The sequence below is a fragment of the Mesorhizobium sp. M6A.T.Ce.TU.002.03.1.1 genome, from assembly GCF_003997275.1.
GTDB lineage: Bacteria > Pseudomonadota > Alphaproteobacteria > Rhizobiales > Rhizobiaceae > Mesorhizobium > Mesorhizobium mediterraneum.
Genome location: NZ_RZTI01000003.1, coordinates 56941 through 112512 on the forward strand (window position 1 = coordinate 56941; position 55572 = coordinate 112512).

Annotated in this window: 56 protein-coding genes (2 of these 56 cut by a window edge); 24 read left to right on the plus strand and 32 right to left on the minus strand. The window is 61.8% G+C overall.

What is annotated here, in order from left to right:
• The 3 genes from tssM (EOC93_RS01875) to tagH (EOC93_RS01885) form a co-directional block, all read right to left on the minus strand.
• On the minus strand, positions 1 to 234 hold the 5' end (the start) of the coding sequence (tssM, locus tag EOC93_RS01875) for a type VI secretion system membrane subunit TssM (protein ID WP_127203699.1). The gene continues 3330 nt to the left of window position 1, outside the view; 234 of the gene's 3564 nt are visible here — the first part of the coding sequence; its start codon is at positions 232 to 234; its stop codon lies beyond the left edge, outside the window.
• Positions 235 to 256: 22 nt separating this feature from the next.
• Positions 257 to 1771 (minus strand): type VI secretion system protein TssL, long form, encoded by a 1515-nt coding sequence (gene tssL / locus EOC93_RS01880; RefSeq protein WP_127203700.1) that lies wholly within the window; start codon positions 1769 to 1771, stop codon positions 257 to 259.
• 410 nt (positions 1772 to 2181) lie between these two features.
• Positions 2182 to 3228 carry a type VI secretion system-associated FHA domain protein TagH gene (gene tagH, locus EOC93_RS01885; RefSeq protein WP_126103015.1) on the minus strand — a complete coding sequence of 349 codons (1047 nt, stop codon included), beginning with the start codon at positions 3226 to 3228 and terminating at the stop codon, positions 2182 to 2184.
• 202 nt (positions 3229 to 3430) lie between these two features.
• On the opposite strand from tagH (EOC93_RS01885), the gene tssI reads away from it, so the two are divergent.
• From tssI to EOC93_RS01900, 3 genes are read left to right on the plus strand one after another with little or no spacing between them, the layout of a single operon-like run.
• Positions 3431 to 5758 carry a type VI secretion system tip protein TssI/VgrG gene (tssI, locus tag EOC93_RS01890; protein ID WP_127203701.1) on the plus strand — a complete coding sequence of 776 codons (2328 nt, stop codon included), beginning with the start codon at positions 3431 to 3433 and terminating at the stop codon, positions 5756 to 5758.
• Between the two features lie 7 nt (positions 5759 to 5765).
• On the plus strand, positions 5766 to 6191 hold the full coding sequence (locus EOC93_RS01895) for a DUF6484 domain-containing protein (protein WP_095486612.1): 426 nt from the start codon (positions 5766 to 5768) through the stop codon (positions 6189 to 6191).
• 10 nt (positions 6192 to 6201) lie between these two features.
• Positions 6202 to 7365 (plus strand): hypothetical protein, encoded by a 1164-nt coding sequence (locus EOC93_RS01900; RefSeq protein ID WP_127203702.1) that lies wholly within the window; start codon positions 6202 to 6204, stop codon positions 7363 to 7365.
• A gap of 18 nt (positions 7366 to 7383) precedes the next feature.
• Here the strand turns inward: EOC93_RS01900 and EOC93_RS01905 are convergent, their stop codons facing one another.
• The 18 genes from EOC93_RS01905 to tssA form a co-directional block, all read right to left on the minus strand.
• A complete protein-coding gene (locus EOC93_RS01905; RefSeq protein ID WP_127203703.1) occupies positions 7384 to 8427 on the minus strand; it encodes a hypothetical protein in 1044 nt (347 codons plus the stop codon).
• Positions 8424 to 9431, minus strand: a complete 1008-nt coding sequence (locus EOC93_RS01910) for a DUF2169 domain-containing protein (protein ID WP_164759017.1) — start codon at positions 9429 to 9431, stop codon at positions 8424 to 8426. Before EOC93_RS01910 ends, EOC93_RS01905 begins: the two co-directional genes overlap by 4 nt.
• Positions 9432 to 9515: 84 nt before the next feature.
• Positions 9516 to 10004, minus strand: coding sequence for a hypothetical protein (locus tag EOC93_RS01915; protein WP_127203705.1), 489 nt, complete (start codon positions 10002 to 10004; stop codon positions 9516 to 9518).
• The gene (locus EOC93_RS01920; RefSeq protein WP_127203706.1) at positions 10004 to 10417 is read right to left on the minus strand and encodes a hypothetical protein; all 414 of its coding nucleotides are present in this window, start codon (positions 10415 to 10417) and stop codon (positions 10004 to 10006) included. The genes EOC93_RS01915 and EOC93_RS01920 overlap by 1 nt, the downstream gene beginning before the upstream one ends.
• Positions 10418 to 10424: 7 nt before the next feature.
• Positions 10425 to 11327 (minus strand): DUF4150 domain-containing protein, encoded by a 903-nt coding sequence (locus tag EOC93_RS01925; RefSeq protein WP_095486422.1) that lies wholly within the window; start codon positions 11325 to 11327, stop codon positions 10425 to 10427.
• Positions 11328 to 11330: 3 nt separating this feature from the next.
• Positions 11331 to 11855 carry a type VI secretion system-associated protein TagF gene (tagF, locus tag EOC93_RS01930; RefSeq protein WP_164759018.1) on the minus strand — a complete coding sequence of 175 codons (525 nt, stop codon included), beginning with the start codon at positions 11853 to 11855 and terminating at the stop codon, positions 11331 to 11333.
• Complete coding sequence (tssM, locus tag EOC93_RS01935) at positions 11852 to 15388, minus strand: type VI secretion system membrane subunit TssM (RefSeq protein ID WP_127203708.1); 3537 nt, start codon at positions 15386 to 15388, stop codon at positions 11852 to 11854. The genes tagF and tssM (EOC93_RS01935) overlap by 4 nt, the downstream gene beginning before the upstream one ends.
• Position 15389: 1 nt before the next feature.
• Positions 15390 to 16712 carry a type IVB secretion system protein IcmH/DotU gene (icmH, locus tag EOC93_RS01940; RefSeq protein WP_095486425.1) on the minus strand — a complete coding sequence of 441 codons (1323 nt, stop codon included), beginning with the start codon at positions 16710 to 16712 and terminating at the stop codon, positions 15390 to 15392.
• A gap of 4 nt (positions 16713 to 16716) precedes the next feature.
• Positions 16717 to 18051 carry a type VI secretion system baseplate subunit TssK gene (tssK, locus tag EOC93_RS01945; protein WP_127203709.1) on the minus strand — a complete coding sequence of 445 codons (1335 nt, stop codon included), beginning with the start codon at positions 18049 to 18051 and terminating at the stop codon, positions 16717 to 16719.
• 39 nt (positions 18052 to 18090) lie between these two features.
• Positions 18091 to 18543 carry a type VI secretion system lipoprotein TssJ gene (gene tssJ / locus EOC93_RS01950; protein ID WP_095486427.1) on the minus strand — a complete coding sequence of 151 codons (453 nt, stop codon included), beginning with the start codon at positions 18541 to 18543 and terminating at the stop codon, positions 18091 to 18093.
• A 3-nt stretch (positions 18544 to 18546) separates the two neighbouring features.
• On the minus strand, positions 18547 to 20004 hold the full coding sequence (tagH, locus tag EOC93_RS01955; protein ID WP_127203710.1) for a type VI secretion system-associated FHA domain protein TagH: 1458 nt from the start codon (positions 20002 to 20004) through the stop codon (positions 18547 to 18549).
• Positions 20001 to 21068, minus strand: a complete 1068-nt coding sequence (tssG, locus tag EOC93_RS01960) for a type VI secretion system baseplate subunit TssG (protein WP_127203711.1) — start codon at positions 21066 to 21068, stop codon at positions 20001 to 20003. The genes tagH (EOC93_RS01955) and tssG overlap by 4 nt, the downstream gene beginning before the upstream one ends.
• Positions 21032 to 22906 (minus strand): type VI secretion system baseplate subunit TssF, encoded by a 1875-nt coding sequence (gene tssF, locus EOC93_RS01965; protein ID WP_127203712.1) that lies wholly within the window; start codon positions 22904 to 22906, stop codon positions 21032 to 21034. Before tssF ends, tssG begins: the two co-directional genes overlap by 37 nt.
• 1 nt (position 22907) lies before the next feature.
• The gene (tssE, locus tag EOC93_RS01970) at positions 22908 to 23663 is read right to left on the minus strand and encodes a type VI secretion system baseplate subunit TssE (protein WP_095486430.1); all 756 of its coding nucleotides are present in this window, start codon (positions 23661 to 23663) and stop codon (positions 22908 to 22910) included.
• Entirely contained in the window at positions 23650 to 24111 is a 462-nt protein-coding gene (locus tag EOC93_RS01975; protein ID WP_127203713.1) for an Hcp family type VI secretion system effector, read from the minus strand. Before EOC93_RS01975 ends, tssE begins: the two co-directional genes overlap by 14 nt.
• A gap of 47 nt (positions 24112 to 24158) precedes the next feature.
• Complete coding sequence (tssC, locus tag EOC93_RS01980) at positions 24159 to 25664, minus strand: type VI secretion system contractile sheath large subunit (protein WP_095486432.1); 1506 nt, start codon at positions 25662 to 25664, stop codon at positions 24159 to 24161.
• A gap of 3 nt (positions 25665 to 25667) precedes the next feature.
• Positions 25668 to 26207, minus strand: coding sequence for a type VI secretion system contractile sheath small subunit (gene tssB, locus EOC93_RS01985; RefSeq protein WP_127203714.1), 540 nt, complete (start codon positions 26205 to 26207; stop codon positions 25668 to 25670).
• A gap of 6 nt (positions 26208 to 26213) precedes the next feature.
• On the minus strand, positions 26214 to 27389 hold the full coding sequence (gene tssA, locus EOC93_RS01990) for a type VI secretion system protein TssA (protein WP_127203715.1): 1176 nt from the start codon (positions 27387 to 27389) through the stop codon (positions 26214 to 26216).
• A gap of 334 nt (positions 27390 to 27723) precedes the next feature.
• Between tssA and tssH the strand changes: the two genes are divergently transcribed.
• The gene (gene tssH / locus EOC93_RS01995) at positions 27724 to 30474 is read left to right on the plus strand and encodes a type VI secretion system ATPase TssH (protein ID WP_127203716.1); all 2751 of its coding nucleotides are present in this window, start codon (positions 27724 to 27726) and stop codon (positions 30472 to 30474) included.
• Positions 30475 to 30599: 125 nt separating this feature from the next.
• The gene (locus EOC93_RS02000; protein ID WP_095486434.1) at positions 30600 to 30818 is read left to right on the plus strand and encodes a hypothetical protein; all 219 of its coding nucleotides are present in this window, start codon (positions 30600 to 30602) and stop codon (positions 30816 to 30818) included.
• A 220-nt stretch (positions 30819 to 31038) separates the two neighbouring features.
• Here the strand turns inward: EOC93_RS02000 and EOC93_RS02005 are convergent, their stop codons facing one another.
• Entirely contained in the window at positions 31039 to 31266 is a 228-nt protein-coding gene (locus EOC93_RS02005) for a DUF2934 domain-containing protein (RefSeq protein ID WP_245329926.1), read from the minus strand.
• Between the two features lie 104 nt (positions 31267 to 31370).
• Between EOC93_RS02005 and EOC93_RS02010 the strand changes: the two genes are divergently transcribed.
• From EOC93_RS02010 to EOC93_RS02020, 3 genes are all read left to right on the plus strand, one after another.
• Positions 31371 to 32657 (plus strand): SDR family oxidoreductase, encoded by a 1287-nt coding sequence (locus tag EOC93_RS02010; protein ID WP_095486436.1) that lies wholly within the window; start codon positions 31371 to 31373, stop codon positions 32655 to 32657.
• Positions 32657 to 33130, plus strand: coding sequence for a DUF2269 family protein (locus tag EOC93_RS02015; RefSeq protein WP_095486437.1), 474 nt, complete (start codon positions 32657 to 32659; stop codon positions 33128 to 33130). The genes EOC93_RS02010 and EOC93_RS02015 overlap by 1 nt, the downstream gene beginning before the upstream one ends.
• 120 nt (positions 33131 to 33250) lie before the next feature.
• A complete protein-coding gene (locus tag EOC93_RS02020) occupies positions 33251 to 34144 on the plus strand; it encodes an NAD(P)/FAD-dependent oxidoreductase (protein ID WP_245329927.1) in 894 nt (297 codons plus the stop codon).
• A gap of 58 nt (positions 34145 to 34202) precedes the next feature.
• Here EOC93_RS02020 and EOC93_RS02025 read toward each other — a convergent pair whose 3' ends face one another.
• On the minus strand, positions 34203 to 34814 hold the full coding sequence (locus EOC93_RS02025; RefSeq protein WP_095486439.1) for a TetR/AcrR family transcriptional regulator: 612 nt from the start codon (positions 34812 to 34814) through the stop codon (positions 34203 to 34205).
• A 97-nt stretch (positions 34815 to 34911) separates the two neighbouring features.
• Here EOC93_RS02025 and EOC93_RS02030 point away from each other — a divergent pair, with 97 nt between their 5' ends.
• Positions 34912 to 36339 (plus strand): coniferyl aldehyde dehydrogenase, encoded by a 1428-nt coding sequence (locus tag EOC93_RS02030; RefSeq protein WP_127203717.1) that lies wholly within the window; start codon positions 34912 to 34914, stop codon positions 36337 to 36339.
• A 5-nt stretch (positions 36340 to 36344) separates the two neighbouring features.
• Positions 36345 to 36842 (plus strand): GFA family protein, encoded by a 498-nt coding sequence (locus EOC93_RS02035; RefSeq protein WP_245458251.1) that lies wholly within the window; start codon positions 36345 to 36347, stop codon positions 36840 to 36842.
• An 85-nt stretch (positions 36843 to 36927) separates the two neighbouring features.
• On the opposite strand, the gene EOC93_RS02040 is transcribed toward EOC93_RS02035, so the two are convergent.
• Positions 36928 to 37251, minus strand: coding sequence for a hypothetical protein (locus EOC93_RS02040; protein WP_127203718.1), 324 nt, complete (start codon positions 37249 to 37251; stop codon positions 36928 to 36930).
• Positions 37252 to 37499: 248 nt separating this feature from the next.
• Between EOC93_RS02040 and EOC93_RS02045 the strand changes: the two genes are divergently transcribed.
• The 3 genes from EOC93_RS02045 (at position 37500) to EOC93_RS02055 (ending at position 39135) form a co-directional block, all read left to right on the plus strand.
• Positions 37500 to 38243: an SIR2 family protein gene (locus EOC93_RS02045; protein WP_342587106.1), complete on the plus strand. Its 744-nt coding sequence runs from the start codon at positions 37500 to 37502 to the stop codon at positions 38241 to 38243.
• 162 nt (positions 38244 to 38405) lie between these two features.
• A complete protein-coding gene (locus tag EOC93_RS02050) occupies positions 38406 to 38654 on the plus strand; it encodes a hypothetical protein (protein WP_095486616.1) in 249 nt (82 codons plus the stop codon).
• Between the two features lie 166 nt (positions 38655 to 38820).
• A complete protein-coding gene (locus EOC93_RS02055; RefSeq protein WP_095486444.1) occupies positions 38821 to 39135 on the plus strand; it encodes a hypothetical protein in 315 nt (104 codons plus the stop codon).
• 19 nt (positions 39136 to 39154) lie between these two features.
• On the opposite strand, the gene EOC93_RS02060 is transcribed toward EOC93_RS02055, so the two are convergent.
• A complete protein-coding gene (locus EOC93_RS02060; RefSeq protein WP_095486445.1) occupies positions 39155 to 40900 on the minus strand; it encodes a thiamine pyrophosphate-dependent enzyme in 1746 nt (581 codons plus the stop codon).
• A gap of 523 nt (positions 40901 to 41423) precedes the next feature.
• Here EOC93_RS02060 and EOC93_RS33955 point away from each other — a divergent pair.
• From EOC93_RS33955 to EOC93_RS02070, 3 genes are all read left to right on the plus strand, one after another.
• Positions 41424 to 41585: a hypothetical protein gene (locus EOC93_RS33955; protein ID WP_095486446.1), complete on the plus strand. Its 162-nt coding sequence runs from the start codon at positions 41424 to 41426 to the stop codon at positions 41583 to 41585.
• A gap of 242 nt (positions 41586 to 41827) precedes the next feature.
• Entirely contained in the window at positions 41828 to 42073 is a 246-nt protein-coding gene (locus tag EOC93_RS02065; RefSeq protein ID WP_095486447.1) for a hypothetical protein, read from the plus strand.
• 63 nt (positions 42074 to 42136) lie between these two features.
• Positions 42137 to 42352 (plus strand): hypothetical protein, encoded by a 216-nt coding sequence (locus EOC93_RS02070; protein WP_095486448.1) that lies wholly within the window; start codon positions 42137 to 42139, stop codon positions 42350 to 42352.
• A gap of 63 nt (positions 42353 to 42415) precedes the next feature.
• Here EOC93_RS02070 and EOC93_RS02075 read toward each other — a convergent pair whose 3' ends face one another.
• The 3 genes from EOC93_RS02075 to EOC93_RS02085 all read right to left on the minus strand — a co-directional run bounded on the left by EOC93_RS02075 (position 42416) and on the right by EOC93_RS02085 (position 45283).
• Positions 42416 to 43180: a hypothetical protein gene (locus EOC93_RS02075; RefSeq protein ID WP_127203719.1), complete on the minus strand. Its 765-nt coding sequence runs from the start codon at positions 43178 to 43180 to the stop codon at positions 42416 to 42418.
• 105 nt (positions 43181 to 43285) lie between these two features.
• On the minus strand, positions 43286 to 43975 hold the full coding sequence (locus EOC93_RS02080; protein WP_095486450.1) for a phosphoribosyltransferase: 690 nt from the start codon (positions 43973 to 43975) through the stop codon (positions 43286 to 43288).
• A 207-nt stretch (positions 43976 to 44182) separates the two neighbouring features.
• The gene (locus EOC93_RS02085; protein ID WP_126102993.1) at positions 44183 to 45283 is read right to left on the minus strand and encodes a branched-chain amino acid ABC transporter substrate-binding protein; all 1101 of its coding nucleotides are present in this window, start codon (positions 45281 to 45283) and stop codon (positions 44183 to 44185) included.
• 189 nt (positions 45284 to 45472) lie between these two features.
• On the opposite strand from EOC93_RS02085, the gene EOC93_RS02090 reads away from it, so the two are divergent.
• Both EOC93_RS02090 and EOC93_RS02095 read left to right on the plus strand, forming a co-directional pair.
• Positions 45473 to 46273 (plus strand): Ku protein, encoded by an 801-nt coding sequence (locus EOC93_RS02090; protein ID WP_126102992.1) that lies wholly within the window; start codon positions 45473 to 45475, stop codon positions 46271 to 46273.
• 84 nt (positions 46274 to 46357) lie between these two features.
• A complete protein-coding gene (locus EOC93_RS02095; RefSeq protein ID WP_126102991.1) occupies positions 46358 to 47356 on the plus strand; it encodes an ATP-dependent DNA ligase in 999 nt (332 codons plus the stop codon).
• 33 nt (positions 47357 to 47389) lie between these two features.
• Here the strand turns inward: EOC93_RS02095 and ligD are convergent, their stop codons facing one another.
• Positions 47390 to 49939: a DNA ligase D gene (gene ligD, locus EOC93_RS02100; protein WP_127203720.1), complete on the minus strand. Its 2550-nt coding sequence runs from the start codon at positions 49937 to 49939 to the stop codon at positions 47390 to 47392.
• Positions 49940 to 49942: 3 nt separating this feature from the next.
• Positions 49943 to 50812 (minus strand): Ku protein, encoded by an 870-nt coding sequence (locus tag EOC93_RS02105; protein ID WP_127203721.1) that lies wholly within the window; start codon positions 50810 to 50812, stop codon positions 49943 to 49945.
• Positions 50813 to 50985: 173 nt separating this feature from the next.
• On the opposite strand from EOC93_RS02105, the gene EOC93_RS02110 reads away from it, so the two are divergent.
• Positions 50986 to 51213: a hypothetical protein gene (locus EOC93_RS02110; RefSeq protein WP_095486617.1), complete on the plus strand. Its 228-nt coding sequence runs from the start codon at positions 50986 to 50988 to the stop codon at positions 51211 to 51213.
• A gap of 78 nt (positions 51214 to 51291) precedes the next feature.
• Here the strand turns inward: EOC93_RS02110 and EOC93_RS02115 are convergent, their stop codons facing one another.
• A complete protein-coding gene (locus EOC93_RS02115; RefSeq protein WP_127203745.1) occupies positions 51292 to 51507 on the minus strand; it encodes a KTSC domain-containing protein in 216 nt (71 codons plus the stop codon).
• Positions 51508 to 51647: 140 nt separating this feature from the next.
• On the opposite strand from EOC93_RS02115, the gene EOC93_RS02120 reads away from it, so the two are divergent.
• The 4 genes from EOC93_RS02120 (at position 51648) to EOC93_RS02135 (ending at position 54436) form a co-directional block, all read left to right on the plus strand.
• Positions 51648 to 52295 (plus strand): alpha-ketoglutarate-dependent dioxygenase AlkB, encoded by a 648-nt coding sequence (locus EOC93_RS02120; protein ID WP_127203722.1) that lies wholly within the window; start codon positions 51648 to 51650, stop codon positions 52293 to 52295.
• A complete protein-coding gene (locus tag EOC93_RS02125) occupies positions 52292 to 52729 on the plus strand; it encodes a GFA family protein (protein WP_127203723.1) in 438 nt (145 codons plus the stop codon). The genes EOC93_RS02120 and EOC93_RS02125 overlap by 4 nt, the downstream gene beginning before the upstream one ends.
• Before the next feature lie 29 nt (positions 52730 to 52758).
• Positions 52759 to 53022, plus strand: coding sequence for a hypothetical protein (locus tag EOC93_RS02130; protein ID WP_127203724.1), 264 nt, complete (start codon positions 52759 to 52761; stop codon positions 53020 to 53022).
• Positions 53023 to 53161: 139 nt separating this feature from the next.
• Positions 53162 to 54436 (plus strand): DUF763 domain-containing protein, encoded by a 1275-nt coding sequence (locus EOC93_RS02135; RefSeq protein WP_127203725.1) that lies wholly within the window; start codon positions 53162 to 53164, stop codon positions 54434 to 54436.
• A gap of 49 nt (positions 54437 to 54485) precedes the next feature.
• Here the strand turns inward: EOC93_RS02135 and EOC93_RS02140 are convergent, their stop codons facing one another.
• Complete coding sequence (locus tag EOC93_RS02140) at positions 54486 to 54929, minus strand: PPC domain-containing DNA-binding protein (RefSeq protein ID WP_127203726.1); 444 nt, start codon at positions 54927 to 54929, stop codon at positions 54486 to 54488.
• 216 nt (positions 54930 to 55145) lie between these two features.
• On the opposite strand from EOC93_RS02140, the gene EOC93_RS02145 reads away from it, so the two are divergent.
• Positions 55146 to 55572 carry the 5' portion of a (2Fe-2S)-binding protein gene (locus EOC93_RS02145; RefSeq protein ID WP_127203727.1) on the plus strand. It continues 206 nt past the right edge of the window, so only the first 427 of its 633 coding nucleotides appear in the window; the start codon lies at positions 55146 to 55148; the stop codon falls past the right edge of the window.

Sequence of the window (55572 nt, forward strand, 5' to 3'; positions counted from 1 at the left end):
GTTGCGGGCAACAATAGTCTCGAGCGCTTTTTGCGCCTTTCGCATTTGCCAGAAACGAAATCCATAGAAGAGCGTCAAGGTCGCAACGATCACGCCGATGATCGTCACGCGCAGCCAGACGGGTGCCAGCGGGCGGGTATCGGCAAAGCGGATCAATGGGCCGGCAAACCAGACGGCTGCCGCGAACCCGGCCAACGCGATGACGCTGAATATCCGCAGCAGCCAACGCGTCATGGGCGCTTCCAGATGGCCGTGCTCACAATGTCTCCTCCTTGGGGATCATCACATCGACACGGCGATTCTGGGCGCGGCCTTCCGGCGTCGCATTGTCGGCGATCGGCTCGTCCTCACCCTTGCCCTCGACCGTGATCCGCGAAGGCTTGCTGAACCTCGGCGCCATCATCGCTTCGACAGCCTTCGCCCGGGCGACCGAAAGGTCGAAGTTGGATTTGAACGCGCTCGATTTTCGCGGCTTCACATTGTCCGTATGGCCGACGATCCTGATAGGTCCGGGCTCGGGTTCCAGCGCGGCGGCGATGTCTGCGGCAATCGGCTGAAACTCCGGGTTCACCTCGGCCCTGCCGGACTGGAACAACAGGACGTTGTTGATCTCCACCACAATGAACATGCCCTGCGTGCCGACGGCCAGCCCACCGCGTGCGATATCCTTGGCCAGTGCCGAGCGGATGCGATCGATCTGGTTGGTGGCGGCGGGCGGAGTGACTGTCATCGGCACAGCCGACGGCACCACGCCGGCGCGTTCGATGGTGACCGGCGTGGATGGATTGAGCGCCAGCAACCCGCCGGCAATGGCGTCGCCTTCATTGGTGATGAAGACCCGCAAAGCGAAGAATGCCGCCGTCAGCAGCGCCGACGCTGCGGCCGCAATGACCCAGAGCGGCAACCGGGCCGACGACTGTGCGATTGATGCCGCCAAGCTCTGCCAGTGAGGCGAGATGTCTTCGTCGGCGCGCGCCCTGAAATAGCGAAGCGTCTCGTATACATCGCGTCGAACGCGCTCGAGATTGTTGTCCTCGCGTGCGAGGCCCCGATACTGGCCTTCGAACCCAAGCGACAGGCAGGCATGCATCAATTCAAGCAGGTCGTAGTGTGCCTCCGGCGCGGCCAATATCTTATTCAGTGCTTCGTAGAAGCCCGCGCCGGTGGGCTCGACGTGAAAGAACTGCGACAGCATGCTGTGCTGCGCCCAGGCGTCTCGCTTGGGCCAAGGCAGGTTGCCGATGAGATCGTCAGCGGTTTCGCAAAGGGCAAATTTTGCGATCCTGGCGTCTTCTTCGGGAACACCAGCTTTCTGCATTGTCCGGTCGAATTTTTCGATCGCCTCAGCGACATGTTCCGCTAGTTGTTCCGCCTGTCTTTCGACGGGCATGAGCCTGAGCTGGCCGAACAACATCAGCAAAGGCGCCGCCGCGGCGAGGATCGGGTTCGCTGCTGAATATCTGACGCCATCCGTGGCATTCAGCAGGATTTCCTGCTGGATGGCTGGCTTCGGCGTCGCCGCAAAGGAACCGCTTCCGGTCGCTGCGCCGGGATCTGCACCCTGATAAATCACGGTTCCGGATGTCCAGCCCGGCGGCGTGTGCTGACCGACACCCGGATCGAAAACCGTTGAATCCTTAGCCCGCGAAGGACCGGGCTGCCTGCTATCAGGAACAGGCCCTTGAGGAGTTGGCGCTGATTTTTCAGCGGGGCGCGGTGCGCGAATGACGGTCTTGCCCGCTGGGCCGAACGGATCGTCCTTCGAGCTCATCGCCAAACGTCCGTCCACACCTGGTTGCTGCGTGTGCGCCAGAACCGGGTAAAACGGTCCCTGGTCAGGCACAGGAAATGCAGGCGCTGCTGATGAGGGCAGTGTCTGGAGGAAGGTCGGCTACAAAAGGCTATCCCGCCGTAACATGACATTTGCCGCAGACCCCCGGGTCAATCAGCCTTACCCGCTGGCGAACTGTCGTATGTGATCGTAATCTCAGAAGCTGTCGATTGGAACAGGATGCAGTGCTGCGAAAGGATTTTTCTTCCGCCAACTACAGCGCCGTGTCCTTTGGGCTCGCAAAGGACGCTCTAATGCTTCCAGTTGGCGTGTGGTCCGCTCCGCAACCGAAGATCAGCATAGCAAACCGACTCAATTCCCGGGAATGCGCCAGGTTCAGTCTTCCCGACCTATTTTTGCTTGTCGGCTTTGGCATAGGCTTCGCTGAAATAGGCCAGGAATATGTCCAGCATTCCGTTTTCGTGTGTTTCTTCCATGGTCCGCCATTTGGCAACGAAGGCGTCCCAAGCCAGGCTCTTCTTCGATGTGAATGACGCAGGCGGAAGCTTCTTGCCGATCGCCTCGGGCGACAGGTCGTCAAGCAGCCGGGAGAGCGCAGCTTGCATGGCTGCGTAGGTAGCAAATTCATGCGTCTTGAGATCGCGGAATGCGTCTTCGATACTGTGCCTGGCATCAAGATAGCCGGCTCTGCGTCGTGCAAACATGATTTCAAGGATGTCGTCGGTTCCCGGGACGAACTTCAAGGGATTGTTATCGGCAGCGCTGATCATCGTCCGATGTGTGCTCTTGGCCAGTATTTTCGCAGCCGCACGTGCCTTCAGCAACAAGGCCAGTTCCTCGACAACCGTCCGCAGCACCGCGCCGATTTCGGCAGCGACTTCATGCGGATCACGCGATTGGAGCAATTCCGCAGAGATGCCAGCTCCGATCGCGATTTCCCGCAGCACCTCGTCCCTCGTCGAAGGGAGAGGCGCGGGCGGCGAAGACGTCGACACCGGTGCTCGGTGCTCTACCGGATTGAAGAAGGGCTCGCCTCCGAAGTCCAGCGGCCGACCTGACGTGATCGGCATTTCTCGTTGCGTAGAACCGTGCCTGCTTTGAGGATGACCCTCCGTGGTGCGCTCGTCGTCAATCGATACCAAGATGACGTAGCGGCCGATCAGCAACCGGTCTCCATGGTCAAGCCGATGCGGGCCGGCCATGCGATGGGTCGACCCGTTTATGAAGGTTCCATTGCGCGAGACATCGTGCAGCCAAAACGCGCCTGCCTCGTATCGAACGTCGCAGTGTCGGCCGGAGATGAACTTGTCGGGATCGGGCAAGGTCCAGTCGCAGGCCTCGCGCCCGATTTCGAAGCTGCGATCACGAGCTGAGTAGCCGGTCGAAATACCGGCCGGCAGGGAATCGGCATTGTTGATCTGCAGCCTGATGAACATTCAAAAATCGCCGTCGATCGCCTGTCGGGACACTCACCCAGGACTTCCATTATACCAGCAAAATCACGAGCGCGGCGTTACGAAGCTTTCAAGTCGATGATTCGAGAGGTGACACGCCGCAGCCACCGGTCCGGTCCCCTTTGGTCGCTGGAAGACATGTGCTAGGCTCAAGCAGAAACGAGCGGCGGGAGGGGCAAGACCCATGCCGGACGAACGCGCCACGGTTGTGCAGACGCCGCTTGGCGCTGACCTGTTGACCTTCACGCATCTTGTCGGGCGCGATGAGATCAGTCGTTGTTTGGCCTATACGGTCGGGTTCGTGAGCAGCAGCCCCGATATCGATCCGCTGAAGATGCTGGGCGGTGCCGTATCGATCGAAGGTGAATCCGATCCGAAACGCTGGTTCAGCGGGCTTGTGTCCGAGTTTCGGCTCACCCGGATCGAGGACCGCCTAGCGTACTACGAAGCAGCCATCAGGCCCTGGCTCTGGTTTCTCGGCAATACGACCGACTGCCGCATTTTCCAGAACATGAGCGTCATCGAAATCGTCGAAGAGGTTTTCTCGAAATACAGCACGGCGAAATTCGAGAAACGCCTGCAGGGTTCTTATCCGCCGCGCGAGTACTGCGTGCAGTACGACGAGACCGATCTCGATTTCGTGCAGCGGCTGCTGGAGCACGAAGGCATCTTGTATTTTTTCGAACATGACGAGGGCAAACACACGCTTGTGCTGGTCGATGCCATGAACAAGCTGAAGCCCGCGCCGGGCTACGAAAAGGTGCCATATCACTTCGAAGGGCAGGGCTCCCGGCGCGATGTCGAATACATCACCGAATGGATTCCAGGCAGCTCGGTGCGGCCGGGCGCCTATGTCCATACCGACTATGACTTCAAGAAGCCGGGCGCCGACCTCACGGCCAAGTCGGCCCAGCCGTTCGGCCACAAACTGGCCGCTGGCGAGAATTACCGCCAGCCTGGTGCGCATCTCGAAGTCGGTCGCGGCGACAGCCTGGCCGCGATCCGGCGCGAGGAAATCCAGGCCGTGCACCAGCGCATCGCCGCTGTCGGCACCGTGCGTGGCCTCTATTCCGGCTGCACGTTCAAGCTTGACGGCTTCCCGCGCGAAGACCAGAACCAGGAGTATCTGGTGGTCAGCGCCGAATACAGGCTGTTTGATCCGGGCTACAGAGCCCATGCCGACGTCGAAAGCGAGAACTTCAAGGTGATCCTCGGCGTGGCGCCGACCGCCTTGGCCTATCGCCCGCCACGGATCACGCCACGACCGATCATGCGCGGCCCACAGACGGCGACGGTGGTCGGTCCATCAGGCGAGGAGATATTCACCGACAAATATGCCCGGGTGAAGGTCCAGTTCCACTGGGACCGTCTGGGCAAGAAGGATCAGAACAGCTCCTGTTTCGTGCGGGTCTCGCAGACCTGGGCCGGCAGCGGCTGGGGTTTCATCCAGATACCGCGCATCGGCCAGGAGGTCATTGTCGATTTCATTGAAGGCGATCCGGATCTGCCGATCATCACCGGCCGGGTCTACAATGCCTCGCAGATGCCGCCCTACGGACTGCCGGGCAGCGCCACGCAATCCGGCTGGAAATCCGACTCTTCGAAAGGCGGCGGCGGTTACAACGAGCTGATGTTCGAGGATAAGGCCGGCTCCGAACTGGTCAATTTCCAGGCACAGAAGGACCACAACCTTCTGATCAAGAACGACCGCACCAAGCTGGTGCAACACGACCAGTCCGACCGCATCGACCACGACGCCAAGCACTCAGTCGGCCACAACCTCGACGAGGACGTCGGCAACAACAAGACGGTCAAGGTCGGCGTCGACCAGACCACGGATATCGGCAACAACGACACCGAGACGGTAGGCGTGAACCGTTCGCTGACCGTCGGATCGAACGAGACGATCGGTATCGGGTCGAACTCGACTGAGACGATCGGGTCCAATCACACACAGACTGTCGGGTTAGTCCAGACGATCACAGTAGGCGCGGCGCGTGTCGATTCAGTGGGTGCAGCGGAAACCCGAAGCGTTGGAGCCGTCCAGACCAATCAGATCGGCGCATCGCGGTCGATGACGGTGGGGGCCGGACAGACTCACACGATCGGAGCGGCGGACAACTGGACAATCGCCGCCGCCCAGAGTGTTCAGATCGGCACGGACCAGAGTTTCGCCATCGGCGGAGCGCAGTCGTCGCAGATCGGCAAAGCCAGGTCAGCAAAGATCGGCGCTGACGACGCAACCGATGTCGGAGGCGGGCATGCGCTCAAGATCGGCAAGGGCAGCGGAATCCAAATCGCCGAAGACAGTTCGATCAAGGTCGGCAAGAATCTGGTGATCGAGGCGGGCGACTCGATCACGCTCAAATGCGGCGACGCGTCGATCACTATGAAAAAGGATGGCACCATTGTTGCCGACGGCAAGGACATTACCATCAAGGGCAGCGGCAAGATTAATATCAAGGCCGGTGGCGACGTGGTCGTCAAGGGAAGCAACATCCACAACAATTGAGGGCGTCATCATGGAAGTGCTGGATCGTATCGACGGCGTCGTGATCGGCCTGCTGATCGGTTTCGAAGACGGCGCGCCGCTGGTTGTCTTCGTCGGTAATCCGCGCGAGACCGCGATTGCGGCGCGCAGTCTGGCGGAGCTGGACGTCTCGGCGGTCGGTTCGGAACTGGCTCTCCTGTTCGAGGATGGTGATCCGACGCGGCCGCTGGTCGTCGGACGCATCGTCGATCCGCCTCACAAGGAGAGGAAATTGTCAGTTGTCCGCGAAGGCGATCGTGTCGTCATCACCGGAGAAGAACGTATAGAACTGCGCTGCGGCCTGGCATCGATCATCCTGGAGAAGGATGGGCGCATCACAATTCGCGGCAACCAGCTAACGAGCCACGCCAGCGGCACCAACCGCATCCGTGGCGGAGCCATCCATCTCAACTGAGGCGTTCACGATGCAGCGGATCGCGTCTATCGCTGCCATGGTGGACCAGCACGCCAGCGACGCGGCCTTCCTCTGGTTTCGTCGCCGCCGTGAAATCGATGGTCCGATCCTGGGCGAAACCGATATCGGCCGCATCGACCAGCGCCTGAATGCAAATCTCGAAGGGCTGATGGCTTCCGGAAAGGCCGGCTGGGAGGCGGCCCAGGCGCATTTCGCCGATTATGCCGAGCCCGGCGAGCTTTTCGTGCTCGGCGTGCTGGCGTTGCGCTGGGGCGAGGCCGAAGCCGTTGCCTCGGCGGTCGACGCCGCGGCGACGCTGGGCGAGGTTGGCGTGTCGGGCCTGTCCGGCGCGATAGCGCGCACGCCGCGCGAAAATCTGAGTCCGTTGGTGGCGGAATGGCTGGACGCGCGCGATGCGCGGCTGCGCGGCCTCGGCCTCGCGGCACTCTGGCATCATCGCGTCGATCCCGGTGCCCGCCTCGGCGATTTGCTGAGCAATCCGGACCCGGATGTTCGCAGGCGTGCGTTTCGGCTTGCCGGCGGGCTCAAACGGCGCGACCTCCTTCCGGCGGTGCTGGACGGACTTGACGGCGACACGTCGAGGGAACGCCTGACGGCGGCCCTTGCTGCTTGCCTTCTTGGCGAAACGCGCTCGGCCAACCCGGTGCTCGACCGGATCGTGCTAGCCGAGCCCGATCTGGCCGCCGCGGCGATCGAGTTGCGCCTGCTGACGACGCCCTTGAAGACCGGCAAGGCGTGGCTGCAGGAACGTCTGAAGCAGCCTGCCTTGCGCGCCACCGCGACAGCGGCAATCGGCCTCTTTGGCGACCGGTCGGTCATGCCCTGGCTGATCGCCAAGATGCGGGAACCCGACCTCGTATTCGCTGCCGGACTTGCGCTTCGCGATCTGTTCGAGGTGGATTTCAACGACTCCGACCTGTTCACGACGGACCCGTCCTTGCTTGGTAAGGACTTCGAATCCCTCAACGAAACACCGCTTCCGGTCGCGGATCGCGTAGCGGAATGGTGGGACGAGGGGCGCGGCGGGCGCAATCATGCACTCTTCCACTCGATGCGCAGACTTCGGCTGGATGCGTTGCGCGCAGCACTCGCCGAGCCGGACGCGCCGCTGACCGATTGGCGCAGGACGCGCCGGTTCCCGGCCTGGATGTGAACGAACAACGTTTTGAGTTCAGCGGCGGGTCATGCCGGCCATCACCGCGGCGGCGCGCAGGCCGCCTTCGGAAGCCACCTCGCAGATGGCGGTCGGCCCCGGCGCATAGTCGTTCACAAAACTGTCAGCCGCCAGCATCAGGGCCATCGCCCCTCCGGCAGCGCCGATATCGCCGATCGTCATCGCCGGATAGGCGGTGGGCAGGATTTCACGGCGGGTGCGGTAGAAGCGGGGACGGGCGATCAGCAGTTCCCAGCCGCTGTACCGCTCGCCGTTGCCGTTGCTGACGACGAAATTGATGTTTGGTTCCGATGGTCCCGATCCGCTCACCGCATCGCGCAAGGCGCCGAGCATGGCGCGGCCCTGGCTATAGCGGTCCGAAAGCACGCTGTCAGTCTCCTGGGCTGTCCCGACGCTATGAATGGCAGCCACCACCGCAGCCTTTCCTTCCGGCTCCCGCGTCAGCCGAACGAAAGCGGCGGCCTCGCCAGGCACGAGACCTTGCGCGTTTTCCGCACCTTTGAGGCGACCGGCTTTGCCAAGTCGGGAAAGATCGGTTTCGTTGACGAGGCTGTCTACTCCGCCAAGCAGGACCTGTCCGACGTCTGGCTGCTCCAGCAGTTCCACCGCTCGATCGAGAAGGCCGACGCTTGCCGCCGCGCCACCATCGATCGCACGCGAGGCGGCGTGGAAGCGATTGCCGGTCGCCTTGATCACGGCCGCAAGAAAGCCGGATGGCGGGATATCGTTGTATGCCGGATGATTGCGGAAGCTTTCGGGTGGGGCAAGCAGGATCGCCGTAGCCGCCGGGCCGGCCATACTTGTTCGCAACGCCTCGACAATGGCGCGCGACGCCATATTGACGAGCCATGCGCCGTCGTTGGCGCGCAATTGCCAATGGACAGGGATGCGCGCAACGATCTGGATGGCGCCCATGGGATCGATGAGGTCAATTTCCTCGAAAGCCGACAAGCTTGCCCGGATCGCCGCCAAGGTCTGGCTCGCGTCAAGCCCGGCTGCGGTCACCGCACCTGCGCCTGTTATGTAGAGCGGACGCTTCATGGCAGGAATACCGGCTGGTCATGTAACGTGCCGTCGGTGCCGAGTGGGTTAAGATATTGCTTGCGCTTAAAGTGGGCGCTCAACAGGACGGGCGACACATGGCCGAAGACTATTTCGCGCAACTGCGGAGCATTGCGCCGGGTCACGAAAGAAAGGCGGGCCTTCAGGGTGAGACGTCTCAAGTCCGGCTCGATGATGAGCGTATCGGGCTGGAGAATGGCTTCTTCAACGCGATCTGCAAAAATGAGACGCAGCGGCGCAACAATGCGTGGCAGCCGGAAGTCCCAACGGCCGGACGGCGTCATGCCGATCACCGTCACCTGCTCGCCACCGACAAGGCGCGGCACCTGCTGGTCGGCTGGCGCACACATGTTGAAACGCGGGTCGAAATCCTTCGGCGGCAACGGCCACTGCGTTTCGATCCAGGCCTGATCGTAGGTGCCTGCATAGCCGATTCGCGGCTGCCAGCCGCGACCAAGCGCGCCAAAGCCAGCCGGCTTCGGCCGGTCGGAAGGGTTGAGAAAGGGCTCGCCTGGATAAGTGATGTTGGGCGCCTGAGTGCGCACCTGCGTATCGGCCGACGGCGCATGGTGGAAACCGACGCCGACCGGGTTGCGCGGATCGGCGTTGCCATCCGCCGTGGTGCCGCCATAGGCGCGCTCATAGACGATCGGCATGGTGAGGAACGGGTTCGGCGCGCTGTAGCTACCCATGTCATACGTGCGATCGCCGACGACGTTGAGCGCCTTGCGCATACCGCCCACACGAAGGCCAACCTGCGTTTCACGAATCGGCTTGCCATTTGGAGCGTAAGCCGTGCCGTTGACGATGATCTCCGAAGCCGGCTTGAGCGGCACGATATCGGATTCATAACGGGTCGAAGACAGAGCTGGATTGCCGAAGGGGGTGTCGCCAAAGATGACTGGCAACTGCTCGCCGGATGGCTCGAGGTCGCTGCCTTCCTTCGGTGCATGAAAACTGGCGGAAAACATCGCCACCAGCACCTCCTGCCCGTCGGAGTTGACCTGCACATGGGTCGCTGCGGAAAATGGCGTGCGGTTCTCCAGCCATACAGCAAAGGCCATGGCTCAGGACCAATCGCCGTTTTCGTCGAGACCGACCGGCCAGTAGGGCATGCAGGCGATCAGCTGGACCAGTTCCTTCTCACCAGCGTCGACGAGCCACTTCAGCAGAAACGTCTCAGGATAGACCGGTTTGCCGGGCACGAAATCGGTGTTGATCTTGTCGCAGGCCAACCAATACAACCTTACGATCCACACCACTTTGGGATGGGCGGCGGGCCCGGCCCAACGCCGGTTGAACGAGACGGCGATCGCGTCGTCGCGGTCCATGCCTTTCTTGACCTGCGCGTTGACGGTGTCCTCCCACCATTTATCGGCGATGCCGCAAGCAGTGGTGAGGTCAGCAACATAGTCGCCGAAAACCTCCTGGTGTTCGGCCGACGCCTCTTCCAGAGTGCTGCGGCGGATATCGTCGCGCCGCGGCTTGATGTCGCCTGGTTGTGCCAGCAGTCGGGCAATGCCGTCTTCGGTGCTGCGGAGTGTAATCAGGGTCATCAGCAGCTCTCGTCGTCCTGGTCGAGGCCAATGGGAACAAAAACCAGACCGAAGACCAGCAACTCAAGGTCCGGCGCCTTCTCAGTCATATCATAGATCAGGCGATCGATCTCGCGTTCCACGCGCGGCGCCTCGTCGTCGTCCTCGGCACCCCACATCTCTTCCCACGGTTTCGGCGGCCTTTCCTCGAATTCGTCCTCGGCCTCCAGGTTCAATTCCTCGATCTCGAAATAATAGCTGCGAAAAACCTCTATGACGCTCGGATGTCCGGAAGGGCCTGTCGGCCAGCGTCTGGTGGCTTCATCAAGGCCGAGCTTTTCGACCAGACCGCTCCACCAGTGCTGCACCACCGGCTGCACTACCCGCATGTCTCGAATGTAGTTCTTTTGAAGCTTGTCGATCTTATTCGCCATGCCGCACCTATGCCGCTGCCTTGAATTGCGCACGCAGTTTCTTTGCGTACTCGTCTACCTGTGACCCCTGGCTCTTGTAGTGCGCTTTACAATGCGACTTCACCACATCGTCCTTCTCGAAACGCTTGCGAAACTTCTCGGCACCCATGTGGCAACCACCCATCTCCCAAGCAACGGCCAAAGGTGGCTGATGGTCGTGGGTCATATGACCCTTGCCCCTCGAATGCTTGGTGCCGTGCTTCCTGACCTTCTTCAGCTTGACGAAAAGCTTGCCCCTCAGCCAGCCGCCAGCGCCCTTCGATTCATCGCTCTGGGTGCGCCATGCCGCTTCGGTCTCGCCGTGATCCCGCTCGCATTCCCAACACGGCTTGTCCTTGACCTCCTTGACTTGCGCCGGCGAAGGATCCCGTTTTGGCCGATGGACGCTCGCCTTATATTTGCTTTTGCAGGGCTTGCCGTAGTTCTCGCCCAACTCAGCCTCGAAATCGACCATGGCCTGCCCATCGATGCAGTTGGGCAGATCGCTCGCCGTGTTCTGAGCCATCATGTCGCCGTGACGGTCGACCCCCTTGCCTTCTGCCTTGACCGTGAACGACCACAGTTTGAAGACACCCTTGCCCTTGATGCGATGGGTGACCACGCCGGCGCCCAGTCCCGGCGTGGCCGCTTCGTTGCCCGTACTCAGCGCCACTTCGGAAGAGTTCTCCAGCGCCGTCGGTGTTCCCTGCACCTTGACGCTCTTGCTGCCTTTGATGAGATCGCTGGCAGAAAGCATGTTGACATATGGAACCGGCACCGGTCCCGCCGGCGGCGGCGGCGGGCTGAGGCAGACGTCGCCCGGCGCGACGCCCTTGCCGCCGCTTGCCTGGTGGAAGAAGCCCATCTTTTCGGCGTAGACCGTGTTACCCATGGCTCAGGACTCCGCCGTCTCCGGCCGTGCCGCGCGCATCGCGGGCAGGGCATTTTGAGCAAGGTCGTGGATGTCGGCGAAGCCGAACTCCCTGACCTCCCAGTCGTCGCTCCAGAATGCGATCTTGTCGGTCGCGGCGGCGGCGCCCGGAGGTGGCAAAATCTGAAGGCTTTCGGCCAGCCGGGTCTGCGCCCAGTAGTTGTCGACGCAGTTCTGAAGAAGCGAGGCCACGGCATCGTACCACGGGTCGCCCGGCTCCGGCGGGGGCCCAAGCCGGACGATGGCGAACGGATAACGGCGGCCGACGCGGTCCTCGCTCATGCGCCAGACACCGGCGCAGGGCTGGTCACCGAAAATCCCGGCCTGGACAATAAAGCGCCAAGCGCGCGGGTCGAGGTCGCCTTCATCGGGTCGCGCGCGCAATTCCATCGACATCCACCGATCCCAGCGGTCGATGAAGGTCCGCGGCAGGTTCCAAGCGACGAAATCTCCAGTCGCCGGTAACTTGCCGAAGAAGCCGATGGTCATATCTGTGGCGGACATGAGAACTTCTTGAACATCTCCAGATTGTAAGGATTTTCGACGCTGGCGGCCTTGAGCTCGAAATCCGCGTACATGCCTTGCGTGCCCAATCGCAGGCTGTAGACATCGGACAGTGAGGTGCCGGTGAAACGGCCGCTGCGCAGCATCCTCAGCCACGCCCAGCTGCCGGTCTCGTTGAGCATGATTTCGGGCGAGCCGTCGATCGGCTGGAAGGCGAGCGAGATGACGCCGGTGCCGTCCTTGCCCGGCCAAGTCATTGGTTGCGGTCGCGTCGCGTTGTTGTAGTAGACGAGGTTCTGGCCATCGAGGTTGAGCGTCACGCGTGTGACGTTGGGAGACAGGTCCTTCGGTTCGAGCGTGAAGCTCATCACCGGACCCGTACCGCCAGGAAAGAGATCGTCGCGGATCCGCCTGGCCTGTTCGAATGCCGCCAGAGCCGCCGGGTCCAGACCGAAGTCGGCACGCCATTTCCATGGCTGGCTGGCGGTATCGACATAGCTGATCAGGTGGTCGTTGATGAAGGCGTCGATCATCCCGGCCGGCCCGAACAGGCGAGCGAAATCGCGGACATTGACGTCCACGGCGCTTTCGGGGCTGAACGGATAGCGGTCGTTCAGCGCTGCTTGGCAGAATGGCAGGATGTCGGCGCGCCAAATGGCGTTAAGCTCCGAGGTGACCGCCTTCTGTGTCAGGCCGCTGGTGTCGCCGGCGATGCCACCGAGCCAGTCGTCGATCGGGTCGGGCAGGATCTGCGCTTGCCTGGCGACCGCTCCCGTCAGCTCGGCGAGGCCGCCCTGTTTCTTGATGGCGTCCTGAGGGTCGGGATTGGCCGTGACCGTCTGCAGCACGTTCGAAAGTGCGGTCAGCGCCACCACCGCGGCGTCGAGTGCCGGCGGCTGGCCGTCGACCTCGGCGATCGCGCCCTTGAGCGGCTTGAAGTGTTCGGCCACGAGATTGCCGGTAAGATCCACCTCGTCTGCGGAGCCTGCGCGTGGCAGCAGTTTTGCGCCTGTCTTGGCCAGTTTGCCAAGCTTGCCGAGTTTGCTGAGCAGTTTCGAGCCGCCCTTTGCTGCTGCCTTGTTATCGGCCGGCGCTTCATCGGATCGGGTAAGCTCGGTCTCCTGAACGACCGCCGTAAGCAGGCGCTTCAGCGCAGAGTCAGCACTCGAAAGGTCCTTGAGGTTCTCGCTGGCGACATTCAGGTCGGCCAATGGCGCGAGCCTGATATCGCGCAGGATGCTGTCCCATTGTGCGATGTAGTCTTCGTAGTAGAGTTTTAGAATATCCTCGGACAGCGCCGAGACCGAGGTTTCGGAATTTTCCGAACAGCCGCCGGCAAAGACCGCCCGATCGAGTGCGGCCTGGGCGGCGACATCCTCGATCCGGTCGAGAATGGCATCGTGGAAGCCGGAATAGGTGAACGCGCCTGAAATGCCGACGCGCAGCGTCTTGTCGGAACGCCGTGCAAAGACCTTGGCGCCGTTGGGACCGGCGAAATTCGCCGGGATCCATTCCTTGAGGCCGGCCACCGCCGGATCGGCCAGCAACTGTCTGTAGCCACGCGCCGGCAGCGAAATCGTGCAGACGGTTTTCAGCGCCTCGGCAACCAGCGCCTGATCCGCGGCGATGTAGCTGTCATCGACCGCCATGCGGCGGATCGCGGCAAGCTGGTGCTCTTCCGCGTCGGCGGTCGGAAAGGGCGCTGCCGGTGCGAATTCCGGCAAATCACTGACCCACCAGTTCTGGACGAAATCGGCATCCATCTGCGACAGGCCCGTCATCATGCGATAGGTTTTCAGCGCCCCCAGCATGAAATCCGGATCGCGGATCTGCCGCCACATAGTCGCCTCGAGCAAAGCGACCATGTGCGGCTCGAGAACATTGCGCAGTGCGTGGTCGTAAGTGTCGGTCTGCGCCCGCAGCAGCTCCGCCGATGCCGATGGTCCCAGTAGATCCTGGGCACTGCTCGGCGGTGCCGTTCGGGCATTTGCGACCTCGGCCATCGCGTTGAGCGCGCCATCGATAGCGGGCTGCTCCACCGATGCCGGGCTCGCGGCTGCTGCGGTCAATGGCGCCTGCAGCGCTTCGAACTGGCTCGCCTGTGCTGTGATCGCATTGCGGTTGTCATAGTAGGACCAGGTGAACATCGCACCGGCCAACAAGGCGGCGGCGGCACAGGCTGCCGCGGCGCCGCGCCAGATCCAGGCGCGGCGGCGCTGCGCCAGCGGATCGAACGTCCCCAGGCCGGCCTCCCTGAAGATGACCTCGGTCAGCAGGTTCTTCAGGAAAAAACTGCGTTTTTCAACGCGCGGCGCCGGCATGGCACGCCGCGGCGGAAGACCGAAGGATGAAGACAGTGCCGCGGTCAGCCGGTCGATGGGCGCCCCTTCCTGGGTCGCCGACGTCAGATAGAGGCCGCGCAGCCAGGCGGCTTCTTCGTACCGGCTTTCGCCGAACATCGCCTCGATCAGCACCTGGATAGGCTCGGACAGGCTTGTGAGCTGGGCGGGAAATCTGAAAATCTCGGCGCGGGCAGCGAGTTTGTCCTCATCCTCCAGGCGTGGCACCAGCCGCCGCTCGAGTTCCGTGGCAAGGGTGGCGATTTCCCGCTCTATGGTCTTTGCGTCGACACGCGCATCCAGTGCGAAGGTCGTCCCCCACACCTGCTCGCGCGAGGCCGTCGACAGGCCGCCGAAGAAGGCCTCGAAACCCTTGATCAGATCGGCCTTGGTCAGCATCAGATAGACCGGGAGGCGGATTTCGAGCCGGTCGTTGAGCTCTGCCAAGCGCCGACGGATCTTGCGGCCATGTGCCTTGATGGCTTCGTCGCCCTCTGAAAGCGCGTCGATCGACAGCGCGACGATCACGCCGTTCAGCGCCCGGCGGCCGCGATGCTTTTTCAAGAGGTCGAGGAAGCCTAGCCATTCCGCCGCATCGACGTCCGGCCGGCTCTCCTGCTGCACGTAGCGGCCCGCCGTGTCGATCAGAACTGCGTTCTCAGAGAAAAACCAGTCGCAGTTGCGCGTGCCGCCAACCCCCTGCAGGTCGTCGGTGAGATCGATCGGAAAGTTCAGACCGGACTGGCGCAAAGCCGTGGTCTTGCCGGTGGCCGGTGGCCCAACGATCACGTACCAAGGCATCTCGCGCAGGAACTTGCGTCCGCCCAGCCTGCGACGCTTCAATTCGGCCATCACCTCGGCGAACTTGGCGCCGACTGCGGCGACGTTCTCTTCGCCGGGGCTCAGCGGTTTTTCCACCACGGGCGCAGCGATTTCGGCGACGAACATGCGGTTGGCTCGGATCGCCCGGCGCTGCGCGACGATCAGCCAGATCAGCCAGAAGATGACCAGCAGCGCAATGATGACGATGCGCACATTTTCCGAGGCGAAGGGTTCGTAAGCACCAACCTTCACGATCGGGCCGAACACCCAGATAACCAGGGAAAGCAGCGTGATGCCGATCAGCGTCCACAGCCAGCGCGATGTCAGAACCGCCCAGAGGAAGCGCAGGATGAACATCTCATAGCCTCTTTTCGACCAGCACCTCGACGCGGCGGTTCAAGGCCCGTCCCGCGCGCGTGCTGTCGTCGGCCACTGGATCGGTAGCTGCACGTCCTTCGAAGCGAATGCGGTCCTGCGGCACACCGTTCTGGACCAGCATCTCGGTAATGGTTGCTGCGCGCGCTTCCGACAGCCGCTGGTTGGTGGAAAGCGGATTGGACCGTTGCAAAGGAATACTGTCGGTATGGCCGACCACGGTGATTTTTCCGATCAGTTCCTGATTGGCCAAGATCACTTTGGCGATCGAACCAATCAGCGGCTCGAAGCCTTCCGTCAGTGTCGGCCGCGACGACTGGAACAGTTCGGGGTTGGAGGCCTGAATGATCAGCCTGGCCAGCGAAACGCTCTCGGTGCCGCTTAGCGCGGCCCTGAGATTCGCCGGCGCTCCGGCCTGAAACTCCGGCACCAGCGCGAAATCCACGGCCTCCGGCGGCGGCGCTTCGACCTGAGGCGATGTGCGGCTGATATCGCCGCGCGTGGGTGGCGGCAGAGCACGAACGAGCGTAGAAAGCTCGACTGCCTGACTGCTCAGTCCCATCGACAGCCCGAGATAGATTGCCGTGGCGATAACCGCCGCACCGAGCGCCATTACCCAGATCGGAACGATGAAGCGCTGCGGCTCGTCGGATGCGATCACGCCTTTCCAGTTCGGCGACAGTGGCGCGCCGTCGGCGTCGGCATCGCGCAGGAAGCGCGCCGCAGCAACGCGAACGGCATTGAGCGAGCGGTCGCCCGACCGGCCGGGCACACGATATTTGCCGCGGAAGCCGAGCGCCAGGCAATGATATTGCAATTCCAGCAGTTCACGATCCCGGTTCGGGTGGCGCTCCAGTTCGTCGAGACGCGTGAAGAACTGCGTGCCGGCATCGACATCGCCTCGAAGCATCACCACAAGCGGCTGGCGCGGCCATGCGCTGGCACCGCCCCATGGCGTGTTCAAGGCCAGATCATCGAGCAACGCCGCCACCACCCAGGCTGCCTGGTCGGCGCGCTCCAGCGAGGATCCCGCCGACATTGCCGCGTCGCGTGCCCGAACCAGCTCTTCGAGCAACCGGGTGCGCATCGCCTCCGGGTTTTCCGGTGGCAGCGCGCTTTCAAGCTCCGGCGCGAACTCGAGCAAGGGCGCGAATGCGTTGACAAGGGTGTTGGGATGCGTACGCGACCGTTTCATTGGCGCGCCCGACAGGAGTGGCGTCATCGGTCGCGGCATCGGCGCGCCGGTCAGCCGTATGCGAGTGCGTTCGCGATCCTCCGACAGTCCGAAAGGATCATCCCGGCTCATGATCTCACCTGTTTACCGAATAGCAGTCCACCTGCGGCTCGCTCGGCAGCACACCCGACACGCCAATAACGAAGCCGGGGGCATCGAGCAGCGAGGCCCAGTGCTCGCTTTTCTGATCCAGTTCAAGGCACAGCCGATCGCCATCGTAGGGGATTTCGCGGGGCTGGGAATGAAGCGGTTTCAGTGGAATGCCGGGTAGACGGGATTTCCATAGACCCTCGAACTGATCGGCCGAACCGACAGTCGCCTGGTTGACGAAAATCTTACGCAAGGCATCTTCCGACAGCTCGGAACCGACCCGGATAACGATCCGGCTGGCCACCAGCAGCTTCGGGTTGTCGATGCGGATTTTCCAGACGTTGGTCGAATGCCGCATGACCGGCAGTGCGCGGGATTTAGGCTCGATGTAACGCAGGCTCAGGATGAGTGAGCGCAAGGCGTCCGCCAGCGCCGAATATGCGGGGCCGGGCGCCATGTGATCGTAGGCGGGCAACTCGCTCAGCCGTCGCGCGCTCGAGCCATAGGTCGCCATCGAACCGGCAAGACCGGCAAGCTCCAGGTAAAGCTCGGCCGGATGGAAAACATCCTGCGCCAGCATGTGCGCCAGTCGTGGACGCGCCGCATTGGCGAGATTGAGCATCAAGAGGTCTTCGACGCTACGCCCTGGCCCACCCATGACCATTTTGCCATGCGCCTCGGCGATTTGGTCGAGGCCGGTGACGACTTCCAAAAGCAACTGCCGGTACCAGGCCACTGCTCCGGTAACCAGTGTCGGCGGCAGGAACGTCTCATCCAGGGAGACGCCGCCATCGGCTCGAACCCCTTTGATGTCGGCTATGGGCAAGGCGGTGTAGCCGCCAACCGATTTTCCCGGTGCAAGCAGCAGCGCCTGCGGTCGGGCGATTTCGATTTCTTCAGGATCCGAACCGCCCTGGACGGCGTCGCGCACCGAAACGATGCGCCCATGATAGCGTGCTCCTGTCGAGGCCGCGTGCGCCGGATCGAAGCCGACACCGCCAGCAGGCTCGATCGGCAGGGCGACCAGCACCGGTCCGGCACCCGTATCGGCGGTGACCGGCAGCGGTCGTGGCGCGTCCATCAGGTCAGGGATGGAGAAGGGGGTTCCATCCGGAAAGATGCCCTGTGCCGACAGGATCGAGACCTGGCCGGCATCGAGCATTGCCTGGTCCAGCGTCAGCTGCTGAAAGCCGAACGTATGCAACTGCCCGGCCTGCAACGCGCCGCGCACCGTCGCCTCGAAAAAGCGATCCTGCTGCTGAAAATGCTGGGTCCGCAGAAACAGGCCTTCGGACCACAGCACCCTGTTTGCATCGCTCATGCCGCTACTTCCTGCATCGAGCACCCCTTGCCCTGGCCGCTAGGCGGAAATGCCGCCGCTGCCAAGCGTGACGTTGACGGTAACTGTTGATCCCGACGACACCGACTTGGTTGTGCGCCAGCTCCGGCCGCCGGGCTCGCGAACGAGGGCAACGAAGCCCAGCGCAGCCGCGTCCGGCTCTACGGTGATGGTTTTGGATGCGGTCTTTCCCGGCCCGACGGAGATCTGGTCGGATCCAATGAGATCGCCTGCGAGTGCGGAGCCGGCATCCCCCTGCAGCGCGAAATAATCGGCCGAGTTGAATTTACCGGTGCTGCGCAGCCGCATCACGAGGACCGTCACGGGCCGGTCGCCGCCACCTGGTCCCGGGTTCATGCCGGCCGCGCCGGTCAGGTTGACGGTGACCGCGGATGGTTTTGGCGGACCGCTCTGACAAGCCGCAAGCAGCCCGGTTGCGCCCAGGGCAACGATAAATTCGCGTCGATCGATCATTTTTCACTCCTCCTCATATGCATCCCGAAAATCAGCGCCGATTTCGCCGAGGAAGCTCGATTCCGCACTCTGGGCGATTTCACGATGGCGTTTCTGGTATAGCTCCCACAGCTTGGCGCTGCGCCCGCCAGAAAGCAGGGTGCCGATCGCTGAACTTGATTTCAACTCTTCCTCGATCGCTGCCGGGTCAAAACGGTCAATCATCCGCCGCAAGGCCGACTGCACGCCTCGCCAGGCGCGCACGTGATGTTGCGCGAGATCGCGGACCGCATCCGCGATTGCCGCTTCGCCGGCCAGAAATCCGGGGCTGCGCTCCGCTATGATGGTCACGATGGCGTCGTCGACCGTCGGCAGAAACTTGAGCGGATTGACTTCAGAGGCTCCCACCACCGTCTGGGCGACGCGAGCGTTTCCCTTTTCCTCGGCCCGCTTGCGCAGCAGCTGCATCAGGCCTTCCATCATGAGCCGATACTCGCGACCGAACTTCTCCATTTCCGCGACGCTGTCGCGTCCGGGAAAATCGGCTTCCTCAATGCCCATGCCGCGCAAGAACGCGGTGCGAAGGGCCGTATTCGCCTGTTGTGCCGCTGCCAGGGAGGGGGCGGGTTTGGGAGCAACGCCAGCACGTGGCGGAGAAGGGATATCTGCCGCCTGGCCAGGCAAATCCCAGGGATCGGCCGATTGCGGTCTTCCGGCGAGATGTTTGCGTTGACCGGTCGAGCTGGCGCCGTTTCTCGAATCGGGCGACGCGGCCGGCCCGAAACCGAAATCGTCATCAAATTCGGATGACCTTTTTGAAGCGGCCTCGGTTGCGCCGGACGGCACCGAATCGAGGCTGAATGGGTCTGCGGGGCCTGGCGCACCACTTGGTTCAGAATAGACGGCGCCATTCGGCGCGGGCGTTGATACCGGGTCGAGGCTGAACGGGTCGTCGAAGGCCTGCGAACTGCGCTGGTTGGCGCGCTCAAACGCTCCTGGAATCGGCTGCTCGAACGGGTTCGGCAGATCGGCGGGACGCGGTCGTCGCGGCTCTTCTTCGACCGTGGCTGAAAAGAAATCATCGCGGCCGATGCTTACCGGCGCTCGTGATGCTGGCGGCGACCGTTCCGGGACCGATTGGCTGGTTGCTGGTGCTTGAGCGACCGGCGTCTGCAGATCGACGCATACGATGTAATCGCCCAGTCTCAGCCGCATGCCGTTTTGAAGACGGACCGACGTGCCAGCGCCGAGCGGACTGTCAGAGTCGTTTATGAACAACCCGCTGCTTGATGTGTCGGTGACGAAATATCCATCCCGCCCGCCGGTGATCTTGCAATGGGCGCGTGAAACGAACATGTCGGGATCGTCGATCTGCCAGCCTGCGTCCGCGCTGCGGCCGATCACCAGCTCACCCTCGTCCAGTCGGGTCTGCCGTACCGCCTGGGTCCGTGGTCCTTGCTCCAGAGTCAGCAGCAGACTCATGCCGCGACCCCCGCCATTTCCGGCCGCCATCCGACAATTGTCCGCAGCCGCATATCGTCAGCATCGCCCCTTTCAGCAGGCCGCACAAGCCAGGTGGTTCGGCCGAGCTGTACCGCTCCGATGCGGGGCTGCGGCACGGCTTCACGCGCGAGCACGATCCGCAGATCGACGTCGAGCGATTCCCCAACCATGTCGCGAACGGCCTGTTTGAACATTTTCAGACGTTGACCGCCCGGCAGGAACGTTTTGAACTCCTCATACCCGAGCGGGCCGACGCGGAGTTCGATCCTGCTTTGGCGGCTGAAAACGCGCGGGCCGATCGTCGCCCCGCGACCCAGCACTGCATAAGCTTGTGCAAGGCGGGTCTGGAGCGATGCTGGGATGGTCATCCAGGTGGCAACGAACTCCTTGATCTGCACCGGCACCTTGAACGCTTCCGCCAGGAACAGCGTCAGCCGCTCCGGGCCGTCGACCTGGCCGGCGAGCGATGCTGCCTGGCGAAGCTTCACGGCTTCGAGATCGGGATTGTGGGTGCCGGGCAGTCCGATTCCCGCCATGGCTTCAAGCATGGCCCTTACCCGGCCGCCGACCGCACGTTCGACCTGTACCGCCGGATGCGCATCCGCCCAGGCCCGATAGTACAGGGCGATCATGCGGTGCTGGAGAATATTGACGAAGTCCACGAACGTCGTGTCGCTGGTCTGCCGTGCGTCAGCGCCGGTGAACCAGCGCTGCGACAGACGATCGAGTACCCAGCGTGTCAAATGAAGCGGCATGGGGCCTTCCGGTCCCATCAGCCCGAGATTCGCGATCGTGACCCGGGCCGGCGTCTTGTCCTTCGCTTCGCGGAATTCAACCACGTCCTTGGCGGAAAAGCTCAGACGCACGTGCTGCCCGAGCCTTGCCGGCTCGCGATCCGCGTGGCCGGAATAGCCGAACAGCCCACCCCTGCGTTCGAGCCGGCGCAAAAGCTCGAAAAAGTCGAACGTATCAGACAGCCCCTCGACCCGGTTCAGGTCGAGTTCGCCTAGATCAGGTGGCGATTGCCGGGCGTCATCGGCCATGGCACATCCTCCTGCTTCTGCAGCAGCCGCGTGCGGGTCCGCACAAAGCCGTTTATTCCTGCGTGGCGGGCAAACAGCCGCGCAAGCAAGGCTGAAAGCAGCAATGTGCTTTGCCCTGCCAGGACCGACTGGTCCACATGCAATGTCACTTCCGTGCCCCTTCCGAAGCACATCGGCCCATCGATCTGCAGCCGTTCGATGACGGACCGCGAGTCAATACGAACGATCGAGTGCACATTGCGTGCGAGGCTCGGATCTCCCCGGTCGGCATAAAGATCGAGCAGCGCATGCAGCGGATCGACACCACGACCTTCCTTGGCAAGGCTGAGAAAGTTGAGCGCCAGCTGCGCCACGAGCCGCCAGGCGAGATTGTCGGCTCGGGATTCGCCTTCGGCGCCCGCGGGCAGGGCGGCCGGGATAGCCGGCTGGGGCGGACGCAGCGCACCGAGAAGCCGGACCGTTTCGACCGGATCGCCTGTCTCCAGCGTCAAGGTAGGGTTGTCGTCGAGGATCGGCAGATCGCGGTTGGTGCAAAGCGCCATGATGTCGACACGCTTCAGCGGTCTGTTCGCCGGGCTTCCGACCGGCCGTGAAATCGATAGAAAAACGTCGTCTCCAGTGTATGAGGTGCGGGTCAACCCGTCGCGCCGTTCATCTTCGGTGGCCCGGCGAGGGCGCCGTTCGGTGGAAAAGACCCAGCCATTGTTGCGATTTTGCCCCAGGCTGAAGAGCTCCGGAATTTCGGCGTCGGTGCCCTCGGAATCGGCGTCCTCGACGCGGGTCACCCGATAGATTTCGAAGTCCCGCGCCCGCGTGCGGTCGGCATGCAGCACTTGCCGCGTTCTGCGGGGATCAAGCTCGATGACGTTGCAGTCACGCTCGAAGAGGTTGATGATCGGCGTCGCAAAAAGTTCGAAATCCGCCGGCGTCACATCGGCAAGTTCGGGTGCTGGACGCCGGAACATGAAGATGATTTCGATCCCGGCGTCGCATCTGCGCACGACCGGTTGCAGTCCTGAAACCCGCACGTAGTGAAAGCGCTCGGGCATCATGAAATATTCACGCAGCAGACGGTACCCTTCGAATGTCGGCCGGGTACGAGGCATCAACGCCTCGTCGTCGCTGATGCCGACCATTTCGGGTGCCGGCAACGGCGATAGGGGGTTGGCCTTGCCTTCGGCTCGTGCACCAACGGCCGAGCAGACGCCGAAAATTGCGTCAAACAGCAATGGCGCTTTGGTGCGCCCAGCAAAATAGAAATCGAGCCGGTCAAGCGCCAGTTCGTCGAGCTTGCCTTTTCCGGCCCGACCAAGCGTGATACGCAGCGCCGCCTCGCCGCCTACGCCGCCGATCGGTGTTATGCCGGCCGCTGCCAACCCGCTGCGATCCTGGAAATAACTAACCGACTTGATGGTTATCGGCCACAGCGTCATTTCCTGCGCTGTGGTGAAGGTGCAGCGCGTCGACAGGCCGGGTTGCAGACCGGACACCAGCCGCGTGTTCCGCCTGACGACATGGCCGGCAACCATCGACTGGACCTGCTGTCCGGGTTTCAGCACTGCCATCGCCGTTGCCGGCGCCGGCGTAACCAGATCGGGATAAAGGACATCCAGGACGCTGCGTGAAAACCTCGAGCGCTCGGCATCGACTTTCAACCGGGTGCGCGCAGCGAGAAAGGCGACGCCGTCAAGCAGCCGCTCCACATACGGATCCGGGCAGGGGACCGTATCGAGCGAGAGATTGCGCGCCACCGCCGGATGCATGTCGGCAAATTCTGCCGCGAGTCCGCGAATATGGGACAGTTCCTCCTCGTAATATTCTACGAAGACGCGATCCATCTCAGCTTTCCCTAAATTCGGTCCGGGCCAAGCCGTTATCGAGATTGATTGTGGTGCGCAGGCGCATGCGTTCCGGCGTCGGCGTCATGATCAGCACAGCGTCTATCTCGATCTTCAGGCCCACACTTTTGTCACCAAGGGTCACCGTTACCTTTGTTGCGCTTTCCTTGAGACGTGGCTCGAACGTGGCAAGGATGGAACGGATCTCGCGCGCCAGGGTTTCGCGATCAAAGTCGCGGGACGAACGGCCCGAGAAGGAGGGCACGCCGTAATTGACCACACTTCGACGCACTTCCGGAAAATCGGCAAGCGACGGCGGATTGTCCGCGGACTGTTCGTTTTCAAGATCTGAAAGAAGCGGAACGGCTTCGAAGCGCTCGGTATTGAAGAGAGCTTCGATGTCACGTCGCACGGCCTCCCTGAGGACGCGGGCCGATACGACCACGCCGCGGCTTTCGATCTCCGCGCGGTGTTGGGTTTGAAAGATCAGGCGGTGCAGACGCCGCTTCTGATCGGATGTGAGCTCGGCGTCGGCGTCGATGATCCGCGTGGTACTTGCGATGAGGATGTCCAGCCGGTCCGCGCCAAGCTCGTCGAGCAAGACCTGGCGCAGCCCGTCTATTTCCGAGGCCACGCCCGGCAGGTCATTGACGAGGCGGTCCCAAAGAGAGGGCTGGACCGCTTCGCGTTTCGCTCGCGAACTGCCGGTAACCTGCAGCTTGTCCGCGCCGGGCCGCCGGGCCTCACTTGCCGACATAGACATCCATTTCGATTTCGTCATCCTTGTCATAGACGAACTTGATCTTCTTGTAGGCGAAGCTGACCTCCTCCTGGATCAGGTCTTCCTCGTCCTCGGCCTGCGACATGTCGTACTCCATGATCGAGGCGTCAGTCAGGGTAACGACAAGGTAGTCGCTGGTTTCCCCATCGATGGTCCGGCGTGCGGAGAACACAACTTCGTCCAGCGCCTTGTTGTCGAATAGCGCCTTCTTCAGATAGGGCGACGACTTGTCATAGTGCTTGGTGAACTTGATCATGCCGAGGGACACACGACCGCGGCGTGAGAGCGAATTCGGATCGTATGGCGCGACAATCTTGTAATCGACCCCATGGACTTCGATTTCATCTTCGTGGCCGTCTCGAACGCTTGGCCCTTTGATGTCCGGAACCTTTAGAAAGCCGTCGATTTTCACTGATGTTGGCATTGTCTTTCTCCAGCGCTTTCAAACAAAACAGATGATGTTGCTGCAAATTAAGACTTTACGGACGGTAGTTCCGACACCAGCCGGAGCGACGCGTTGATGCCCTCCAGTTGGTAATGCGGGCGCAGATAGAAGCGAGCATTGTAGTAGCCCGGCCGCCCCTCCACGCTGTCCACCTGGACCTCAGCGGCAGCGAGCGGGCGCTTGGCGCGCGCCTTGTCGTCGGCAAAGGCCGGGTTGGCCAGCACGTATCGGTTGATCCACTCGGTCAACCAGATCTGCATGTCCGACCGCTCCTTGAACGACCCTATCTTGTCGCGCGCAATGGCCTTGAGGTAATGCGCAAAGCGCGAAACCGGGAACAGATAGGGCAGGTTGGCGCTTAGCCGCTCGTTTGACTGTGCGTCTGGATCGACCAGCCGCCCGGCACGTGTCTCGTCGTCCTGCAACGAATGCGCGCCGATGAACGCCGCGAGATCCGTATTTTTCCGGTGCAGGATGGGCATCAGGCCGAGCTTGGCGAGCTCCGCCTCGCGCCGGTCGTCGATGGCGACCTCCGTCGGGCATTTCATCGCGATCGATCCGTCATCGGTCGGGAAGCTGTGCACCGGCAGGTTGAGCACCGTGCCGCCGTTCTCGACGCCGCGGATCTGCGTGCCCCAGCCGTAGAGCTTATGGCTGCGGTTGATGTTGACGCCCATCGGGAAGGCGGCATTCATCCAGACATATTTGTTGTGATCGCCCTCCACCTCCTCCTCGAAGGTGAAGCCCTTCACCGGAACGGTGTCGGTGCCGTAGGGCAGCCGGGCCAGCACGCGCGGCATGGTGAGGCCGATATAGCGCGCGTCCTCGCTCTCGCGCAGCGATTGCCACGAGGCATAGGCCGGGTTCGATACGATCATCTGCAGGTCCTGCGGGTTCGGCAGTTCCTGCCAGCTGTCCATGCGGAACAGGCGCGGCGAAGCGGCGGCAATGAACGGCGTATGCGCGGAGGCGCAGACACCCGACATATTGCGCAGCAGGCCGACGTCGCGCGGATGGTTCGAGAATTCGTAGGCGCCGACCAGGCAGCCGATCGGCTCGCCGCCCAGCATCGAATACTCGTCCGTGTAGACCTTCTTGAAGATCGGGCTTTGATCCCACATCTGGCCTTCATAGTCTTCCAGCGTGTCGGCGAGCTGCTCTTTGGAAATGTTCATCACCCGGATCTTCAGTTTCTGATCCGTTTCGGTGTTGTTGACGAGATACCACAGGCCGCGCCATGTACCTTCCATTTCACGCACTTCCGGCGCGTGCAGGATCTCGTTGACCTGCGTCGTCAGCATCTTGTCGATGCCTGCGATCAGCGACTTGATCGACTTGATCGCGTTGGACGAGATGGTCGTGGTGTCGGAACGGGACTGCGCCGCCAGCGCGAGATTGCGGACGAGTTGCTGCAGCTTCTCGCTGTCGTCCTTCTTGACCTTGAAATCCTTCTCGAGGAGCCCGCTGAATTCTCCGAGGTCGATGGCTTCCGCCTCGGCGGTGACGGCTGCGGTCTTTTGCTGTTCGGCCATGACTTACTCCTCAACCTTGTCTTCGTCAGACAATGCCTGGTTGGCGATCTTGCCGAGCAGCGGCTCGTTGTTCAGAAGTTGCGCGATGCGCTTTTCGGCGTCGACACGGCCATCCATGAAGCCAAGCAGTTCCTCGAGCTGACGACGCATCTTGAGGATTTCGGCCAATTGCGGAACCTGCTCGGCAATCTTGTCCGGGGCGAAATCGCCCATCTTGGTGAAGGTGAGATCAAGGGCCAGTTCCTCGTCGCGCTCGGCACCCTCTGCCTGCGGCAGCGTGTTCTTCACCCGCGCCTTCACCCGGGGCCCAAGCGCCTCCATGAACTTCGGAAAGCGGTTCGCGTCGGTCTCGACAAAGGAGCGGTCCAGTACCGACTTCATCGCTTCCCTGGTCTGTGAAGCGCCGGAAAGGTCGGCCATCACGCCCATGACGAACGGCAATTCGATCGTCGTCGGGCTGCCGTAGGTTTCCACGTCATAGGCGATCTGCACGCGCGGTGCGCGATTCCGTTCGATGACCTTCGCTTTACTTTCGGCTGCCATGGCTCGTTACCTTTCATCCTTCTGGGCCGTCTTCTTTGCATCGGGAACGCCGGCAAGAAGCCGGAATTCCTTCAGCCCCGACGGGGCGAGATCTTCCATCAGTTCAACAAAATCCATATGCACCATGCGGCGCACGCGGCGGGCGAGGTGCGGGATCGGGCTCGACGGTTCGGTGCGGTCGTAGAAGGCGACGACGAGGTCGAGGCATTTGACGACGTCGTCGCGCGAAGAAATCCGATCAGGGAGCCCGGTGCTCGGTTCCGCGTAACTTGCCATACTTGCCATAGGATCCGCTCCGTGACCGTTCCGAGCAGGCATTTCCGGATCTGCTGTCGTGGGGGCCGGCTTCGCCGCGCCGTTCGTCGCAGCCTCGATTACCGAATTCCGTTCGAGGGTCGACAGCAAGCGCTGCAGAAACCGTTTCAATTCCGGGACAGCGGCGCCGCCGCCCTCTAGACTAGCGTTGAGAGCCGTCTCGACCGCATCAAGAGCCGTGATCGCCGCTTGGGCGTCGGCGATGAGCGCCATCATCTCCGCATTGGCTTGATCGGCCTGTGCCGCGCATCCACTATGCACCCGGTTCAGAAGTTGACCATGCGCGCTGACCAGCGTTGCCTTTTCGGCCGCATTCAATCCTGAAGCCGCTTCCAGAAGCATGACACGTTCGTCGAGCGCACCTTGTTCCAGATCGTGACCGCTGATCGGTCCGATAGTGCGCGGGGAAAAGAACGTCATTCGCCGCAAGTCCGCCAGCAGCCCGTCCTGGCCATTCTGGAGGTCGAGCAGGGCGTTGATACGACGCAAGGCGGCGTCACGTGGTGAAGCATTGGGCCGCAGGGCCGGATGCATGGTTTCCCAATGCTGATCCAAGGTCCGCGCAATAAGGATCAGACCATGCGCGAGCCCGGCGAGCCCCTGCTCATTGGCCAGCGCGCGTGTGACAATGACAAGCAGGCGCAAATCCCGGCCACGCGCACGCAATTCCTCCGCCTTGTCGAGGATGGCAGGCCAGTCGACCGGAATGGTGCTCTCCGCCGAGGGCTTGTTGTGCCCGCCGTGGACGACCTTGACCTGGGGCTCGGTGAGACGCTCCAGCTCATGAAAGGCTGGATCGTTGCGCAAATCCTCCCCTGACGGATTTTCACCGTCCAGCAGATTCAGCCAGAGTGCGAGATCAATCACACCAACCCCCAGCAAGCGGCCCCTGAGACCCATGCGTAACCAACGTTATCACACTGCGTCACTTTACCACAATTTAGTTGCTGCTCAAACTTAATGGGAGCTTGCAAGCCAGGCCCCGGAGTCCGAAATCGGTGGCGCAGTTATCGAACCGTTTATGTCAATGCATCGCAAAGAAGTGGGCATTCCATGGCTGTTTGTAGCCGATGGCGTGGGTGTTGCTGGGACGGAAGAAGTCCACTGAATCGAACACCCAGTCGCCCCGTCGATAACGCGCTTTGTCAAGTTGCTGCTTATGTGGCAGTTTATTGACTGGCAGATCGCAGGAGCAAGTTCGATGGAACAGCGCCGGTCGTCGCAGAGCGTCAAGCGCAAGGAACTGGTCGACAAGCTGAACTTGACGGGTAAGCGGGCCTTCGCCTCAGCTGCCGCAGCAGCGAAGCTTCGCGGCAACCCTTACGTCGAGCTCGTCCACTTCATCGAACAACTGGTGCTTTCCGACCGTTGCGACGTTCAACTGATAATTGCCGACGTCGGCGTCGATATGGGCCGCCTAGCCAGCGATATGACCCGCGCCGTCGACAAGCTGCCTTATGGCGCCACTTCGATCGAGGAATTTTCGGATCATATCTTTCACGCCATCCAGGAAGCCTGGAGTCTGGCGACGCTTGAGTTCCGCGTGAAGGAAGTGCGCAGTGCGCATGTTCTGCTCGCCTGCCTGAAGACGCCGGTGCTGGAAGGGCTGCTGTCAAAGATCAGCGGCGAGTTCGACAGGATCGATGCCGACGCGGTCATCGCGCGTTTCGCCGAGGTGACTGGCGGATCGCTTGAGGCCGGCTCCCCCGCGGCAGCTCCCGCCGCCGAAACACCGCGGCGGGCTCCGGGCGGGGATTCGGCGCTGGCGAAGTATGCGACCGACCTGACCCAGCGCGCCCGCGACGGCAAGATCGATCCGGTCGTCGGGCGCGATCCGGAGATCAGGCAGATCGTCGATATCCTGATGCGACGCCGGCAAAACAACCCGATCCTGACCGGCGAGGCCGGGGTTGGCAAAACCGCGGTGGTCGAGGGCTTTGCCTTGCGCATCGCCGAGGGCGACGTGCCGCCGACACTGCAGGGCGTCAGCGTGCGCATGCTCGATGTTGGCTTGATGCAGGCGGGCGCGAGCGTAAAGGGTGAATTCGAAAAAAGGCTGAAGGCGGTCATTGATGAGGTTCAATCCTCAGAAACGCCAGTCATCCTCTTCATTGACGAAGCTCACACCCTGATCGGCGCCGGCGGCGCCGCTGGAACCGGTGACGCGGCCAATCTGCTGAAACCGGCGCTGGCGCGCGGTGAGCTTCGCACGATCGCCGCAACGACCTGGGCCGAATACAAGCAGCACATCGAGAAAGACCCTGCGCTGACTCGCCGTTTCCAGGTGGTCAAGATCGATGAGCCGTCGGAAGCGGTGGCTGTTCTCATGCTGCGCGGTGTGGCCGGTGTCCTCGAGCAGCACCACAAGGTGCAGATACTCGATGAGGCGATCGAGGCGGCGGTCAGCCTGTCCCACCGCTACATCTCGGCGCGGCAACTGCCGGACAAGGCCGTGAGCCTTCTCGACACCGCCTGCGCCCGTGTCGCCATTTCGCAGCATGCCACCCCTGCCGAGGTGGAGGATATCATGCGCCGCCGCCAGGCGCTGGAGGTCGAGCGCGGCATCATTGGCCGCGAGGCAGCGATTGGTATCGAGGTGACCGACCGGCAGGCTCGGGTCGACGTCGGGCTTGCCGAAACCGAAGGCACGCTTGCCGCTGCGCAGGAACGTTGGGATCGGGAAAAGGCGCTGGTTGGCGAGATACTCGAATTGCGCGCCAGGCTGCGCGGCGAGGGTGTGCCGCTCGATGCAGTGGAGAGCCCGGAGGCGGTCGTCGAAACAGCAGGCGCCGATGCGCCTGAGATCGAAACGCCTGAAACCGATGAGGGTGCAACGGCCACTGCCGGTCCTTCTCCACCCGATCCGGCTGCTGACCTCGCGCGGCTGCGGGAACTGATGGCCGAACTGGCCGAAGCGCAGGGTGAGACGCCGCTGATCCTGCCGTCAGTCGACCGCAACGCCGTGGCTGCCGTGGTCCAGGACTGGACTGGGATTCCCACTGGCAGGATGCTGTCGAGCCAGACCGAAAAGGCGCTGCGGCTCGCCGTGACCTTGGCCGAGCGCGTGGTCGGTCAAGATCACGCCATGGAAATGATTGCCAAGCGCGTGCAGACCAGCCGCGCCGGGCTCGGTGCGCCCGAAAAACCAGTGGGGGTCTTTCTGCTCTGCGGTCCATCTGGCGTGGGCAAGACCGAGACCGCGCTGGCCCTGGCCGAGACGCTCTACGGCGGCGAGCAGAACCTCATCTCGATCAATATGTCCGAGTTCCAAGAGGCGCATACGGTCTCTACCTTGAAGGGCGCGCCGCCCGGATATGTCGGCTACGGCAAGGGCGGCATCCTGACCGAGGCGGTCCGGCGAAAGCCCTATTCGGTGATCCTGCTCGACGAGGTCGAAAAGGCGCATCCGGACGTGCACGAGATTTTCTTCCAGGTTTTCGACAAGGGGATGATGGACGACAGCGAGGGCCGACGGATCGATTTCAAAAACACACTGATCCTGCTTACTTCGAATGTCGGCTCCGAAGTCATCATGGACCGGACCAAAAGCGGCACGGTGCGGGCGGGGCTCGACGATCTGGACACAGCGTTACGCTCGCCGCTGTTGAAGGTTTTCCCCGCGGCTTTCCTTGGCCGGGTGGTAACCATCCCCTACTACCCGCTCTCGGACACGATGATCGAAGCGATCACCCGCCATCAGTTCGCCAAGATCGCCCACCGGTTGCGTGCAAGCAACGATGCCGAGTTGGTGATCGGTGACGGTGTCATGGATCTCGTCAAGGCCCGCTGCACCGAGATCGAATCCGGCGGGCGAATGATCGACGCCATTTTGACAAACACGCTTCTGCCGGAACTGAGCCGCGGGGTGCTGAACCGGTCGCTCGATGGCGAAAAAATGACGAAGGTGACTGTCGGAGCCTCCGAAGGAGGTTTCACCTATTCCTTCGAATAGGTCAGGAGCAATTCTGTCGCTCTAGCCCCAGCGTTTCGGTCGGAGAAACAGCTTTGTTACCGGCCACCCCGGGAACAAATCGTCAGCCTATCAATTGACGCAGAGAAGCTGCTTGGAGCAGATGAATGGGCATTTTTTCCGATCTCGACAAAAAGCTGACGGACAATCTTTACGCGCACGGTAACGACCTCATCGATCCTGCTGCGGATCTTCCCGAGAAGATCGAGGAGCGGGTCGAACTCTTGATGCCGTTCGTTCAGCCCGAGGCTCGTGAGTTGGTCCGGTCGCAAATCCTTGGCCTCATTCACGAGTACAGGAATGAGGATCCAGCGCCCTCGAACTAGGCGAGGATCGCGTTAATTGCGAACCTAGCAGGTCCTGTTCGGAATGGAGTACCGTCGTCATCCGTCTTGGTCTATTGCATGGGGCGCAGGCTGTGTTCCGTCGCTGGTCCGGCCGGTCTGGTCGACCCATAGCCAAACGATGAAGAGTACCGCCACTACGATCACGCCCAAGGCGATAAGACGAGGCATGGGCATTTTCCTTTCCGTACCGAGCAGCCGGTCAAGATTTCGGCTTGCCGTTAGCTCCGGGAATTGGCGTCGCCCGTGCAGGATCGGAGCCGGCTCCAACGGTCGGGTCGGGAACGACCGGACCACGTTCTGCTTCGGAACCCTCTGCCTCGATCTCTTGCACGGCCTGATCCCAATGCTCGCGCTCCCGCCCTTGCGGCCGGCCTTCACGCTCCCAGATTTCATGGGCTCGCCGCCTGATACGCTCTTCCCTGTCCACGATAGACCTCCTGGTGCTGTCCTAATCCCGCTATCGATGGTTTGTTCCGCGCTCTCGGACAGTAGAATGAACAATATGCCTCCAGCACCCGAGATCGGAATCCCATGAGAGTCCTTGTTGTTGGCGCCACCGGCCTGATCGGCGCTTCGGTCTGCGCCCGCATCGTTTCCGAAGGACATGAGGTGGTCGGCGTCGTCCGTACCCCTCGGGCAAATGAGGCCCGCAATTGCCAGACATTGGTGCTGGACGTGGCGACCGCGCTCCGCCCTGAAGATTGGTTGCCGCATCTGGCCGGCATCGATGCCATCGTGAACTGTGCCGGCGTTTTGCAGGACAGCCCTCGCGAAAAAACGGGGCAAGTTCATCGCGATGCGGCGGCGGCTCTTTTTCTCGCCTGCGCGCGGGCCGGCGTTGCCAAGGTGATCCACTTCTCGGCAATGGGTGTGGATCGGGCACAGCCGTCGTCATTCTCGGCGACGAAATATGCCGGCGATCAGGCCCTGATGGCACTTGATCTGGACTGGATAATCCTTCGCCCTTCCGTGGTGCTTGGCCAGCCTGTGTTTGGGGCCAGTGCGTTGTTTCGCGGTCTGGCCTCGCTGCCGGTTCTGCCGTCAATGCCCGATACCGGCCGGCTACAGGTCGTGCAGCTCGAGGATGTGGTCTCGACGGTCCTCTTCTTTCTCAATCCCAGCAGTCGGTCTCGTATGGCGCTGGAACTTGCAGGTCCCCAACAGCTGACCATGGACGAGATTGTCGGCACTTTCCGCCGCTGGCTCGGCTGGGCTCCTGCAGCCAGATTTGTCTTGCCGGGATGGGTTGCGCGGCTTCTATACCGCCTCGGCGATCTTGCCGCGATGCTCGGCTGGCGACCTCCAATGCGCACCAATGCCGCCAGGGAGATCACACGAGGGGCGCTCGGAGATCCCTCGGACTGGATTTCCTTGACCGGCATACAGCCACAGAGCTTGGCGCAATTCCTCGCGCTCAATCCGGCAACAGTGCAGGAAAAATGGTTTGCCGGGCTTTATTTTACCAAGCCTGCGATCTTTGTCGTCCTGCCCTTCTTCTGGATCATGACGGGGATTGTGTCGCTGACCACTGGCTTCGGCAACGGCATCAGCCTCATGCAAAGCACAGGGGCTGGTATGTTGTCGGTGCCAACCGTGGTCGCCGGCGCTCTCGCCGACATCGTCGTCGGCGCACTCATAGCCTGGCGGCCAACGGCGCGAAAAGGCATCTACGCTGGTATTGCGCTCTCGCTGTTCTATCTGATCGTGGGCACTTTCCTGCGCCCGGACCTGTGGAACGAACCGCTTGGGCCATTCCTGAAGGTCTTGCCGATCATCGTCCTTCATTTTGTTGCCCTGGCGATCCTGGAGGAGCGCTGATGCTCTATTTCGTGCTGAAGTACCTGCATGTCATCGGAGCCAGCGTGCTGCTTGGCACCGGCGCCGGCATCGCCTTCTTCATGCTTCTCGCCCACAGGACCGGCAACACCGCAACAATAGCGGCAGTGGCGCGCATTGTGGTGATCGCCGATTTTCTCTTCACGGCGACCGCCGTCGTGGCGCAGCCGATCACCGGCGTCGCGCTCGCCTGGCTGGCGGGTTACTCGCTCTCCGAAGGCTGGATCGTGCTTTCCATCGCGCTCTACATCCTCACCGGTGTGTTCTGGCTGCCGGTGGTATGGATGCAGATGGAGATGGGCAATCTGGCGTCCGAAGCCGCCAAAGCAGGGGACCCGCTGCCGGCCCGGTATATCAGGCTTTTCTGGCTGTGGTTCGCCTTTGGCTTTCCCGCCTTTGCTGCCGTTCTCGGGATTTTCTGGCTGATGATCGCGCGACCGACGATCGAGTGGTAACGCCTTGCCGCGGCACATGTCGCGCAGCTTTCGATTTTCGGCGCTGGAACTTCTTTCCCATGAGTCCGTTCGGCGCGGATGGATCAATCCGTGCGAAAACGCCGACATTCAGCCTCATCCGTGACTGACGCGGATGTTCTCATCGTTGGCGGCGGACCTGCCGGACTGGCGGCCGCGATCTATCTCGGCAGGTTCCGCCATCGGGTCGTCGTGGTGGACGCGAATGAGGCGCGCGCCATGCTGATTGCGGAAAGCCGCAACTGTCCGGGATTTCCGGAAGGCATCAGCGGCGCCGATCTTCTGCACCGGCTTCGTGCGCAGGCCGACAAATACGGAGCGACACTGGTGCAGGGTCAGGTGTCGTCGATCGAGCCGACCGTAGGCGGGTTTGGCGCCGAGACAAACACAGGGCGGATCGTCGCCCGCAAGATATTCCTGGCGACGGGTATCGTCGACCTTGTGCCTGCAATTCCGGGTCTGCGCGAGGCCATCGCCGGAGGCAGCGTACGCCTATGCCCGGTTTGCGACGGCTACGAGGTGATCGATCACCGGATCGCTGTCATCGGAGAGGAGGCGAAGGCACTGCGAGAGGCCATGTTCCTCAAGCAGTATACGCAGCACGTCACAATGCTCGCTCGCTACCTTCCCGATTTTTCCGTCAGCACACGGCGCGTGGCGATGGAAGAACACATTGCCATTTGCGATGCGTTCGAAAGGTTTGTTCCTGCCGACAGCGGCTACGACGCCCTCCTCGAGGATGGCGAGGTGCGCCATTTTGACGTCATCTATCCGGCGATGGGATGCCAAGTGCGTTCCGAACTCGCGCTGGCAATGGGCGTCAAATGCTGCGACGACGGCTACGTCGTCGTCGACAAGCATCAGCGGACCTCGGTCGAGGGGGTGTATGCCATCGGCGACCTCGTCAAGGCCCTGAACCAGATCGCAGTGGCTTTCGGCCAGGCTGCGATAGCCGCGACCGATGCTCACAATGATTTTGCCCTCGGGTACGAATAAAGGGGCACAGATGTATGGTAGGCGGATTATAGGTCGAACGGGATGGCGCCAGCTAGTGTCATGTTGCTGGGTTCCCTAGCCCTTCCACCAGCGTGCTCAATGCCGCATCCAAGGGGGCCGATCCCACCTTCTCGGGCACCAGGAGCCCATCGATCGCAAGCATGGTCATGCCGTGGATGAGCCCCCAGCCGGCTGCCGCCTGACCTTCTATAGGCCGCTTGCGAATGCTCCCCGCGGCCTGGCCGCGTCGGAGGATTTCGAGGAGAATATCGAATACCGCCAGCGCCCGCTCATTGAGATGCATTCCCACCGCTTTCCCCTCGTCCGCGCTAAACATCAGGCGGTAGAGAGCGGGGTTGTCCGTTCCGAACGCGACGTAGGCACGAGCTATCGGAGCAATTTCGTCGCGCAGGGTTTTGGCCGCCTTTGGCGTCGCAGCCGCTAGGGACGCGCGCAACCGGTCGAACCCAATCATGGCGATCTCCGCAAGCAGCGCCGCCTTATCGGGGAAGTGCTTGTAGGGTGCCGCGTGGCTTACGCCAGCCCGGCGGGCGACTTCCCGCAGCGTGAACTGCCAGCCTTTCTCCTCCCGAAGCATATCCAACGCCGTCTCGATAACCGCACGACGGAGATCACCGTGGTGATAGGGGCGGTTGGGTGCATCCTGCATGGTACCTCAAAGTTTCTTGTGAATACATTGTTGACAGTGGCTACTTAAGGGGCTATGTCGAGGGCGTAAGTTTCTCCTGTCTACATCGGAGTGGACCATGAACGCAATCGCAAAAATTGCCGACGCTGATCGGCTGGGCAGTCTCCTCGCGGCCCAGCGCGCTGCCTTCCTGCATGACGGAGCGCCTTCGCTGGCGCAGCGACGCGCTGATCTGGCCAAGTTCAGGGCCTCGATAATCGGGCACCGCAAAGCGATCGAAGATGCCATCAATACCGATTTCGGGCATCGCTCGAGGCACGAAACGGCGATCATGGAGGTTGCAGCGGTCGCCGAGGGCACGAAGTATCTGATCCGCAATCTCCGCAAATTCATGGCGCCGACCCGCCGCCACGTTGCTCTGCACATGCGGATCGGCAACGCCCGCATCGAATATCAGCCGCTTGGCGTCGTCGGCGTGATGTCGCCGTGGAACTATCCGGTGAACCTCGCGCTGATGCCGGTCGTAACGGCCATCGCCGCCGGAAACCGCGTGATGCTGAAACCTTCGGAGTTTACACCGGTCACCAATTCGCTGCTCGCGAAGATGCTGGCCGAGGTCTTCCCCGAGGACCAGTTCGCGATCGTGACCGGCGATGCGGCCGCGGGGGCGGCATTCTCTGCCTTGCCGTTCGACCATCTCGTCTTCACGGGCAGCACCGCGGTGGGGCGGTCGGTGATGAAGGCCGCTAGCGAGAACCTTGTACCGGTCACCCTTGAACTGGGCGGCAAATCACCGGTCATCGTCGCCAAAGGTCACTCCCTTGACCAGGCGGCGGCGTCCATTGCTTTCGGTAAGCTGCTCAACGCCGGTCAAACGTGCATCGCCCCCGATTACGCACTCGTCCACGAAAACGACGTCGACTCGTTTGTCGGGGCGTATGATCGGAAAGTGGCGTCCTTCTATGCGGACGGGCCGAGGAGTGAACACTATACTTCCATCATCAACGAGCGGCATTATGCCCGGCTCCAGGGCCTGATCGACGATGCCCGTTCCAAAGGAGCGCGGATCATCGAGGTCGGCAATCGGCCCGGTGAGGCGTCTATGCGCGCCAACACGCTGCCGCCAACCGTCGTCCTCGGCGTCACAGAAGACATGCGCATCGCTCATGAGGAGATCTTCGGCCCGATCCTGCCGATTTTTCGCTACCGCGAGGTTGAAGAAGCGATCGCCTATGTGAACGCCCGGCCCCGGCCGCTCGCGCTCTACTACTTCGGCGCCGATGACGAAGACCGACGCAAGGTGCTGAGCCGAACGATCTCCGGCAACGTCACTATCAACGGGACGATCATGCACATCGCCCAGGATGACTTGCCCTTCGGCGGCGTCGGGGCCAGCGGCATGGGCGCTTACCACGGCGTCGAGGGTTTCCGTACCCTCAGCCATGCCAAGGGGATCTATGAGCAGGGTCGCTGGAACCTCTCCAACCTGCTCCACGCCCCGTTCAGACAGCCGATCGATACCATCCTCAACGTGATGCTCCGGTGATCGGCATGCCGTCATCAAATCCAGCTCAGGAGCATCAGCACATGACCACTGACACGTCGTTGCCGCTACGCGGCTCCTGCGAATGCGGCGCCTGCTCGTTCGAGGTGCATACTGCGCCAAAGGGCAGATTCCGGTGCCACTGTCTGATCTGCCAGGCGTTCAACGGCAAACCGTTCGCGGATGTGGTCGCCGTTCGTGGCAAGGATGTCGTGCTGAAAAACGCCGGCAACATCTCATTCAAGAAATACCGCCCGCCGCCGAACTTCAATCGCGGGGTCTGCCGGACCTGCGGCAAGCCGGTTGTGGAGGTTGCCGGCTTCGGGCCGTTCAAAGTGATGTTCATCCCGGCCAGCAATTTCGAGCCCGAGGCCCGGCTGCCGCCGGTTCGGATCGACATATTCTATCATCGTCGCGTGCTGGACATGCCCGATAGCGTGCCCAAATACAGCGGCTATCTCGCCAGCGAGTTGGCGGTCGGGAAAATGATTATGAGTGGCGTGTGAAGCGCCGAGTCGATTTATTTGAGTGCCATCCATGTGATGGCCTCGGCGCTGTTCGAGGGCCGATAAGCTCTGGAAACGTGCCTCGTTAGCGCAGCATGGCCGCTATCACAAAGACCGCGGCCGCTACGAGAACGACTGCGGCAATCACCAACAGTGGCCAGCTCCTGCGAGGCTGAAGATCAGGCTTGCTTTCTACCGGCCGCATTGCGTCGGCGAAGCTGGCTTCATTCGTGAACTCTGGCTGTCGACGAGAACGAGCCTCGGCGACAGGATTTGGCACATCTGCCGCTTCGGCGTCGGTCTCTTCAGGTGCGGCGGCAGGGTCGAACCCCGGGGTTTTATCCTGCGTCGCCCCGGCCTGGATATCGCCTCTCGCCTTAGCAGGCGTCTGATCTGGTTGTGCGGCCATCACGGGTCTCCCTGGCAACCAAACTTCGATCTGCCTCAGCGGTTCCAGTCTGCGCCCGATTTGTTGAACTCACACCTGATTTGCTGAACACATTTGGCGGTGATCCTGGCCTCTCCGGAACGGAGGACGCTTTTGACAGTTGTGTTGGATCATTGCCTGGTGAGTTGGCCATGCCGTCTGCCCTCGAGCAACTGGCTCAATCCGTGAAAGAGCGACGAGCGATCTTGTTCGTTGGGGCGGGAGTATCGATGAGCGTCGGCCTGCCATCCTGGGAGAAGCTCATCGAACATATGGTGGATGAACTCGGCCTCGACCGCGACACGGTCGACACGCCTGAATCCAGCTACCAGGCGCTTGCCGAATATTACCGGCTAAAGCATGGCAGTCTCGGCCGCTTGCGCAGCTGGATGGATCGCGAATGGAGCGTCTCGCGGGACAAAGTGAAGGGTTCGGCGATCCACAAGCTGATCGTGGCGCTCGATTTCCCGATCATCTACACCACCAATTATGATCGGAATCTTGAGGTGGCGTTCGAAATCCACGACCGCCCGTTCGTAAAAGTGGCCAATGCCAAGGACGTCGCCAAGGCGAGCGACGAGGTGACCCAGATCATCAAATACCACGGCGATTTCGACGACGACGCATCGCTGGTTCTGGCGGAGTCCGAGTATTTCGAGCGGCTGTCGTTCGATTCCCCGCTGGATGTAAAATTTCGCGCTGACGCGCTGGGGCGCACTATCCTGTTCATCGGTTACAGCATGTCGGATATGAACATCCGTCTGTTGCTGTATCGGCTCTGGGAAACCTGGCGCCGGTCTGGTTATGAGAAGAGCCGTCCGAAATCGTTCGTCTTCATGCCGCAACCGAGCGTCGTCCAGGAAGCGGTCCTCGGACGCTGGGGCATCGACATGCTGACCGAGGAGGCCGATCGGCCGGAGGATGCCCTGGTGGCATTCCTGAGCAAGCTCAAGGACGGGATAGACCAGATTTAGCGTATGCGCGGGCAATTCTGAGAGGCGATGTGATGCACCGCGCTTGAAGCCGAATGGTTGATGGCAAGTTCGGAATGCTCACTCTATTCGGCCCGGCCGGGAACATTGTCGATCGCTGCGGCGTTCATAGCCGGGAAGGGACGCTGTTTGCGGAGGCCTATGATGGGCCACTTCGATATGATCGATCTCGTTTCCGTCATCGACGCCTGCATGACCGGCCGCGCCGCAGGGCGACTGGTGTCGATGGCCAAAGCCGTGGAAGAGTTGCGGGTGCTGACCGGTGATTTCATCTCGCCGGACGAAACCGTGGCCAATGCCCTGTCGCCGGTGGCGCTGGAGCGCGGCTGCGCGGTCCTGTTCGACGAGCAGCCGGGCGCCGACATCCTGCACACGCCATGGCAAGAGGCCTGACTGGCGAGACGCCTGAGCGTTGCCGCGCCAGCGGGCGCGGCATCCGTTTGACGGCACGGTGCCGCGCGCGTCGCATATGGCGTCCGTCTGGAGCGCTAGCGGCGGTTGGAACCGGACCGTCGCAGGAATGTTTAACCGCCATGCATGAGGCAATCGGAGAGACGCTATGACTGAAAACGAGACCCGTTATGAACATGGCGCAACCAAGTACCCGGCCAAGAAAGATGCGGACGCGTCGGATCAATTCTCCCAGGAGGCGGCCGGCAACAAGAAACCTGCCGGCGGGATGGGCCTGACACGGTCAAGGGACGAGGTGGAGGACAAAACCCATCAGTCCGAAGGGAAAAATCCGCCCGGACAGTCCACCCCCAGTGCCTCGACAGAAAAGACGTCCGGCGCCGGGCCATCGATCGCCGAGCGTTCCAAGGATGCCAAGGCTCCGAAGAGCGGCCGCCAGCCAGGCGCCTACGTCAAGGACTGACCGGCCAGGGAACCTGCAGTCAGCCCATCATCGTCTTCAGCGGCTCCTGAGCGAGGTTCGCCTCGATCTCCTTGCGGCCCGGCGTTTGCCGCAGCGCTGTGCGCATGTTCTTGCGATATTCGTCCGGCATGCGCGGCGGTAGCATAGGTTCATACGCGTCGACGACCGCCTCTATGATCACCGGACCTTCCGCGGCAAAGGCGGCGTCAAGAACCCCATCGACGTCCTCAGGCCGGGTGACGCTGTAGCCGATGCCTCCCATAGCTTCGGCGGCCATGGCGAAGTCGATTGGCTGGAGCTCGCAGGCAAATTGCGGGTTGCCGAGGAACATCATTTGCTCCCAGGCGATCTGGTTGAGCATGTTGTTCTTGATCACCAGAAGCTTGAGCGGAATCTTGTAACGCACGGCGGTGGAAAATTCGCCAAGCTGCATCGCCAGTCCGCCATCGCCCACCACCGCGAAAACCGGCCGGCCCGGGAAGGCAATCCCGCCGGCAATCGCATATGGCAGCCCGCAGGCCATCGATGCCAGCGAGCCGGAGACGGCGAAATCCTGTCCAGCCTTGATATCGATATGACGGGCGGCAAGTTCTGTATTCTGACCGGAATCGGTAGCGAGGATGGCGTTGGCCGGCATTCGGTCGCCGAATGCCCTGACGACGCGCTGCGGCTTGAGCGGCACGTCGTCCCTGCTTTCCGCCTCGGCCATCATCTTGCGCCAGCGCTGTAAGTTCTGCTGCGCGCTTTCGAGAAAGGATCTGTCCTGCTTTGGCTTCAGCCTTTCGTTGAGCAATTGCAGCGTGATGGCCGCATCACCGACGAGACCGGCCTCGACGGGATGGCGAAGGCCGATGCGCTGCGCATTGCGGTCGATCTGCACGCCACGTGCCTTGCCAGGCTTGGGGTAGTATTCGATGTAGGGGAAGGTCGAGCCGACTATCAGCAGCGCCTCGCATTGCTCCATGATCTCCTGCGAGGTCAGCGAGCCCAATATTCCTATTCCGCCCATGACGTGCGGGTGATCGTCCGGCAGGACGGCTTTGCCGAGCAAAGCCTTGGCAACGGGTGCGGCAAGGAGTTCCGCCGTCCTCTCGAGCTCGGCCTTTGCATTGAGCGCGCCGCGCCCGGCGAGTATCGCCACCTTTGAGGCCGTGTTGAGGATGTCCGCTGCAAGAGCGAGCTGGGCTTCGTCGGGTCGCTTGTCCCCTTCGAACCACCGTTCGGGCGTATGTTTTGGAAGGTTGCGGAGCGAGCGCTTTGCCGACGTCTGCTCCTGCACGTCGCTGGCTATCGAAAGATGGGAAACGCCGCGTCCCGCAAGCGCGGAACGACAGGCGAGGCCGGCAACGTTTTCCATATGCGCTGCGTCGGTCACCTGAGTGTTGAAGATGGCGACGTCGTTGAAAACGCGGGTGAGATCGACATCCTGCTGCGTGAACGTCTCGATCAGGTCGTGGAATTGCATGCCGGTTATGGCAAGGACGGGCGCCTGGTCGAGCTTTGCATCGTAGAGACCGGTGAGCAGGTGCGTGCCTCCTGGCCCAGAGGTGGCGAGGCAGACACCGAGCTTGCCGGTCCACTTGGCATAGGCTGTCGCCATGAAAGCCGCGGATTCCTCGTGCCGCACCTGTACGAAGCGGATCTTGTCCTGCCTTGTGCGCAGCGCCTCCATAATGCCGTTTATGCCGTCCCCCGGCAGGCCGAAGATCACGCGCACGTCCCAGGCGATCAATGTGTCGACAAGGATCTCGGCAGTGTTGGGCATGGTTGCCTCCTGTGTTTGGTATGCTTTTGTCCTGGGCCTGCGGCTTTACGCTCTCGCTGCGGCGTCGGGCGTCAGACGTGGATATTGGCGATCAGTGCCGAACGACGGAGATGTCTTGTTGTTCCATCGGAACGACAGCCGTTGCGAGCCGGGCAGCTGAAGCGGATCGGAAGTTGCCCGGCGAGACCAAGTCGCGCCGTCAACGGCTACTCGCAGACTGTGAGGGATGGCGCCGAAACAAAAAACCCGCCTCGGCGGCGGGTCGCTGGCGCAAATCAGCACCATGGCCAAATTACTAGCATAACTGCCGTCACAAAGCAACGAACCGCGAGCTCGCAACGCAGGCAATCGCTTCGGTTTTGGCCCGTTCCTCATCTTATCCTTGGCCGAATCTTATCCTTGGCCGAGTGCACGTTCTCTGCTTGCGCCTGTCGAGCGTCGTCCGCAGCGAACATCGTGCCATTTCACAGAACCCAGGAACGGTTATGGCGCCTTCTCGGTTGTGAGGGAAAGGAGATGGTCCATGTTTGAGAACAGCATGTGGTTGCTCGTCGTTGCAGGCGGGCCCCTGATACTGGCAATCCTGCTCGCCTACGCACTCGTCACGCGACGCCGCCGCGGTCCCGCAGAACGTAGGGAGAGCAAGCAGGCGACCGAGCGCTTGTACCGCGAGGAGGAAGACTGACGGACCATGGCAGGTGCGGATAAGCAACTGGAGCCGATATGCAATGGACAGTTTTATTTGACCGCCATTTCGGAACGATCCCGCCACCCTGCCATTATCGCCATAAGGACAGGCTCGGATTATGGCGGCCTCCGATTGGTCCGCTTCGGCAAAGACCGTGGCGCCTGTAATCACCAGGAAAGCGACGATTGCCGCCAGCGATCTGGGCATCAAAACGAACGCAAGGCACTTTGGAGGAACCAATGGCTGGACGCAGAACCCATGAGCAGCAATTGCGCATCATTGAAAAGCGGGAGAACACGAAGGGCGCCGACAAGGATTTCGACGCAGAGGCGGATCTGAAGCGATCGCCAGAAGAACGTGAAGCGTTGCGCAAGGGATCGGAAATCAGGCCCGACACACCCGATCTTGTCGATCCTGACGACCGCAACATCCTTCGCGGAAGAAATCAGGAGAGCGTTCATCACAAGAACCGCCCCGACGACTGAGTCCCGAGGACTGACCCCCGACGGCTAGCCACTGCGTCGTCTCACACGAATTGGAGAAAGCCCATGGCAAAAGGTAGCAAGAAGCACATCGGAGTGGGTTCGCAGGGGAAGGGTTCTGGTACAGGTGCCATGACCACGACCCCCAAGGATAAGATCGAGGAAAACCAAGTCCTGTCCAACCGGGACAAGGCCCAGCACACAAAGGAACGCGGTCTGGATTCCAAGCAGGTCGCGACTGAGCAGCGCCAGGATCACGCTGCCAATCGTTTGCGGGACTGACGGCTGACCCGCCGTGTGGCGCGGTCGTCTGCCCTCCAGGGGAGGGCACGGTAACCGTGCGGTTCAGGCCCATTCGCCACTGAAAAGCGGCTCTAGCGGATGGCGAGATTTGGCCATTTTGAGTTCGCGCAGCATCTCTGAATGGCGCTCGTCCTCCTTCTCGACGTCGAGCTCGACATTGTATGCCTTTTCCGGATCGGTTCGCGCGCCGACAAGTATGAATTCGGCGCCCTGCACGTCGAGCAGCGTTATGTCCTCGCGAGCGAATCTGCGGCCGCGGAATTCCCGCTGAAGCCTGTCTGGATAGTCCGGCTCCTGAGCCTGTCCCAATCCAAAACCGGGAGGGCTGGGCTTTTCGGGATTCTTCACCGAAAGCGCGAAGCTTGCCTGCGGTGCGATCTTGAAGGCGCGTTGCACCTCGGATGGTCGCTCTGGAAGCTCGAGTGCGTAGCTGAGATGCAATTGTCCATTGAGCAGCGCGACAAGATAACGGCCTTCGCCCGCCGGGCGTGCTGCGGGCAGGCGCTGGCGGCCGCGCGTCTTGGTGTCATACCTCTCTTCGCGAAGGTCCTTTTCCAACGCGGCGGCGGAACCTGCAATCGCGCCGACGAAACCCCAGTTACGCTCGTGCTCATGCGCATCCGGCAGCCGCTTGCGCCCGACAACGAGAAGCCGCACCTTCGTCGCGTGCTCCGGCCGCAGCATGACGAAGAAGCGCTGCACGTCGGAAAGACTTTCTGGATCGGTTTGGCCCACCCTGGGCCGGTAGAGAAAGAAAATATCGCCGCGCTCGACGATCTCCATCTGTTGTCGGTCCTTGCTGGCCATGGCGTGCTCCTTCGGCTGGTGGCGATGAGCTAGGGCTGGCGTCGCAGAAATGCGGCTAAACAAACGGTTAGAGCGGGATGCCCGGTCCAGCTAAGGCATCCCGCTCTAACCGGCTGATCGCATCGACGATTTCCTCTCGAACTGCTCTGCCTGCTGCAGCAGCCGGACCACCTCCACGTCCGTGGTCTGCGCGAAATCCTCATAGTACTGGCTCACGGCGCCGAACGGCTCGGGCGTGGCGAGACAGACCACTTCGTCGACATCGGCATTTATCAGATCCAGCGTGTCCTGGGGTGCTACCGGAACGGCCAAGACAACATGCGCGGCGCGATCCTTCCTTAGCGCCTTGAGCGCCACTCGGACCGTTCCTCCGGTCGCTATGCCGTCATCGACAACGATGACTGTCCGGCCCAGCACCGAAGCCGCGGGCCTGCTGCCGAGATAGAGCTTTCTGCGGCGCTCGATTTCAAGCAGTTGCCGTTGTTTCTCCGCCTCGACGTATTCGTCTGACGGCTGGATCAGAGCCATCGCCTCCTCGTTGAGGACGAGCTGCGGATTCTCCCCGTCGACGACCGCGCCGATGCCATATTCGGAATGGCCCGGCGCGCCGATCTTGCGCACAAGCAGCACGTCGAGCCGGGCACGGAGTGCCTTCGCCACTTCGAAGCCAACCGGCACTCCGCCGCGCGGCAGCGCCAGCACCAGCGGATCGCTTGCCGCAAACCCGGTCAAAGCGGCGGCAAGCTGGCGCCCCGCATCCGTTCGATCCCTGAATTTTGGCGCGTCGAAGATCATTGTCTTCACCTTTCCAAGGACGGGACCTGGGATCAGTGCAGAGCTCGTGTCTAGATGTTCGCGGTCTGCTGCGTCTTGTCGAAAACATCCGGGCCGGTTGCACTCATCATCCTCGCCCAAAATTCACCTTGCTGGCGAAACGGCGATCGGAGGCAATTGTTTCGTCTCACCTTGGTAAAAATTGCCGCGGCCGTCGTGAAGCCGCGTCTATCGGGCCCTTTGCATCTGCGGGATTTCGGCAACTTGTCGAAATCGGCCATTCTCCACCACATGGAGCGCCGTGACGGCGGCCAGGTTGTCGCCTTTTTTGTCCCACTGCACGGGATCGCCATACGCAATGCCTTTGAAGCGTAGCTTTCGCATCGCAGTCAGAACGTCGCGCCGGCTCGGATTTCCTTTGGATTCAGCGATCGCGTTTTTGATTGCGGCGATCAGCACGCGGGCTGAATCGTAGGAATTCACGGCATAGTTGCCGATCGGTCCAAACCGCGCGGCATAGCGCGCGGCGAAATCGCTTGAACCAGCGACCCTACCCACTTCGGGCGTGGCGGACAGCACGAGAACGCCTTCACCCAATGTCGCCGTTTCGCCCGCAGGCTCAAGGAAATTCACCGCGTCCCAACAGCCGTCACCGCTCGCAAAAAGCTGATGGAGACCCGCGCGCCGCATCGCTCGCAGAATGAAAGCACCCTCGAAACTCCCGCCGTAGAACAACAGATCGAAATCGGCCCGCAGGGATGCGACCAGCGGGTCAAAATCGCGACTGCCTTCGCGAACCGTTCGCCGCTCGGCGATGCGGCCTCCGAGCGACAGAAATGCCCGCGAAAAAGCGATGCCCATGCTGTGGCCGTACATGGTTTCGGTTTCGGCCAGGACGGCGCGGCGCTTGCCCAAGACGTCGTAGAGATGACGGGCAATGGCTGCTCCGGTCTGGTCGTCCCGGTTGGTGAAGCGAAAGACATTCGGAAGAGAGCGCTCGGTGAGCGCCGTGTCGGAAGCGATCGGCGTGATCATCGGGAGGTCGTGGGCGGCATAGATCTCCGCTGCAGCGATGGTGACATTGCTGTTGTAGTGACCAACGACGCCAAGCAGATCCGGCTGGTTGCAAAAGTCGTCCGCGACTTGCCGCCCGGTCTCGACCTTTCCCTGATCGTCCGCACTCTCAACCATGATGGGAAGGCCTGCAATGCCGCCGTCCGCGTTCTGCTCCTCGACCGCGAGCTCGATCGCCTGCTTCATCTCGGCGCCGAGCGCTGCCGCGTTTCCCGACAATGGGGCGCCGATTGCGATCCGGATCGCTTCCGACATTGAAATGGTCCTTGCTGAGGCCGAGCTGTTTGTCTGTTCCGAACTGCGCTTGCGCTCATCGGTTCCGTCTCGAGCCGGAAAAATGATGGATTCTTGCTGGCGAGTCTTGGGCGCGCGAAAAAAACGCTGCTGGAACAATCGATCGCCCTGGCGCGTTCGACTGTTTTACACCTGCCCCGGGGGTCCTTGATGGCGCCACGTCCTTTTTGGAAAGGCTATCTGAAGCTTTCGCTGGTGACCTGTCCGGTCGCGATGACGCCCGCAACCACCGAGAGCGAAAAGGTCCGGTTCCACACGCTCAATCGCAAGAGCGGGCATCGGGTCGTCAGCCAATATGTCGACGCCGTTAGCGGCAAGCCCGTTGCTGAAGACGACGAGGTGAAGGGGTATCAGCGCGGTGAGGACGAATACGTGCTGCTCGAGGACGATGAGATCGACGCGGTCGGGCTGGAGAGCACGCGCACCATCGACATCGATATGTTCGTCAATGCCGACAGCATCGGCTGGATTTGGTACGACAAGCCCCATTATCTCACTCCTGACGACCCGGTCGGAGAGGAGGCATTCTCGGTCATTCGCGACGCCATGCAGTCGACAGGGACAGTCGGAATATCGCGACTGGTCATGTATCGCCGCGAGCGCGCCGTCATGCTTGAACCACGAGGCAAGGGCATCGTGCTGTGGACACTGCGCTATGGCGACGAGGTTCGCGATCCCGAGGACTATTTTGGCAAGATCAGCGAAGCCAAACCCGACTCGAAAATGATGGATTTGGTCTCGACCCTGATCGATGAGCGAACCAAGCAGTGGGATCCCGCCATGACCGGAGATCCCGTCCAGGCGCGGCTGCTGGAGATCATTGCCTCGAAGAAGAAGGGCAAGAAGCGCCCGGCCAAAGCCAAGGCCGAGCAACCGCCGCCCAGCAACGTGATCAACATCATGGATGCGCTGCGCAAGAGCATCGGCTCGGAGGCCGGAAAGCGAAAATAGGCGTCTGAGAGGAGGCTGGGTCGGGGACAAAGGCAGCACGATGAAGGTCATCCCCCGCAATCCTTCTTTCGACAGCACCCGCCGATGACCCGCGGTTTCCCCCTGCCGCTCGATACGCCTCCGATGGAAGCCAAGGCGGCTGATGCGATTCCCGAAGGAGAGGGATGGCAATACGAGCGCAAATGGGACGGTTTTCGCTGCCTGGCATTCCGGCAGGATGACGCCGTGGAGTTGCGCGCGAAGTCAGGCAAGCCGCTCGGACGCTATTTTCCCGAACTAGTCGCGACATTGAAGGAACTGCCGTCGCGCCGTTTTGTCGTCGACGGTGAAATCGTCATCTCGGTCGACGGCAAGCCATCGTTCGACGCCCTCCAGATGCGGCTTCATCCCGCCGAGAGCAGGATCCGCAAGCTGTCTGCGGAAACCCCGGCGCACATCGTCCTGTTCGATATGCTCTGCGACGAGCACGGAACCGTCTGGTTGGCGCGGACCCTGAAAAAACGGCGAGCGATCCTTGAGGCTTTCGTCGCTTCGGCAAACCGCAGGAACATCGTGCTTTCGCACTGTACGCGCGATGTGAAAGAAGCCCGCTCCTGGCTAGGGGCTGCCGGACATGGGGCGACAGACGGCGTGGTCGCCAAGCGGCTGGACGGTCCGTACCAACCGGGGGTGCGCGCGATGGTGAAGGTAAAGCGGTTGCGGTCGGCCGATTGCGTGGTCGGCGGCTTTCGTTATCTCAGCAACAGCCGGCAGGTCGGCTCTCTGCTGCTGGGTCTGTACAACGAGGCCGGCAAGCTCGATCACGTCGGCTTCACCTCGACCATCGCCAAGGACGACAGGGCCGAACTTACCCGCAAACTCGAAGCCATGCGCGAGCCACCCGGCTTCACCGGAAAGGCGCCGGGCGGGCCGAGCCGCTGGAGCACCGAGCGCAGCGGCGAATGGGAGCCGGTCCGGCCCGAATTGGTGGTCGAAGTACGCTTCGATCATGTCACCGGCGACCGTTTCCGGCACGGCACCAAGTTCCTGCGCTGGCGGCCGGACAAGGCTCCGGAGCAATGCACGTTTGAGCAGATCGCCTGAGTCCCTGCGGCGCGTGCTCTCCGTATACGGTTTTCAAGCCGCTTTCTTGCGCCGGCTTCCCGGTTCTTCGATCGGCGCTGCTGCTGCTCGAAAATCCTGCCAGGGATCCGACGACAGCGAGGCAAGCCGGGTTGGTGTGTTCTCGACCGTAAAATAGGCCGGTCCGATGCCGGGGCCGAGTTCGTCCCAGGCAAGCGGCATCGACACCGACGCACCCGGTCGTGCTCTTGTCGAATAGGGGGCGACTGCGGTCGCACCGCGCTGGTTGCGCAGATAGTCGACGAGAATTTTTCCGCGTCGTTTGGACTTGGTGATGGTCGAGACGTAACGGCCTGGGCTGTCGGACGCCATGGAGTCGGCAATCGCCTTGGTGAAGGCCTTTACGACAGGCCATTGCGCTTTCGGCTTCACTGGCGCCACGACGTGAAGGCCCTTGCCGCCGGAGGTCTTGATGAAGGGGACAAGCCCTGCATCCTTCAGCCGGTCGCGCGTCTCGACGGCGGCTTCGATCACCGCCTCCCAGCTCACGCCCTCGCCAGGATCGAGGTCCATGATGATCGTGTCTGGACGCTCCCAATCGCTCACCAACGAGCCCCAGGGGTGGATCTCCAGCGCCGCCGACTGGACAAGGCCGATCAGCCCATCGAGATCATTGATGCTGATCAGCCGCTCGTCGGGCGGGTCCTTGGGATCGTGGACCAGCACGATGTTGGGATTGAGACCCTTCCAGGCATGCTTCTGGAAGAACTGCTCGCCCGAAATGCCGCTTGGGCATCGCACCAGCGCTAACGCCCGGCCGACGATGTAGGGCGATGCATGGCGCCAGACTTCGGCATAATAGTCGGCGAGACCTTCCTTGGTCACGCCCTGGTCAGGCCAATAGAGGCGGTCGGGATGGGTGAGCTTGACGGTCCGGCGCTGAGGTTTGGGTGCTGCCTTGTTCGTCTTCGGCGTTTCGCGGATGATCTCCTTCGCCGGTTTGTCTTCTCGCAATCCGCGGAACGAGGCGTGGCGCAGATTGCCGTCGGCGGTCCAGGCCCGGAACTCGACTTCGGCGACGAGTTCAGGCCTGACATAGCGGGCTTGCCGAGCCTCCTCGGCGCTCAGCCGCTCATCGAACGGGCTTGACGGAATGCGTATCCGCTCGAGCTTCTTGAACAGGTCCTGTGCGACTGCTGCCGTGTAGCCGGTGCCGACGCGTCCGACATGATGAAGCTTACCATCGTCATAGACACCCAGGACGAGCGAGCCGATCGCATTGCGCGAGGTTGTCGAGGGGACGTAGCCGGCCACGACAAATTCCTGTCGCGCCGAGCATTTCGATTTCACCCAGTTCTTGCTGCGGCCCGCGCGGTAAGGCGCATCGCGAAGCTTGGAGACAACACCTTCCAGGCTCAGCCGGCAGGCGTGTCGCAGGACCAGCGTGCCATCCTCCTCAAAATGTCCGCTGTAGCTGATGATGCCGTTATCACTACCAATGACCTTTTCCAGCAATTGCTTGCGCGTGATCAACGCAACGTCGCGCAGATCGTACCCGTCGAGATGAAGCAGGTCGAAGACGTAGAAGCGAAAGCGATCGCTGCGGCCCTCGCTGAGGTCGGCTTGCAACGCGGAAAAATCCGACGCGCCGGCGGATGTCTCGACCACGAGTTCACCATCGATCAGCGCCGTCCCGACAGGTATATCGGCCAGCGCCGAAATGACCGCCTTTCCGAACTTCTTCGTCCAGTCGAGACCGCTGCGCGTCAACAGTTTGACGCGCCCGGCTTCGATCCGTGCCTGCAGCCGGTAGCCGTCGAATTTGATTTCGTGCAGCCAGCGTTCTCCGGACGGCGCGGACGAAACGAGGGTCGCCAGCGTCGGCTCGACGAAATCGGGAAGCGCTGCCTTCTTGGCACCCTTGATCTTTGACGGCTCCGGAATCCCAACAGTGGCGGGCTGCTCTTCCGGGGGAGCGGCCCTCGTGCGGCCGCCGCGGCGCTTGCTAATGCGCCCCGTCTTGGAAGACCAGCCGGGCTCTTCGCCGGCGACATCCTCGATCTTGCGGCCGGTGGCGACGGATTCCGGCCGCTCGTCCAGAATGTCAGGATCGCCTTCGGTGCGTGCAGCGTCATCGTCGCCCTTGATCAGCAGCCAGTTCTCGCGCTTCTCCCGCGGCTTTCCGGCCATCCGCACAAGATGCCAGCGGCCGCCAAGCTTCTCGCCGTGAAGTTCGAAATCGAGATGGCCTTTCGCATAGCCGCGATGCGCGTCGCCGATCGGCGTCCAGGTGCCTCTGTCCCACAGGATAACGGTGCCGCCGCCATATTCGCCCTTCGGGATGGTGCCTTCGAAACCGCCATATTCCAAGGGATGATCCTCGACATGGACGGCAAGGCGCTTCTCGCCGGGGATCAGGCTCGGCCCTTTGGTGACGGCCCAGCTCTTCAGGACGCCGTCCATTTCCAAACGGAAATCATAGTGGAGCCGCGTCGCATCATGCTTCTGTATGACGAAGCTGTTCCCCGTCCTCGGCGCCTTGCGGCCCTGCGGCTCCGGGGTGACGGAAAAATCGCGCTTCTTGCGGTAGGTCTCGAGCGCCATCGGTCAGCCGGCCTTCCGACGCGGCGCTGTCTGCTTCGGCTTCGCGTGACGAGCCGGCTTTGATTTTGCCGCGGGTTTTCTGGTCGAGGGCGGCTTGCCGCCACCGCCGGCACTCTGGCGCAGCGCGTCCATAAGATCGACGACCTTTTCCCGCTTGGGCTGCTTCGGAACTGCGATCTTCTTGCCTTCGAGCTTTGCCTTCACAAGCTCGGCCAGCGCTGCCTCATAACGGTCGTCGAATTTGGTCGGATCGAATTTGCCCTTCTTGGTCTTGATGATGTGTTCGGCCAGTTCGAGCATCTCGCCCGTGATCTTCATATCTGGGATGTTGTCGAAGGCCTCCTCTGCCGAGCGCACCTCGTAGTCGAAATTCAGCGTCGTTGCGACCAGCCCTTCGTCATAGGCCCGGATGAGCAAGGTCCGGACGCGCCGGAACAGGACGGTCTGGGCGATCGCGGCGACTTTCTTCCTGCGCATGCCTTCGCGGATCAGCCCAAATGCTTCTTCCGCGTGTTTGTCCGGCGGGGCCAGATAATACGGCTTGTCGAAATACACGTCGTCGACATCGGAACAACCGATGAAGGCCGAGACCGACAGCGTCTTGTCGCTCTCGGGGACGGCGGCTGCGACCTCATCCGGTTCGAGCACGACGTAGTCACCCGAGCTGATCTCATAGCCTTTGACCTGATCGTCCTTCTCGACGGGTTTGCCGCTATCGCTGTCGACGAACGCGCGATGCACCCTATGGCCTGTGGCGCGGTTTACCGTGTGGAAGGCGATCCGCTCTGAAGTCGAGGCAGCCGTATAGAGCGCCACCGGACAGCTAAGTTCTCCAATTTTCAGGAAGCCCTTCCAATTTGCTCTCGGCGCCAAGACAACAGCCTCACTGTCACAAGCGTTTGCACTGGAAATGCAACGTGGCGGCGCGCAGATTTGTTCCTTGGTGCCTACACGGCGATGATCGGATGCCTGGCCCACAGACAAATCGTTCCGCTGCAACCAAATTCATGACCCGCCGTTGTCGAGCAGGAAGGGAGCGGTTGGCCATGACGAGACTATCATTGACGAGACTGTCGTTTTTGTCGGCTCTGGTTGCAGCTCTGGCTTTAGCGGGCTGCAGCAACGAGGCCGAACCGACACAGGGCAGCACCAGCAGCACTGAACCGACTCAGAGCAACACCAACACCGTCGAGCAAAGTCCCGAGGTCGACAAAGATCCTACGCCCAAGTCGTCGACGGGCGGCGATCAGCCCGGTACGCCGCCGGCGCAATGAAAAACCGGTCGACCGACCGGTTTCTACGAGAAAGCCCTCTCTTCCCGGATGCATTCTCGACAACAAGGGCGCAGGGTCTCACCCCGACTGACTCTGCTCGACCAGATGGAACTTATACCGGTCTCGAATGAACGCGTTGAAGAAGCGGCCTTTTGACGGGGCTTTGCGGAATTCAGTGTAAGTCTGCGGCGGCACGTCGTCGTAATCGTAGCGATTGCCACTTGGAACAAACCATATGGAGAGGGTCCTCGTCGCCGGATCGTAGTTCATGCTTTGGATAGCAGTTGAAGGCATTTCCCAACGCTCGACGCGTCTGGGCAATAACCCGCCCCGGCGATCCAGGTTCCGCCTCGTAAAGATAGGAGGCGATGATCCGGCCGGCTCGGCGCCTCCAGGGCCTTGCCGCCACCGGGCGGCTTCACCAATTAGGATTGATGCCACCGCTCAAAACCAAGCAACCGGAAATCGCCGGCCAAGGCGACCTGTTTGGCGCGCCCGATTTTCGTGCGCTCGACGATCTGCCGGAGGGATTTCACTACCAGCCGGAGTTGATCACGGCGGAGGAAGAGGCTGAGCTGGTGCGGCAGCTCGAAAGTCTCGCCTTCCAGCCTTTCGACTTTCATGGCCACCTCGCAAACCGGCGCGTCGCCGGTTTTGGCCTGCGCTACGATTTTGACCAACGCAAAGTCGTCGAGGCGCCGGCGATCCCGGCTTTTCTGATGCCGCTCAGGGAGAAGGTGGCAGCATTTGCGCGGCTGCCCGCCGATGCTTTCGTGCAGGTTTTGATCAACGAGTACCGACCCGGCGCCGGTATCGGCTGGCATCGCGACAAGCCGCATTTCGATGCCGTGGCCGGCGTTTCCCTTCTTGCGCCATGCAGCTTTCGGCTGCGCCGGAAGAACGGCACGAGATGGGATCGCGAGACCATCACCCTAGAGCCAAGGTCGGCTTACCTGATGACGGGCCCGGCGCGCACCGAATGGGAGCACAGCATCCCGCCGGTTGCCGAACATCGCTATTCGATCACCCTGCGCACTCTGCGGCCGCAACGCTCGCTTCCGTCGAAAGCGGTGGTTCGATGACCAGGATCGAGACCGGCTCCTGTTTTTGCGGTTCGATAACGGCTGAGATGCATGGCGACCCGTTCTGGATTTGCTCCGATCACGATGACGATTGCCGCAAGGCCATAGGAAGCCCGCTGACCGTCTGGGTCGGCTATCGCCCGGCCCAATTCAGATTGCTGACCGGCGCGCCGAAGACATTCTCAAGAACCCCGGGCGTGCTCCGCACCTTCTGCGCCGATTGCGGCACATCCATAGCCTATCTCGACCAGGGGCTTCCCGAAGAACTCTATCTGACGATCGGCTTTTTCGATCACCCCGAACGCTTTGCGCCGCAGGCTCATGCCTATTGGGATATGAAGCTGCCGTGGGTGGAATTTCCCGACGATCTGCCGCGCGTCGGAAGATATTCAAGGCGGCGCGATCCGGCGATCGGAAATCCAGCCGATCGGTAACCGGTAAACGCCGCCGATGGGTCGATCTGGTGATACCGCGCGAGCATCATGCTACACTGGCGCTCACCTGGAAGGCGGCGGATCATGAAGAGCTTGACGCGATCATCGGCCCTTCCGGTTATCGGGCACGCCTGGTTGGAATGGAGCGGCGCCCGGATCGCGGCAGCCCCGTGATGTCGTTCGAAATCAGTTGGAGGCGGCCTGACAGGGCACCGCCGTCGACGGATTTGTTGACACTGGTGGGTAAGCATTGCGAGATCGAGCAGTTTGATCTCCTCAGCGAAGCGCGATAACCGCTACAGTGGATGCCAAGCCGGCCGGGCACCAAGACCGACAGCATCGCCAGCTCGAAAAGGCGTCATCGCTTCTTCTCGCCGGTTTCGATACCTATCTGTTGAGCGCAAGGCATAGATCGGGAACAGGCAGCAAGATTTGGCACAACGATCGGGAAGCGCAGACCTTCCACTTCATGGCGGACGCGTGCCGAAATGGCTCGGCGACCGTATGACGCGCCTTGGCGCGGTCATGTGCGAGGCGATCATTCACCACTACGGCCGCGAGGAGCTGCTGCGCCGGTTGGCGCATCCCTTCTGGTTCCAGTCGTTTGGCGCCGTGATGGGAATGGACTGGCATTCCTCCGGCATCACGACCAGCGTCATCGGCGCCTTGAAACGCGGGTTGACTCCGCTCTCGGGCGAACTCGGTATTCACGTGTGCGGTGGCCGCGGCGCGCATTCGCGCAAGACCCCGCACGAGCTTGCGGTCATCGGCGAGCGCGTCGGCTTCGACGGAGCAGGCCTGGCAACGGCCAGCCGGCTCGTCGCCAAGGTTGACAGTGCCGCCGTTCAGGACGGCTTCGATCTCTATCTGCATGGCTTCATCGTGACCGATGACGGCGACTGGGTCGTGGTCCAGCAGGGCATGAATGGCGACAGCAAGGTGGCGCGCCGCTATCACTGGCTGTCCGAGGGCCTGAAGAGCTTCGTCGACCAGCCGCATGCCGCCATCGAGGGCGCCAACCAGGGCGAAATCGTCAACCTGACCGACCGCCGGGCCGACGCGTCGCGCAAGGGGCAGCTGGAACTGCTGCAGGATCTTGGACCGGATCGCATTCTGAGGGAATTCGCCGCGCTTGAGCGTGACGTGGCTACGGCGCCGGAACCGGACCAGCCAATGCTGCCGCACCTCGTCATGCCGGCACACCACGACGTTCGCGAAAGCGATGTCGTCATGCACCGTCTTCATGGGAATATGGCGGCGGCTGCCGAGCGTGGCCCTGCCGATTTCTCCGAACTTCTTCTGGTCCCCGGCGTCGGCGCGCGCACGGTGCGGGCGCTGGCGCTGGTTGCAGAGGTTCTGCATGGCGCGCCGTGCCGTTTTTCCGATCCTGGGCGCTTCTCGCTGGCACATGGCGGCAAAGACAGGCATCCATTCCCTGTGCCGCTGAAGGTCTATGACGAGACGATCGGCGTGCTGAAATCCGCCGTTCACAAGGCCAGACTCGGCCGCGACGAAGAAATCGGTGCCTTGAAGCGGCTGGACGACCAGTCGCGGCAGGTCGAACGCTATGTCACCGGTCCCAGCCTGAAGGAAATCGTTGCCGGAGAGTTCGACCAATCGCATCTGCTCGGCGGGCGCAGTGTGTTCGGCTGGGAGCCCGCACCCGAGACGCCCGCGGACGTCAAGCAAATCAAACAAAACAGATAATCAGGCCGGATCGCAATTAAGCGGACCTGGCCTGATCCGCATTTGGCCTTCAGGCATCCAGATCGATCAAGGCGATGCCGAGTTCCGGACGCTTCCTGCGCCGCAGGTGGCCAGGCGCTTCCACCAAAGTGACTTCGAGTGTCGGCCGAACGATGCCTTCGAGCAGATGTCCGCCCTTCGTGCTGCCGTCGCGCAAGCCGAGCACCGCGTGGACGTGAAGGCTGGGCTTGCCGTCGTCGCCGATCGCAACATCGCCGATCGCGCTGAGCACCTCGCACTGTTCCTGGACAGGGATTTTCCGATAGGTTTTTTGGTTGAAGTCGAACCAGCCGACGGTCGCCCTTTCAAAAGCGCCGAGCGCGGTCAATGAGGCGCCGCCAATGTCCTGATCGACCGCGAAAGATGTAAGCGCCGCGAATGCTTCTTCGCCTGGATCAAGCACCACCACGAACGTCCTTTGTCCGGCGCTTTCGGCGACCAGCTGCGATTTCATGGGTTCACTCCAGACGCCATCCCGGCTTTTGCGTTGTCGTCTTCTGTCAATCGGGTTTGAACGAAATGACAGCCGCAGGGTTCCGGATGCCAAATTCGAAGCCGGCGATTGGACCGCGCGTCTGGAGGAGAAAAGATCACAGGCGCGTGAGGGAGGGAACATTGCCTTCAGCGGATGGTTTGGCCCGCTTGAGACGCAGCCAGCCTGGAGCCAGCCATGTCCGATCCCAAATCCCCCAGCAAACCCACATTGCCGAGCCTTAGCCGACGCAGCTTCATGACCGGATCCGTTTCCGCGGCCGCAGCTGCGCCGCTGCTTGCCAAGTCGGCGAAAGCGGCTGAACAATCAACTGCCAATTCGGTAGGGCCACGCGACCTGTCGACGATTTCAATGCGCATCAACAGGCAGGCCTATAATCTCGCCCTCGACAATCGCACGAGCCTGCTTGATGCGCTGCGCGATCATGTCGGCCTGACCGGCACGAAAAAAGGTTGTGACCACGGCCAGTGCGGGGCCTGCACTGTGCTTGTCGATGGCAAGCGGGTGCTTTCATGCCTGAGCTTCGCCGTCATGAACCAGGGTCGCGAAGTGACGACGGTGGAGGGGATCGCTTCCGCCGACGGGAGTCTGCACCCGATGCAGC

Coding starts and splice junctions, on each gene's coding strand:
- tssM (WP_127203708.1), bottom strand. CDS start 15,388: ATGTTCATCCTGCGCTTCCTCTGGGCGGTTCTGACATCGCGCTGGCTG.
- EOC93_RS02095 (WP_126102991.1), top strand. CDS start 46,358: ATGACCCGCGGTTTCCCCCTGCCGCTCGATACGCCTCCGATGGAAGCC.
- EOC93_RS02010 (WP_095486436.1), top strand. CDS start 31,371: ATGAGAGTCCTTGTTGTTGGCGCCACCGGCCTGATCGGCGCTTCGGTC.
- EOC93_RS02110 (WP_095486617.1), top strand. CDS start 50,986: ATGACGAGACTATCATTGACGAGACTGTCGTTTTTGTCGGCTCTGGTT.
- EOC93_RS01905 (WP_127203703.1), bottom strand. CDS start 8,427: ATGAAGCGTCCGCTCTACATAACAGGCGCAGGTGCGGTGACCGCAGCC.
- tssG (WP_127203711.1), bottom strand. CDS start 21,068: ATGGCCGATGACGCCCGGCAATCGCCACCTGATCTAGGCGAACTCGAC.
- tagF (WP_164759018.1), bottom strand. CDS start 11,855: ATGACCATCGGCTTCTTCGGCAAGTTACCGGCGACTGGAGATTTCGTC.
- tssJ (WP_095486427.1), bottom strand. CDS start 18,543: ATGATCGATCGACGCGAATTTATCGTTGCCCTGGGCGCAACCGGGCTG.
- EOC93_RS02050 (WP_095486616.1), top strand. CDS start 38,406: ATGGGCCACTTCGATATGATCGATCTCGTTTCCGTCATCGACGCCTGC.
- icmH (WP_095486425.1), bottom strand. CDS start 16,712: ATGAGCCGGGATGATCCTTTCGGACTGTCGGAGGATCGCGAACGCACT.
- EOC93_RS01925 (WP_095486422.1), bottom strand. CDS start 11,327: ATGGGTAACACGGTCTACGCCGAAAAGATGGGCTTCTTCCACCAGGCA.
- EOC93_RS02055 (WP_095486444.1), top strand. CDS start 38,821: ATGACTGAAAACGAGACCCGTTATGAACATGGCGCAACCAAGTACCCG.
- EOC93_RS02140 (WP_127203726.1), bottom strand. CDS start 54,929: ATGAAATCGCAGCTGGTCGCCGAAAGCGCCGGACAAAGGACGTTCGTG.
- EOC93_RS02000 (WP_095486434.1), top strand. CDS start 30,600: ATGGGCATTTTTTCCGATCTCGACAAAAAGCTGACGGACAATCTTTAC.
- tagH (WP_127203710.1), bottom strand. CDS start 20,004: ATGAGTCTGCTGCTGACTCTGGAGCAAGGACCACGGACCCAGGCGGTA.
- tssF (WP_127203712.1), bottom strand. CDS start 22,906: ATGGATCGCGTCTTCGTAGAATATTACGAGGAGGAACTGTCCCATATT.
- tssH (WP_127203716.1), top strand. CDS start 27,724: ATGGAACAGCGCCGGTCGTCGCAGAGCGTCAAGCGCAAGGAACTGGTC.
- EOC93_RS02080 (WP_095486450.1), bottom strand. CDS start 43,975: ATGATCTTCGACGCGCCAAAATTCAGGGATCGAACGGATGCGGGGCGC.
- EOC93_RS33955 (WP_095486446.1), top strand. CDS start 41,424: ATGTTTGAGAACAGCATGTGGTTGCTCGTCGTTGCAGGCGGGCCCCTG.
- tssL (WP_127203700.1), bottom strand. CDS start 1,771: ATGAGCTCGAAGGACGATCCGTTCGGCCCAGCGGGCAAGACCGTCATT.
- EOC93_RS02115 (WP_127203745.1), bottom strand. CDS start 51,507: ATGCCTTCAACTGCTATCCAAAGCATGAACTACGATCCGGCGACGAGG.
- EOC93_RS02045 (WP_342587106.1), top strand. CDS start 37,500: ATGAGCGTCGGCCTGCCATCCTGGGAGAAGCTCATCGAACATATGGTG.
- ligD (WP_127203720.1), bottom strand. CDS start 49,939: ATGGCGCTCGAGACCTACCGCAAGAAGCGCGATTTTTCCGTCACCCCG.
- EOC93_RS02070 (WP_095486448.1), top strand. CDS start 42,137: ATGGCAAAAGGTAGCAAGAAGCACATCGGAGTGGGTTCGCAGGGGAAG.
- EOC93_RS02030 (WP_127203717.1), top strand. CDS start 34,912: ATGAACGCAATCGCAAAAATTGCCGACGCTGATCGGCTGGGCAGTCTC.
- EOC93_RS02120 (WP_127203722.1), top strand. CDS start 51,648: ATGCCACCGCTCAAAACCAAGCAACCGGAAATCGCCGGCCAAGGCGAC.
- tssI (WP_127203701.1), top strand. CDS start 3,431: ATGCCGGACGAACGCGCCACGGTTGTGCAGACGCCGCTTGGCGCTGAC.
- EOC93_RS02125 (WP_127203723.1), top strand. CDS start 52,292: ATGACCAGGATCGAGACCGGCTCCTGTTTTTGCGGTTCGATAACGGCT.
- EOC93_RS01900 (WP_127203702.1), top strand. CDS start 6,202: ATGCAGCGGATCGCGTCTATCGCTGCCATGGTGGACCAGCACGCCAGC.
- EOC93_RS01920 (WP_127203706.1), bottom strand. CDS start 10,417: ATGGCGAATAAGATCGACAAGCTTCAAAAGAACTACATTCGAGACATG.
- tagH (WP_126103015.1), bottom strand. CDS start 3,228: ATGTTCATCAGGCTGCAGATCAACAATGCCGATTCCCTGCCGGCCGGT.
- EOC93_RS02090 (WP_126102992.1), top strand. CDS start 45,473: ATGGCGCCACGTCCTTTTTGGAAAGGCTATCTGAAGCTTTCGCTGGTG.
- EOC93_RS02065 (WP_095486447.1), top strand. CDS start 41,828: ATGGCTGGACGCAGAACCCATGAGCAGCAATTGCGCATCATTGAAAAG.
- EOC93_RS02040 (WP_127203718.1), bottom strand. CDS start 37,251: ATGGCCGCACAACCAGATCAGACGCCTGCTAAGGCGAGAGGCGATATC.
- EOC93_RS01915 (WP_127203705.1), bottom strand. CDS start 10,004: ATGACCCTGATTACACTCCGCAGCACCGAAGACGGCATTGCCCGACTG.
- tssC (WP_095486432.1), bottom strand. CDS start 25,664: ATGGCCGAACAGCAAAAGACCGCAGCCGTCACCGCCGAGGCGGAAGCC.
- tssB (WP_127203714.1), bottom strand. CDS start 26,207: ATGGCAGCCGAAAGTAAAGCGAAGGTCATCGAACGGAATCGCGCACCG.
- EOC93_RS02060 (WP_095486445.1), bottom strand. CDS start 40,900: ATGCCCAACACTGCCGAGATCCTTGTCGACACATTGATCGCCTGGGAC.
- EOC93_RS02035 (WP_245458251.1), top strand. CDS start 36,345: ATGCCGTCATCAAATCCAGCTCAGGAGCATCAGCACATGACCACTGAC.
- tssK (WP_127203709.1), bottom strand. CDS start 18,051: ATGAGCGATGCAAACAGGGTGCTGTGGTCCGAAGGCCTGTTTCTGCGG.
- tssE (WP_095486430.1), bottom strand. CDS start 23,663: ATGTCGGCAAGTGAGGCCCGGCGGCCCGGCGCGGACAAGCTGCAGGTT.
- EOC93_RS02015 (WP_095486437.1), top strand. CDS start 32,657: ATGCTCTATTTCGTGCTGAAGTACCTGCATGTCATCGGAGCCAGCGTG.
- EOC93_RS02085 (WP_126102993.1), bottom strand. CDS start 45,283: ATGTCGGAAGCGATCCGGATCGCAATCGGCGCCCCATTGTCGGGAAAC.
- EOC93_RS01975 (WP_127203713.1), bottom strand. CDS start 24,111: ATGCCAACATCAGTGAAAATCGACGGCTTTCTAAAGGTTCCGGACATC.
- EOC93_RS02025 (WP_095486439.1), bottom strand. CDS start 34,814: ATGCAGGATGCACCCAACCGCCCCTATCACCACGGTGATCTCCGTCGT.
- EOC93_RS02075 (WP_127203719.1), bottom strand. CDS start 43,180: ATGGCCAGCAAGGACCGACAACAGATGGAGATCGTCGAGCGCGGCGAT.